Here is a 57,362-nt window from a genome sequence, read left to right on the forward strand (position 1 = left end):
GCACCGATCCGTCGGATTCGGCGCCGGGTCAGGGTGGTACGAGTCCGTCGGATGTGGCGCCGGGTGTTCCGGCTCCGGGTGATGCGGTGGTGCAGCCGGTTGTTGTTCCGGGTCTGGGTTCGATTCCGGGTCCGCCGGTCGAGGCTCCGTATCAGTCGTATGACCAGTCGTTGTCGCAGAGTTACCAGCAGCCGTATTCGCCGGCGATCACCAATCCTGTTGCGCCGCGGGTTGCTCCGCCGGTGCGTCCGATTGCGCCGCCGCCGGACAAGATCCGTGTGGGTAACTTCGTCACCGACATCCCGAAGGGCCTGTCCGACAGGGATGTGAACTCGATCAATGCGTGGTCGGCGTATGGCGAGGCGAAGATCGCTCAGGGTTTGATCTCGGTGGGTGTGCCGGAGGACGAGGCGAGTCGTCGTGCTGCTGCCACGATCATCGGTGTGATGGCCGGTGGCACGGCTGGTGCTGTCGCGCTGAGTATTCCGTCGGCGGTGGTTGGTGCTGTTGGTGGGGCCGGGGTCGGTGCCGTCGCCGGTGCGATCGTCGGGTCCTTGCCTCCCTACTACATCTTGGGTGGTCCGGGCGCGGCGATTGGGGCCGGAGCCGGTGCTGCGATCGGAGGCGTCGGTGTTGGCGTGGCCGGAGCTGCACTTGGATTCGCAATTGGTGGCACCGCAGGCGGTCTGCTTGCGTACTCACTCGGTGCAGGCGACCCCGGGGCTAATCCGGATGAACCGTGGAAGAACGACGGCCCCCGACACGCGTTGCCGGAGAACGACGGCTCGAACCAGTTCGAATTCCACCTATCGGCGGAGGACGCTCGTCGTTCAGGTCTTCCGGCAGTCGATTACGTCGTGAACAACCGTGGAGATGTGGACGTTAAGGTCGGGTCTTCGGTCCACAAATGGTCCGGTCAGCAGGCTCGCTCGCCGTATGCCGTGTTCGGTCCGCATGCTGAGAAGTCCGTTCGGGACTGGACTAGGGCGCAGTCGGACAACCTGAAGAAGACCATTCCGGGGAGTGAAGTTCTCTGGCCCGGGGAACTGTCCAGGTAACAGTTGCTCCGTTTCGCGTAAAGCTACTCGACCAGGTCGCAACCGTGTTGTCCGCACTGAATGAAATTGCAAGCGAGGAAGACACGTTCAACGCGCCCGTGAAGGGCAGTCGAAGGGAGATCGATGAAGAAGTTACTTGTGGCGCTTGCCGGGGTTATTGCGGCGGCGATGGGTCTGGTTGGTGTTGGGACGGCCTCGGCCGCACCGGTTCCACAAGTCTCGCCGACCGGGTACAACTTCGGAACGTTCGGTGACCATGCCTCGTGTCGCGGTGCGATCAATGTGACGGTGGATGCACCAGCGAAGAAGCGTGGAGTTGTGCGGGTGACGGCGCGATCGCACGGCTTTACCGGAGACGGTGCCGGATGGAAACGAAATCCCAAGTGTCGGGTACTCTTCGGGAATTTCTTTACCAGCGTGCGCGGGTACAACCTTGAAAAGTGGGTAAGCGGAACGTTTGGGCCGAGGCCAGGGGAGAAAAAGGTCTGGGAGATTGCCACGGGATCCGGTCCCGTCAGTCTTGGGTTCGGCGGTTTCTCGCCTAATAGTCAGGTTCGGGTGCCCGCCGGTTATGGGGCGACGATCTACATGCTGGTTCCCTGACTTCTTCCCGTGGTGCCGTTCACTGTTCGTGGACGCGCGCCGAATGGCCCGGCGGGCGCGCCTCAGCCGATTGGGTACGGCGCCTACCTTCTGGTTCCATAAGGACCGATGACTGCTCCAACACCTCGCGACGGCGACCCGCAGATCTGGGATGAGCGGGCCGTCGTCGTTTGTGGAACTGCCGGCGGGGTCGGCACGTCTGTCGTGTCGGCCCTTCTCGCCGAACATCGCGCCGCGTCGGGTCTCGGCCTGCTCTCGTGGTGGGTCGATGCCTCCGGCAACGACTGCGACATCGAACTCCGCCTCCGCGGGACCGGCAACGAAGAGTTGCTGCGCACCGCGTCGGGCACGGGCCTGTGGCTGCCGCCCGACGAGGCGGCCGTCACCGACGCCGTCGTCGAGGTGTGGCGGCAGGGAGCAGTGCCGGTGATCGACGCCGGGGCGCATCCGCTGACGCTGCTGCCCGAACTCGCCGAGGACGACCTCCCGAACCTCACGCCCGTCCTCGTGATCAGCCCACGCCCCGACCTGCTCAACCGGGCACGCGTGATCTTCACGGAGTGGGACCGCGCCGGCGTACTCGAGAACACCGTCGTGGTGATCGACTCCCAGCTGCCGGTACAGCAGCAGACGGGCCTCGCGGACATGCTCGTCGGTGTGGTGTCCGGGGCGGTCGGCCCGGTGATCGGCCTCGATTACGATCCGGTCCTCGGCGCCGGGACCTCACTCGACCAGGGCGCTCGACGCGGGTTCCTGCCTGCAACGGTCGAGTCCATCGCGAAACTCGCGGCAGCTACGTCGAACCGGCACTGACAGCGATTCCAGAGTGCGGCCTGAGTGCCGGAAAACGGCACCCAGGCCGCACTCTGGGAAACCGGGCCCTTTCGAAACAGGTCTCGAAGGTGCAGCATGGGGCAGTATGACCGGGTCCACGCGCACACCGCTCAACGCCAAGCAGGCCACCGAGGTCGTCGCCGACCCGTGGCGCGTCGTCGCCGACAGACTCGTGGCCGGCTACCGCACCGGTTCGATGGTGCGGGGTCTCGAGTTCGTGACCAGGATCGTCGACGCGGCAGAGGAAGCCAACCATCATCCCGACGTCGACCTGCGTTACGGGTCAGTGCATCTCGCTCTCACGACACACAGCACGCATCAGCTGACCGAAGCCGATGTGGCGCTGGCCAACCGGATCACCGGGATCGCCGCCGAGATGGCGGTCGAGAAACTCGTGGGCCCGGTGACGGCGATCGAACTCGCGATCGACGCCATGGACATCGGTGCGATCCGTCCGTTCTGGCAGGCAGTCCTGGGTTACTCCGACGGGAATGACAGGGAACTCGCCGAGCTCGCCGACCCGACCGGGCGGCTGCCGTCGGTGTGGTTCCAGCAGATGGATGAAGCTCGCCCGCAACGTAACCGGATTCACTTCGACCTTTGCCTACCGCACGACGAGGTGCACGAACGACTGCAAGCGGCGATCACCGCCGGTGGGCAACTGCTCTCGGACGAGTTCGCACCGGCGTGGTGGATTCTCGCCGACCCCGAGGGCAACGAGATCTGCTTGTGCACCTGGCAGGAACGGGACTGAAACACCTGCGGAAAAGAAACAAGCCGGTTCGATCGAGATGATCGAACCGGCTTGTGAAACACAATTTTACGAGCAGAGGCCCTCGTCCTGCGCCGCCTTGGCGACCGCCGCCGCAACGGCCGGTGCGACCCGGTCGTCGAGCGGGCTGGGCACGATGCGATCGGCCCGCAGGTCGTCGGCGGCCACCGAGAAGATCGCCTCTGCTGCAGCGATCTTCATGCCCTCGCTGATCCGGCGTGCACCCGCGTCGAGTGCGCCCTTGAACACGCCCGGGAAGGCGAGCACGTTGTTGATCTGATTCGGGAAGTCGCTGCGACCGGTCGCGACGACGGCCGCGTACTTGGCGGCGGCCTCGGGGTGGATCTCCGGATCGGGGTTCGACAGCGCGAACACGATCGAGTCGTCGCTCATCGACGCGATGATCTCCTCGGGGATCAGGCCGGCCGATACGCCGATGAAGACGTCGGCGCCGTCGAGGGCCTCCACCGCTCCGCCGGTCAGGCCGCGCGGGTTGGTGCGGCTCGCGAGCTCGGCCTTCGACTCGTTCAGGCCGTCGCGGCCGGCGGAGACGATGCCCTTCGAGTCGAGCACGATGACGTCGGTGATGCCGACCGCGAGCAGGATGTTGGCGCAGGCGACACCCGCGGCGCCGGCACCGGAGATGACGACCCGCAGGGTGGTGATGTCCCGGCCGAGGTGGGTCACGGCGCCCTTCAGGGCGGCGAGGACCACGATCGCGGTGCCGTGCTGGTCGTCGTGCATGACCGGGCAGTCGAGCGCCTCGATGACGCGGCGCTCGATCTCGAAGCATCGCGGTGCCGAGATGTCCTCGAGGTTGACCGCGCCGAAGCTCGGACGCAGACGGATCAGGGTCTCGACGATCTCGTCGGGATCCTTGGTGTCGAGAACGATCGGGATCGAGTTGAGTCCGGCGAAGCTGCGGAACAGTGCGGACTTGCCCTCCATGACCGGCAGCGACGCACGCGGGCCGATGTCACCGAGGCCGAGCACAGCCGATCCGTCGCTCACCACGGCCACCAGACGGTCGGTCCAGGTGTACTTGTTCACCAGGGTGGCGTCGGTGTCGATCGCGCGTGACACCTGGGCGACGCCCGGGGTGTAGGCGATCGACAGGTCGCGCTGGGTGTCGATGGGCGCGCGAAGTTCGACGGACAGCTTGCCGCCGGCATGCGCCAAGAAGATCTCGTCGTCGGTGATCGGCAGATCGGCAATGGTCGGTTCGGTGATCGGGGTATCGCCCATACGTGTGTCCTCCGTGCTTGTCACGGTCGGGTCCTCCTGAATGCCGCGAAACGCGGGTTGCATCGTCTCGCCGGCCACGCTGCCCGCGAGCTGTAGAGATCCGCATCGACGCGAGAGCGGATGGCTCAGCGGACGCGATCAGGGCCCGCGAGCGAGGTGACGCTCGTTACGGCCACATTAAGTGTCTCACTGCTTGGGATCGCCATGAAAGGCGGGTCGGCCCAGGTCGCGGCGTCATCGCCTATTGGTAAGGTACGACTTGTGTCTATGTTGCATACCTCTGCTGAATCCGCTGCTGAGCGGGTATATGCCGAGGTCAAAGAGCGAATTCTCACAAACGAGATCGCCGGCGGTGAGCTGATCAGCGAGGGCGAGATCGCCTCGAAGTGCTCGGTGAGCCGCACTCCCGTGCGGGAGGCTTTTCTGCGTCTCGAGACCGAAGGGTGGATGCGGCTCTACCCGAAGCGGGGAGCGCTCGTGGTGCCGATCGGCGACCGCGAGAAGCGTGACGTCGTCGACGCGCGCCGCCTCCTCGAGGGACACGCCGTCCGGTCGGTCACGTCTCGGCCCGCCGCCGTCGCCGAGCTGGCCGAGCGACTCCGCGACAACCTCGCCGCCCATCGACGCGCCGACGCGACCGACGTCGCCGAGTTCTCCCGGCTCGACGCCGCGTTCCACCAGCTCATCGCCGCAGCCGGCGACAATCCGCTCCTCGCCGACTTCTACACGACGCTGGGCGAGCGGCATCGACGCATGACGATCGCCTCGGTGCATCGTGACGCCGGGGTTGCGGCGCGCATCCTCGCCGATCACCTCGATCTCCTCGGCGCCATAGAAGCCGCCGACGCCGACCGTTTCGACCACCTCCTGGCGGGGCACCTCGCCGGTGTTCACGACCTCCCGGGGGAACCCGCATGACCGACAACCGCAACCGCTTCGGATGGCCCGCCGTCTCGCTGGCCGTCTTCGCGGCCGCGTGGGGCGGCAACGAGTTCACCCCGCTGCTGGTCATGTACCGGCAGATCACCGACCTGTCGCCGGTCGTCGTCGACGCCCTGCTGTTCGCCTACGTGCTCGGCATCGTGCCCGCCCTCCTGATCGGCGGGCCGCTGTCGGACCGGTTCGGTCGGCGGCCGCTCATGCTGCCGGCACCGGTGTTCGCGGCGCTGGGCTCGGTGTTGTTGGCCGCAGGGTCTCAGTCGGCGGCCCTGCTGACCGTGGGACGCATCTGCAGCGGCATCGCACTCGGTCTGTCGATGGCGGTCGGCGGAAGCTGGATCAAGGAGCTGTCCGACCGCGACGGTGCACGGGCCGGAGTCGGCGCCGGGCGCGCGGCGATGAGCCTCACTGCCGGCTTCGGTGTCGGCGCAGGCGTCGCCGGTGTGCTCGCCCAGTGGGGCCCCTGGCCGCATGTGCTGCCGTATCTGGTGAACATCGCGATCGCGGTCTGCGCGGGAGCCCTCCTGACGGTCGTGCCGGAGACGCGATTCCGCAGTTCGACGCCGGGCCGTCTGATCGACGACCTGCGCATCCCGGCCGCCGGTCATCGACGGTTCATGTTCGTCGTCCTGCCGGTCGCGCCCTGGGTCTTCGGCGCCGCGGCGTCGGCGTACGCGATCATCCCGGCGTTGATGTCGGCACGGACTTCCGGAGCGCCGATCGCCTTTGCCGCCCTGTGCTGTGTCCTGGGACTCGGCGCCGGGTTCGGCATTCAATCGGTGGGTCGACGCATCGACGTTCCGGGGAGCTCGCGTGGCGTGGTTGTCGCCCTCACGACCCTCGTTGCGGGCATGCTCGTCGCCGCACTGGCGGCACACGTGCTGACGGTCTGGCTGTCCCTGATCGCCGCGACCCTGCTGGGTTGCGGCTACGGCATGGCGCTGATCGCCGGGCTCCTGGAGGTGCAGCGCATCGCCGGGCCCGACGACCTCGCCGGCCTGACCGCCGTCTTCTACAGCGTGACCTACCTGGGCTTCGCCGTCCCGGCGCTCCTGGCATGGATCACCGAGAAGTGGACGTCGATCACCTACACCGAGATGTTCACGTTCGGTGCGGTCGCGGCGCTGGCCTGCCTCGCCGTCGCCGCGTCGGGGCACACCAGGCATCGCCCGGAAGTCCGGCCGGTGTCCGGCGAGCGGCCGATGCGCGACGAGAGCGTCGTCACCGGACAGTCGCACTGAGACGACGCCGGGTACCCTGCTGAGTGTTTGGTCGGGGCCCGGAAGGGAGTGGAAACCGGGTCTCACCGTGGGTGTGACAAGCGAGTGTGGAAAGGCGCGGGGTGATGGTGCTGGCTGCGTGGGTCGTGATCGTGTCCGCGCTGGTGCTGATCCTGCCGGGCGCCTTCGTGGGTCGGCGGATGAACCTGCCCTGGCCGGTGGCGTTCGCGGCCGGACCGGCCATCACGTTCGCCCTGGTCTCCATCCTCACCGTCCTGTACTCGGCGGTCGGCTTCGAATGGAACGCGGTCTCGGCGCTTGTCGGCTTGGTCCTGGCCCTTGCCGGCGCCTGGCTGTACTCACGGCTGCTCGGCACGGGGATCGGACGTCGTCTCGCGCCGGTACCCACTGACACCGGCGAACCTCGCGTCGGCCGCACCGCGATCCTGCGTGCGGCTGCAGGCCTCGGGCTCGGTGGACTCATCATCGCGATCACCTGCATCCGACCGGTGGCCAAGACCGCCTTCGCGGGACTGAACAACATCTCGCAGGTGTGGGACTCGTTGTGGCACGCCAGTTCTCTGCGATGGATCGACGAGACCGGGATCGGTTCGGCCATGCGCATGGGCGAGCTGATGAACTACGACACCCAGGGGTTCAACTACTACCCGAACACGTGGCATGCGCTGGGTGCCTTGCTGTTCCCGCTGACCGGCGCGAACCCGGTCGAGCTGTACAACACGTATTCGCCTGCGGTGCTGGCCGTCACGGTCCCGCTGGGTGTGGCGTCGTTGGCCTACTGGTTCGCCCGGCACCGCTACGACGTCGACAACTCTGCGTTGATCGCCGGCACGGCCGCCGCCGTCGCCGCGCTGTTCCCGTCGCTGCCGTACGTCGAGGTGCAGCTGACCTCGGTGCCCAATGCCGTCGGCGTGAGTCTGGCTCCGGTAGCAGCGGTCCTGGTTCTGAGCGTCGTCCGAGACCGGTCGCGAGTGGCACCTGCGGCCCTGGCCGTGGCCGGCGTGACCGCAACGCATCCGTCCGGTCTGATTCTCGTCGGCGTCATCGTCGGCCTGTGGTGGCTGTGTGAGGGTCTGTGGCGTCCGGCGACGAGTCGTTTGGCAGATCTCGCGACCCTGGCTGTCACCGCCGTCCTCACGATGATCTTGATCTCCCCCGTGGTGATCGGCACGATCCGCGTCGCCGACACCAACGAACTCCCGTTCTTCGACTTCCGGGAAGAAGGGATCGGAGTGCTGCGCGGCCTGGCGCAGGGCGCGTTCAACGGCACGATCCCGCTGGAGCTCAACCACTTCCCGATCTGGCCGCTGATCATCGTGACCGTCCTCGGCCTCGGGGTGCTCGCCTGGCTGCGATGCTGGGCGGGACTCGCCGTCTGGCTGGTCTTCGCGCTCGTGACGACCAACTCGGTGGTCTCGCTCGGTCTGCTGTCGTACCCGCTCGGCGCCATCGGCGGCTACTTCTACAACTCGCCGCACCGCCTCACCTTCGTCGTCGCCATCTTCTCGGCCGCGGCCGCCGGTGTCGCGATCGGCGTCGCGGTGATCGCGCTGATCGGCGTCATCGGGCGGCGGTTCGCGCAGTCCGACGAGACGTCCGTCAAGGGCACCGCTCGCGCGGGTTGGCTGGTCGCGTCGACGTACGTGGTGTTGCTGGCGTTGATCGCCGGTGCCGCGGTGGTCCGCTACCCGCCGAACGCCCAGATCGCGTCGAAGGAGCGCGGTGGCAAGTATGTCGGTCCCGACGACCTCGCCGCCTACGCATGGCTCGCCTCGCAGCCCGACGCCCAGGACGTGCTCGTCCTGAACAACCTGGACCAGGGCACCGGCTGGCTGTACCCGGTCACCGGCGTCACCCCGATGTTCCCGTTCTATCGGGCCAACGAGTTCTCCGAACGGCAACGCGACCTCTTCTGGGGCGTCGCGAAGATCGGCGCCGACCCCGCGACCGACCAGATCGTCCGGGACATGAACGTGCACTATGTGATCGACTCCCCGACGAGTTACTGGGAGTTCCAGCGCGGCCGACCCGATCCGGCGAACGGCCACCAGGGCGACCCGTTCCTGGAGCTGCGCGAGAACGGCGCTCCTGGACTGACAGAGGTGTTCCGCCAGGGCGAGGCCGTCGTCTACCGCGTCAACGAACTGGTTTACCCGCCTGTGCCGGCCGAAGGTGCGCCGCCGGTCGAGGCGCCGCCTGCCGGCTGACCGATTCGATTCCCGCTATCCGGATTCCTTCCCGCTGATCAAATCCAGTCAGCGCAATGGAAGCAGAACCGCGGCAGGGAAGTGCGCACGCGGGAATCGGACTGGGGTTAGCGTCGAGACATGCAGCCGTGGATGTGTGTTTTCTGCGCAAACGAGTTCGCTCCGGACGCCGACCTACCCGAGGTCTGCCCGATCTGTGACGACGATCGGCAGTGGATCCCGACGAGCGGGCAGCAGTGGACCCGGCTTGACGAGAACGCCGACAACGCGCTCGATGTTGCCGAAGAGGAGCCGGGTCTCATCCGGCTGTCGCTGCGACCGGCGGTCGGCATCGGGCAACGAGGATTCCTGGTGGCCACCCTGAACGGCAATATCCTCTGGGAGCCGCCGGGGTTCATCGGTCCGTCCCTCGTCGGCTGGCTGGAAGAGCACGGCGGTGTCGAGGCCATCGCCGCCAGCCACCCGCACCTCTACGGCGCGAGTGTCTCGCTCAGTCATCGGTTCGGCGGGGTCCCGGTCTTCTACAACGATCTCGATCGTCGATGGCTGACCCGGCCGGACCCCGTGGTCGAGTTCTGGTCCGGCGAAGCCGAGGTTCTCGGCGGAGTGCGACTCATCCAGTGCGGCGGACATTTTCCCGGCAGCGCTGTGCTGCACCTACCGGACGCCGCCGACGGTCGGGGAGCGCTGCTGACCGGCGACACCGTCAAAGGTGTCATGCAGCCGGGAATGGTGACGTTCATGCGCAGCTATCCGAACATGATCCCGTTGTCGCCCAGGCTCGTTCGTCAGATCGTCGACCGGGTCACGGCCCTGCCGTTCGACCGGCTGTACGACGCATTCGGCGTCGTCGTGGACAAGGACGCACGCGAGGTCGTCGAGACGTCGGCCCGGCGCTACATCGGGTGGGCCACCGACGAGATCATCGATCCCGACGATCCGTACGCGGCTCGGTGACGGTTCAGGCGTCGGGGTAGCCCGTCGGGTTCTCGGACTGCCATCGCCACGTGTCGACGCACATGTCGTCGATCGTCTTGGTGGCGTGCCAATTGAGATCGGCGTTCGCCCGGGTGGGATCGGCATACGACGCGGCGATGTCGCCGGGTCGGCGGGGTGCGATCTCGTACGGGATCGGCTTGCCGCTGGCCTTCTCGAAGGCGTGGACGACCTCGAGGACCGAGACACCCTGCCCGGTACCGAGGTTCCACGTCGACATGCCGGTGTCGCCGGTGCTGATCCGGTCCAGAGCGGCGACGTGTCCGGCGGCGAGGTCGTCGACGTGGATGTAGTCGCGGACGCCGGTGCCGTCAGGGGTGTCGTAGTCGTCGCCGAAGACCGACAGCTTCTCGCGCCGGCCCACCGCGACCTGCGCGACGAACGGCATCAGATTGTTCGGGATGCCCGACGGGTCTTCGCCGATCTGACCGCTCGGGTGCGCGCCCACCGGGTTGAAGTAGCGCAGCGCGGCGATCCGCCAGGCGTCGGAACTGGCGGCGACGTCGCGCAGCACTTGCTCGATCATCACCTTCGTCCAGCCGTACGGATTGGTGGCCGACGTCGGGAGGTCCTCGGTCATCGGTAGCTCGGGGTCCGCACCGTAGACGGTCGCCGACGACGAGAACACCAGCGTGTGGACGTCGTGGCGTTCCATCGCCCGCAACAGCGAGAACGTGGTGCCGAGGTTGTTCTGGTAGTAGTCCAGCGGCTTGGCCACCGATTCGCCGACCGCCTTGTACCCGGCGAAATGGATGACCGCGTCGACGTCCTCGTGAGCGAAGAAGTGTTCGGTCTTGTCCACGTCCGCGAGGTCGAAGGCGTGCACCGGGATGGAACGACCGCTCAACGCCTCGAGCCGACCGACCACGGTGGGCTTGGCGTTGCTGAAGTCGTCGACGATGACGACGTCATGACCGGCGGAGACCAGCTGGATCACGGTGTGCGAGCCGATGTAGCCCGCGCCGCCGCTGACGAGTACGCGCATGAAACCACCGTAGGCGGCGGACCTGGGAGAACGCCAAACGACCGGCAGCGGTCAGCCCGTCACCCGCTCGGTGGCGGCGTATTTCTGTTCGACGGCGTCCTTGGCGGGCTGCCACCAGTCGGTGTTGTCGCGGTACCAGTCGATGGTGGCGGCCAGGCCGGCGCGGAAGTCGTTGTAGTTGGGTTGCCAGCCGAGTTCGGTGCGTAGGCGGGTGGAGTCGATGGCGTAGCGGCGGTCGTGGCCGGGGCGGTCGGTGACGAAGTCGAACGCGTCGGTGGGTTGGTCGAGGAGTTCGAGGATGGTTTCGACGACGGTGCGGTTGTCGACCTCGCCGTCGGCGCCGATCAAGTAGGTCTCGCCGATCCGGCCCTGGTCGATGATGGTCCACACCGCGTCGTTGTGGTCGTCGACGTGGATCCAGTCGCGGACGTTGCGGCCGTCGCCGTAGAGCTTGGGGCGCTCACCGGAGAGGACGTTGGTGATCTGGCGGGGGATGAACTTCTCGATGTGCTGATACGGGCCGTAGTTGTTCGAGCAGTTGGAGATGGTCGCGGCGACGCCGAAGGACCGCACCCACGCCCGAACGAGAAGGTCGGAACCGGCTTTGGTCGAGGAATACGGGCTCGACGGGTTGTAGGCCGTGTGCTCGGTGAAGCGGGCCGGGTCGTCGAGGTCGAGGTCGCCGTAAACCTCGTCGGTGCTGATGTGGTGGTAGCGCACCTGATGGGCGCGCACAGCCTCGAGCAGCGTGTAGGTGCCCACGAGGTTGGTGTGGACGAACGCCGACGGGTCGACCAGGGAGTTGTCGTTGTGGGATTCGGCGGCGAAGTGCACCACCAAGTCACTCTCACCGACCAGTTTGTGGACGAGGGCGGCGTCGGCGATGTCGCCCTCGATTAGTTCGACGCGATCGGCGACCGGGGCCAGGGTCTCGGGGTTGGCGGCGTAGGTGAGTTTGTCCAGCACCCGGATCGAGACGTCGGGGCGGGTGGCCAGGGTGCGCAGCACGAAGTTGGCGCCGATGAAACCGGCACCACCGGTCACGAGAACACGCACGTCGTTCCTTCCGCCTGAGGTATTCGTGGACGTCACTCTACCGAGGCGCCGGGTATGCAGTCGGTGAGCCGGATCGTCGGGCACTAGGCTGAAGCGCATGCGAGGGATCATTCTGGCCGGTGGTACGGGCACGCGCCTGCACCCGATCACGCAGGGTGTGAGCAAGCAGCTCGTCCCGGTCTACGACAAGCCGATGATCTACTACCCGCTCTCGACGCTGATGCTCGCCGGCATCCGCGACATCCTCATCATCACCACCCCGCACGACGCACCCGCCTTCCAGGGGCTACTCGGCAACGGTGACCAGTTCGGGATCAACCTCACCTACAAGACCCAACCCTCACCCGACGGACTCGCCCAGGCCTTCACCCTCGGCGCCGACCACATCGGCGACGAGTCGGTCGCACTCGTGCTGGGCGACAACATCTTCTACGGTCCCGGTCTCGGCAGTCAGTTGCAGGGATTCGAGAACGTCGACGGCGGTGCGGTCTTCGCCTACTGGGTGTCGAATCCGGAGGCCTACGGTGTCGTCGACTTCGACGCGAACGGTACCGCGATCTCGCTGGAAGAGAAGCCGGCACAACCGAAGTCGAACTTCGCGGTGCCCGGCCTGTACTTCTACGACAACGACGTGATCGAGATCGCCCGTGGTCTGCAGCCCAGCGCCCGCGGTGAGTACGAGATCACCCGCATCAACGCCCACTACCTCGACCGCGGCAAACTGTCGGTGACGGTCCTGCCGCGCGGCACCGCCTGGCTCGACACCGGCACCTTCGACAGCCTTCTCGACGCCGGCAACTTCGTGCGTACCGTCGAACAACGCCAGGGTCTCAAGATCGCTGTGCCGGAAGAGATCGCGTGGCGTCGGGGCTTCCTCGACGACGACGGGCTCCGGTCCCGCGCGGAGAAGCTGCGCAAGTCCGGCTACGGTGACTACCTGCTCGAAATCCTCCAGCGAGGCAAAGGGTTTTGAGTAAACATCCGACGCGAAAGGCTCATCCATGAAGGTGCGACCGCTCACGATCGACGGCGCGTGGGAACTCACGCCGGTCCAGCACGGTGACGCACGCGGCCTGTTCGCCGAGGCATTCAAAGGAGACCTGCTCGCCGAGGTGATCGGCCATCGCTTCGACCTTGCCCAGGTCAACCTGTCGGTGTCCGCGGCGGGTGTGCTGCGCGGTGTGCACTTCGCCGATGTGCCTCCCGGACAGGCGAAGTACGTCACCTGTGCGTCGGGCGCCATCCTCGACGTCATCGTCGACATCCGCGTGGGGTCCCCGACCTTCGGCACCTACGACACCGTCCTGCTCGACGACGTCGACCGCCGTGCGGTCTACCTGTCGGAAGGGCTCGGACACGCGTTCTGTGCGCTGGCCGACAACTCGACCGTCACCTACCTCTGCTCCACCGGGTACAACCCGTCCGGTGAACACGGCATCAATCCGCTCGACCCCGAACTCGGCATCGAGTGGCCGACGCACGCCCGCGACGGGTCGCCGCTGGAGTACGAACTGTCCGAGAAGGACACCGCCGCACCGGGTCTCACCGAGGCGCGCGAGTCGGGGCTGCTTCCGGATCACGACGACGTAACCGCATTCCTGCGGGGGCTCGCCGGCGATCAGCTGTAGTGACCTGACGCTTGTCCTCAGCCGCCGTATGCCGCTCGGTCACTCACTGATCTCGACATCGAAACGCATCGTCGTGGCGTAACGGTCGGCGGGGTGAATTCCCTCGAAGACCCCGATGAGCCCGTCCTCGGTGATGAATCGCCGCGTTATCGCGAGTGCCGGGCTGCCTGCTGCCGCCCGAAGATGCTCGGCTTCGTGGTCGTCCAACAGGGTGACCGCGATGGACTGTTCCAGACTCTGCAGGGTCAAGCCGAACTCGCGGGTGATGCGAGGGAACACGGCAGTTTGCGCATCTGCAACACGGTCTCGGACCGCGACGGCGTATTTGGTGGGAATGTAGTAGGTGTTGAAACCCATGGGCAGGGGATTGTCGACGGTTCGTCTCAGCCCCGTCCACTTGAGCCAGTCGCGCGCGTCGCCGAGGAGCAGACGACGACTGTCGAACACCGCGGCCGGTCCCGGCTCATCGATCAACTCGAACCGGGTGCTCTCGGTGTACTGCCGCACAGCATTGTCCTCGTCCGATGCCCGCAGGATGTAGCGTGCCTGCGAGACGTACGACAGCACCGTGGTTCCGACGCCCCGCTGGCGGGAGATCAGACCGCTCTGTCGTAGATCTGCCATCGCGGCACGGACCGTGTGGCGCGAGACGCCGAACCGGGCGCACAGTTCCATCTCGGTCGGGAACTTGCTGCCGATGTCGTATTCGCCTGCCGCGATCTCTGCCCGAAGCGTTCGCGAGAGCTCGCGATGGAGCGGGCCGCCGCGCCTGTCGCGTGGACTGTTCGGCTCGCTGTCTGAGTTCTCGGATTCGGTCACGGAGTTCCTTGATGTAGAGCGTCGGGTCGACTGCGTACCGTCCTATCAGAAGTCGCCCCCGTTGGGGTGTGTGGCGCTTGTTTCGGACGTGCGTCTCCCGCAATGTCCGGACTTGGATGAGACCAGCGGCGCCGCGATGGACGGGTTGAGCGTTCTCGTGCACGCACGCCGAACGGCCAGTCGCGTCGGCGTCCGAGTTCGCCGCTGCGCAAACCGCCGAGCACGCCCGACGATGGTGCGAAAGCCCAGTGAGACAACATTTCCTGTCTGTCTCCCAGTAGCCTGCCGGCATCGGTGGCATTCCGGCGACCTCGCCTTTTGATGATCGTGCGCGCGGGCCGATCGCCGCCCCTGCGGTAGAAGGTGGGATGCGTCACTGGACGACCCTTGTGGAGATCTGGGTCTCTAGGCTATACATTGTCCGTACAAATGAACGGCAGCACGAATGGCCGTGCGCGCTCGCGCGTGCGGTGCCGGCGAAGCCGGACTCGCCACGCACCTGAGTCGGCCCGTTCAGAGCATCGCGTGGAGGTACGTGCGGCGAGTTCTCCATTCCGTGCAAGTGAGGTCGAAAGATGCTGTCCGGGCACCGTCTTCATCTGAACACGTCGGCTTCGACGAGAAGTCGGGCTGCTGCGTGCGTTCGACACCGTGGCTTGTGGGCCGTCGGTCTCTTCGGCGTGCGTCCGTCCCGTGATGTCCGAACAAATGTCCTGCGAAGAAGGGTTCTAGGAGTGAAACAAGTAGGTATGGCGGTAGCGGCGGCGGCGGCGGCGTTGGTGCTGCTGGCATCGGGAACCTCACCGGCTTCGGCGGCTCCGCTGCCGAACGGGTACAAGAAGGTTTCCGAGGGTGCCGTGACGGTGCAGACCTGGCGTACGGGCGAAACCGCGATGCCCGCGACGTCGATGGCCGCCAACGGCATCGGGCGTTCAGCGGTGCTGTCGGGCGAGGTCACGACGCGGGTGTCGAAGGGGGAGGGCCGGCTGAGGGTCGGGTACCTCGTCGGCTGCCAGGTCTCGGTCGGCAACCTGACCGCCGGTGTGTCCGGGACGCTGTCCGCGGCCCCGACGGTCTCTGGCAGCATCTCGTTCCCGCTGGCGCCGGGCGAGATCAAGGCCGTCCAGTTGTCCGTGCAACCCATCGTCGACGGACTGGCTCGGTATCAGTATTCCGGGCTGGAGGTCGAAGTGCAGGGTTGTGGTGGATTCGCGCAGGCCCGTTCCTTCGCGAAGGTGGAGGCGGTCGAGGGATACGCCGTCGATGCAGGCACCACGGCGAACAACATCGGCGGCGAGGGTGCCTACGTGCAGTCGACCCTCTACGGCAAGCCGTTCAGCCTCAACTGAGCCGAATTCCCCAGCGAGAGAGAAGAACACAGCGGATGAATAACAGGATTTTGGCCGTTCGCGGAGTAGTCGCCCTGGCCGTCGTAGCCGGGGCAGGTTCTGCCCTGGGGGCGGGTTCGGCCGTCGCGGGACCACTGCCGGGCGGTTCGGCATACGAAGACCTCGGCGGCGGCACGTCGATGACCGCGAAGCTGGCCGAGGAGCGGGTCTCCTACCAGCGATCGGGTGTGGCCGCGGTGCCGACCAGCCGCGAGGTCTGGGTCAGTGGCAAGGTGCGCGTGTCCCTGACGGGCAAGGCGACCGGCGGCATCATCAAGGGCGGCTACGTGGTGGGCTGCCAGGTCAATCTGGCGGGTGTCGGATTCTCGGGCAATTCGACGGCGAACCAGTCCGGCATGGCGTCGGCCGGCGCCGGTTCCACGCTGTCCCTGGGACCCGGTCAGGCGGCGTATGTGCCGATCATCAACCAGACCAATTCGCTGGTCGATGCCGACAACGAGCTGTACCGGATCAACGGGTACAAGTTCGCCGGCACGCGCGCATCCGTCGCCTACAGTCAGGAACCGTTGCGGGTCAACGGATGCGCCGGGTACGCCCAGGCGCGGGCGCGGATGTCCATCCAGGTCACGGCGGGCGGGCTCAAGAGCGAGACCGTCCTGTGGGGCAAGCCGTTCAGCTTGGGCTGATCAAGGTTCCCTCTCACGGGTGAGGCGGTTCCCACTTCGGACAGGTGCGTCGGAGTGGGGACCGCTCGCCGTGGTCGAGAGCCGTGGTCGAGAGCCGAGGCGCCGCACTATACGAGCCCTCAGTCCTGAACGCCGCCGGTCTCTCCCGGTCGGTGCGGCTTCTCGGCGTTCTGCAACGCGATCGCGCGCGCCAGGCGTGCGTACTTGACCTCGAGGTCGCGGAACCGCAGGTATGTGGACACCGTGGTGAACGCGAACGCGATGACCAGTAGGAACAGCACGAGGTCGAGGCCGCGTTGGATTCCGATCTTGTTCGCGACCCAGGTGACGTCGTCCTGGCGCAGCATCGCGTAGAGGCCGAAGCCAACGAAGGCGACGAACAGGATCTTCACACCGGCCGACGACCGGGCGGTGCCGCGGTTGACGACAAAGAAGCCGACGAGCGCGAGCAGGCCGATGATCGCGAGGATCTGGAACCAGATCATGCGTTGTTCACTTCCTCATCCGGGTGTGGAACAGGCCGTCGGCGACGATGTTGACCCCGTTGATCAGCGACTGTCCCTTCGCGCGTGAGTATTCGGTGTAGAGGATGGTGACCGGTTGCTCGGCGACCCGCCACTTGTGGTGGTCGATGAGCGCGATGAACTCCGAGGCGTGACTCATCCCGCTCATCAGGAGGTCGAGGTCGTCGGCGACCTTCTTGTTGAAGACCCGAAGTCCGTTGTGCGCATCGGACAGTCCGAGCCGCCGCGTTCGCGGGCTGAGGAACACGATGGTGCGCAACGCCATTCGGCGCAGCAGCGGGACTGATTCGCTGCGTCCCTCGGCGAAGCGGGTGCCGACGATGATGTCGACCGGTTCGGTTCGCAGTCGGGCGACCATCGCCGACACGTCGTCGACCTGGTGCTGTCCGTCGGCGTCGAAGGTGACGAAGAAGCGCGCGCCGGGCTGCTTGCGGGCGTACTCGACGCCGGTCTGGATGGCGGCGCCCTGCCCGAGGTTCACCGGGTGCCGCACGAGATGGACGCCGGCGGCCCTGATCTCCTCGGCCGAGTTGTCCGACGAGCCGTCGTCGACGCAGACGATGTTGGGAAATGTCTCGCGCGCCTTGGCGGCGACCCCCCGGATCACCTGTCCCTCATTGAAGACGGGTACCACCAGCCAGACGTCGGCATTGGTGATGGGGTCGGCCATGGTGAACAACCCTAACCCGGCCGGTCGCGGTACTGATCGCCCGGCACGGCCCGGCTAGTCTGGTCGGGTGCCGATCGACGTGATGATGCCCTTCTATGGCGACGTCGCGCAGTTCCGCGAGGCGGTGACCAGCGTCCTCGACCAGAGTGACCCGGATCTGCGGCTCGTGGTGGTCGACGACTGCTATCCCGACCCCACGCCCCGCCAATGGCTCGCCTCGCTGAACGACGCCCGCGTCCGCTACGTGCGCAACCACACCAACCTCGGCGTCAACGGCAACTTCCGGCGCTGCGTCGACCTCGTGACCGCCGACTGGTTCGTCGTCATGGGCTGCGACGACGTGATGCACGCCGACTACCTGGCGACGGTCCGCACCCTGGCCGGGCACCACCCGGACGCGTCGGTCATCGCGCCCGGAGTCGACGTCATCGACGAGAACGGCCGTGCGGTGCGTCCGCTGGGGGACCGTATGAAGAACGTGCTGGCGCCCTCCCGGGCGACCGTGCTGTCCGGTGAACGCCTCGCGACCAGCCTCTACCACGGCAACTGGACGTACTTCCCGTCGTTGCTGTGGCGGACCGCCGCGGTGGGTGAGGTGGGTTTCCGGCCGGGACTGGAGATCGTCCTCGACCTTGCGCTCCTCGTCGACCTTGCCGCCGCCGACGGCTCACTCGTCTACGACCCCGAGGTCGTGTTCTCCTACCGCCGCCACAGCGCTTCGGTGAGTTCGGTGCAGGCCGTCGACGGACGGCGCTTCGACGAGGAGAACCGCTTCTTCGCGGAGGAGGCGCAGCGGTGCGCGGAACGCGGCTGGCCCAAGGCGGCGCGGGCGGCCCGGCTGCATGCGACCTCGAGGATGAACCACCTGCAGGCGCGGGTTGGTGCGCAGGTCGGCAAGGTTTCGACGGGGCTCACCCGGCGACAGGGGCACTAGGCCGCCGCAGCACCCCGACCATGTGCACGCCGAGGCCCACGAGTGGTCCGACGACGAGGGCGACGCAGGTCCGGACCTCGACGTCGGCCGGGATCAGCAGCATCCCGACCGCGACCACGGTCGCGACCCACCACCCGGCCGCATACCAGCGGTGCGCGCCGGCGGCGATCGCGGCGGCACCGGTGACGGTCAGCAGGGCCAGGCACGTGGCACCTGCGGTGAGGAGTGCGACGACGTAGCCGTCGAGGTTGAAGTCGGCGCCGAAGACCGACCGGAGCAGCCAGGGCCCGACCAGCCACGCGGCCGCGACCCCGACCCCGCCGACGATGCCGACGATGCCGAGCGGAGCGGCCAGCGCGGCGATCCGCCGATCGCGGCCGTCCACGAATCGCGAGATCAGCACGCCCTGGAAGCTGTTGAGCGGCACCAGCAGCGGGGCACGCGTGAGTGTCACCGCCAGGATGAGTGCGCCGATGATCCGGGCCTCGTCGGCGTCGGGGGTGCCGCGCAGGTTGGCGGTCAGGTTGATCAGCACCGGGAAGCCCATGACGAGAACGGCACTCGCCGCGGCGGCGGCCATCGCGGTCAGGGTGTTGGTGGTGAGTCGACGCGGCGACACGTCCCCGCCGATCCCGACCGCCCGGCGGGCCGCCGATGAACCGAGCAGCAGCAGGCCCCACGACGCGGAACCGATGACGGTGATGACCAGGAATGCTGTGGTGCCCCAGCCGGCGGCCACCGCGACGACGGCACCGGCGAGACGGATCAGCGCGTCGACAGACAGCAACACCGCGAACGACGACCAGCTCAGCATCCCGGACAGGGCGCCGCACAGGTGTGCGTACACCGCGAAGCTCGCCACCCCGACCGACAGCAACGCCACCGACAGCCAACGCTGATCGGTGAACACCTCACCGCTCCACAGCGGCGAGGTCGCGGCCACGAGCGCGGCCAGGCCGACTCCGATCCCGACGTTCACGGGCAACGGTCGCGACCGGACGGCATCGTCGGAGGCCGCGCGCACGGCACGCGTCGTCTCCTGCAGCTGACCGTTCTGCGCACCGGTGACGAGGCCGTAGGCCGCCCAGAACACCGCGAAGACTCCGTACCCGATCGCGCCGAGATGTCGTGCGGCCAAGAGCAGCACGACATAGCCCGACGCGGCGGCGATGAGCGTCGCGATCGTGACGCGTCCCAGCGACCGCGCGTCGGTGTCGGTTCCCTCGGCCGCGCCGGAAGGGGAGTCCGGCGTCGGTGCCGGCGTGTCCGTCGTCATGAGGTGCCTCAGGACGGAGTGGGGAACGGCGGTAGCTCGGGGGTGAACAGCCAGGCGTCCCACAGGTCCTTGAGCGGCTTCGACGAGTGGTTGGCGGCGAGCGACATGAAGTCCTCGGTGGTCACCGACCCGTAGCGGTACTTCTCGGTCCAGCGGCGAAGCAGGGCAAAGAAGTCGCCGTCGCCGATCCGCAGACGTAGGGCGTGCAGCGTCAGCGCACCGCGTTTGTAGACCCAGTCGTCGAACATCTTGCGCGGGGTGGGATCGGCCAGCGGCACCTTCACCGGCGCGGCGTCGAGCTTCTCGTAGTAGTGGCGGGCCCACTCGTCGGCGCTTCGGCCACCGGATCGCTGGCTCCACAACCACTCGGCGTAGCAGGCGAACCCCTCGTGCAGCCAGATGTCCCGCCAGCGCGCGGCGGTCACCGAGTTGCCGAACCACTGATGTGCGAGCTCATGGGCGATGAGGCGGTCGGCGTCGCGGCTGCCGTCGCAGTGATTGGCACCGAAGGTCGAGAAACTCTGTGCCTCGATGGGGATCTCGAGTTCGTCGTCGGTGACGACGACGGTGTACTGCGGGAACGGATAGGGCCCGAACATCTCGATGAACGCCGAGATCATGTCCATCTGTGGTCCGAAATCGATCCCGAAGTTCTCCTCGAGACGGGACGGGATGAGCCCGGTAACCGGAAAAGGCTTGTCGGCCAACGGGATCTGCTTGTACTGGCCGATCTGGATGGAGGCCAGGTAGGTGGGCATCGGCTCCACCTGCTGGTAAACCCAGGTGGTCTGTGCGGCGCGGACCCGCTTGGACTCCAGCACGCCGTTGGCGAGCGCGTGGTACGGACTGTCGGTGGTGATCGAGATCCGGTACGGCGCTTTGGCACTCGGGTGATCGTCACACGGGAACCACGATGCGGCGCCGTTGGGCTGGTTGGCGCACAGCGAGCCGTCGGTCAGTTCCTCCCAGCCCACCTCGCCCCACGGGCCTCGAATCGGACGGGGGCTGCCGTGGTAGCGGACGGTGATCGTCATCGCGCCGCCGGGCGGCACCGGGGTGTCGGGGGTGATGGTGAGTTTGTTGCGGCGATGGCTGTAGCGGGCGCGCTTGGTGTTGACCGAGACCCGCTGCACGGACATCGTGCCCGCGAGATCGAGGGTGAAGCGCTTGAGCTCGCGCAACGACGTCGCGGTCAGGACCGCGGTGCCGTCGAGGCGATTGCTCGCGACCTTGTACTCGAGTTCGAGGTCGTAGCGCGAGATCCGGAAACCGAGATTCCCGTTGTCCGGCACGTACGGATCGAGGACATCGGACGGTGCGCCCAGGACGGGCTGCCCGGTATTTGCTCGCGACCCCAGGCCAGACTTTCCCGGCACTCTCGACTCCTACTCCGTTCTGCCGTATGGCATGTTCGCCGGCGGTCGGATGGCCGTGGCCCCCGGGCGCCGGTACGGTGCCTTTGGTCACGACGCGGTTGCGTTTGATGACTCGATTTCGGCGTAACACCCGCGACGAGGTGATGTCGTCGCGGACACTGTGAGAGTACCTGGCGGCGGGGATCCGGGCCCGCCCGACGATGCGAGGAGCAGGGTTATGAGCGGATTCGGCAGTGTCGCGCAGTTTCTCGCGCGATTGATACTCGGCATCATCTTCATCGCCCACGGCTGGCAGAAGCTGGTGACGCAGGGGATGGACGCCACGAAGGTGGCCTTCGGTCCGGCCGGCATGGACGTGCCGTACCCCGATCTCGCCGCGTACTACGCGACCTGGGTGGAACTGGTCGGCGGCATCCTGCTGATCCTCGGCCTGCTGCTTCCCATCGTCGCCACGCTGCTGATCGCGGACATGATCGGCGCGATCGTGTTCGTGCACTGGGATGCGGGATTCTGGAACGCCGACAGCGGCTACGAATGGCCGCTGGCACTGATCGCCGGTCTCCTGGCCGTCGGCTTCACCTCGGCGGGACGAGCGGCCGCGGACAGCTACATCATGCGACGGCGGCGTCGAACCGACGTGGTCTGACCTCGACTCTCGTCGGGTCAGGCGAACGCGAGGCCGTCGATGGTGGCCGAACTCCGCGAGGCGGTGTCGTTGTCGGCGAGCTGAGCCACCAGGCGAGCGATCACCGTGCGTTCCTCGTCGGCGTGGTGCAGGCCCACTCCGTCGATCTCGCCCGGGGTGAGGATCTCCAGGGGATCGGTGTCATGCCGGTGGATCACGGCGGCACCGAGAAGGCGCTGTGCCTGACCGGGGTCGATGTCCCAGAGAGCGTCGGCGGTCATGAGGTAGAGGCGGATGGCCGTCGGGTAGTCGTGGAGGTTGACGAGCGCCCAGGCCCAGTGTTTGGCGACGTCGACGGTGTCGGCTTCCCCGCGGCCGTGGGTGCGCACGTACTTGCCGTGCAGCTCGCTGCAGAGGTAGTTGGCGTCGGTCCACAGCTGCAGGTGCGACATGCATCGGACGCAGTCGTGCAGGTTGGACAGATACTTCGTCGAGTACGGTCCCTCGCGTCGTGCCCTGACCTCGCGGAGGACCGAGAATGCGGCGAGCGCATGCTCGTATTCGCCCGCGGAGAGGAGAGCTTCGGCCTCGACCTGCAATTCCTCGATCATCTTCGTCATTCTGGTCGATTCCGCTGACGGTTACCGGCGTATTGACCGAACTGGGACAACCCGCGCCGATCTCTGGCACAGGCCACGACGGGCTGGCATCGTGACAAGGATGAAGGACGACATCGGCAGCACCCCCGAAGGCTCCGACGGCGAGTACAGCCTTGACGAGGACGATCAACTCCAGCCGGAGGACACCCTGGTCGACCGCGGCGTCGACGACGTCCTCGACGAGGGATTCTCACCACCCGACTACCGGCCCAAAGGTGCTGTCCACGGGCTGACGGCCCAGGAGCAACGCGAGGGCGAGAGCCTCGACGAGCGGCTGGCCGAGGAGGAGCCCGACGTCGGGGCGGTCGATCCGCTCGACGAGATCACCGCCGACGAGCGCGCCAAAAAGGATTGGCGCGCACATGATTCCGACCGGAGCGAGGAGTTCGACGAAGACCACGAGGTCGGTGACCGACGAGCCGGTCGGCTGATCGCGCCGGACGAGGGTTCGGGTATCGACACCGAACCCGAGGCCATCGCCGCCGACGCGGGTATCGACGGCGCGGGCGCCTCGGCCGAAGAAGCCGCGGTGCACTACATCTCTGACCAGGAGTAGCTACTCGGCCGGCTCAGGAGTAGCTACTCGGCCGGCGGGGTGAACTGCGCGAGCGTCACGATGATCGTGTCGCGGATCGCGGTCTTGTCGAGCCCGAGGTCTGTGAGCGCGGCGGCCACCGAGTCGTCGGCGAACAGCCCGAGCAGCAGGTGTTCGGTGCCGACGTAGTTGTGCCCGAGGTCGACGGCGACGCCGACGGTCGCCTCCAGGACGGCCTTGGCCGCGTCGTCATAGGGCACGACGGTCGACGCCTCGGAATCCGGGATGTCCCGCGGCGCCGGGACGAGGGGCGCCATGGCCTCCGTGAACGCCTCGACGTCGACGCCGAACTCCCGCAGCACCACGAAGACCAGGGCCCGCGGATCGACGCTCATCGACGCGGCCACGTGGGCGGGGGTCACGAATTCGGCCCGATCCGCGGCCGCCGCACCGTTGGCCGCCATCAGGACATTCGCCGCGCGGGGCGTGAACCTCGAGAACGGGTCCGACGCGTCGGCCGGTCCCGCCCCGGCATCGCCGGTCGTCGACACCCGGTCGACGAATCGCTTCTGAGCTGCCTGTTTGCTGACGCCCATGCTGGTTCCGATCGCGGTCCACGAGGCCCCGGAGCGGCGAGCCTGGTCGACGAAATGGCCGATCAGGCTGTCGGCGACCTCGTCGAGGTGGGCCGCGGCGAGGACCGCATCGGACAGTTGGTCGAGCGGGTCGTCGTGCACCTTGCGGATCGCGGCGATCAGGTCGTCGAGGCGAACGGGAATGCGGTTCTTTGCCATGCGTCAACCGTAGATTGACGAGACTCGGCCGTCAACCCTCGGTTGACGATTGGTGTGTTAGGGGGCCGGACGCAAGACCGACCATCGTTGACAGAGATGGAAACCGTCGTGACGATGGATGCGGAGATTCGCCCAAGACGCCGCCGCACACTCCTTCGTTTGCCACGGGAGGCTTTCCAGTGAGCATCACCGAACCCACCGTCCGCCCCGATCCGCGATCGGGAGCGGGGTCCCCGGATGTCGAACCCCCTGGAGTGGACGCGGGCGGTTCCGACACCGTCCGCCGCTTCCTCGACGTGCGATCGCGGACCGATGCTCTCGCCGAACGGCTCTCGCCGGAAGACCAGACGCCGCAGTCGATGACCGAGGCGAGTCCCGCGAAATGGCATCGGGCGCATGTCACCTGGTTCTTCGAGGAGTTCATCCTCCGCCGGGACCCGGGCTACACGGTCTACGACGAGACGTTCCGGTACCTGTTCAACAGCTACTACGAGACGGTGGGAGAACGGCATCCTCGTTCCGATCGCGGCCTGGTGACCCGACCGGGCGTGCGCGACGTGACGCGGTATCGCGAACACGTGGACGCGGCGATGGTCGCGGCCCTCGAGTCCGGCCGACTCGACGACGCCGCACTCGACCTCGTCGAACTGGGCTGCAATCACGAACAACAGCACCAGGAACTGCTGCTCATGGACATCAAGCACCTGTTCTCGACGCACGCGTTCGGGCCGGTGTACGTCGACCGTGAACCCGATGTGCCCGGGGAGGTCGCGCCGATGGGCTGGCGTGAGTTCGCCGGCGGTGTGCACGAGGTCGGTGCTGTCGGAAGCGGATTCGCCTACGACAACGAGGGGCCCCGGCACCGTGTGTATCTCGAGGACTTCGCGGTGTCCGACCGGCTCGTGACCAACGCCGACTGGCTGGAGTTCATGGCCGACGACGGATACCGACGCCACGAGTTCTGGCTCTCCGACGGGTGGGGCACGGTCAACCAAACAGGCTGGCATGCACCGGGTTACTGGCGCGAAGAGGACGGTGGCTGGACCACTTTCACCTTGTCCGGGCGCCGCCCGGTCGTGCCCGACGAGCCGGTGACCCATGTGTCCTTCTACGAGGCCGACGCCTACGCCCGCTGGGCCGGCGCGCGCCTCCCCACCGAATTCGAATGGGAGGTCGCCGCGGGAACACTCGGCGACGCGCGTGGCCGGCTCCTCGACCCTGGCCGATGTCATCCCGGTCGGGCCGGTTCGGCGATGGTCGGTGACGTCTGGGAGTGGACGGCCAGCGCGTACCTGCCCTACCCGGGATTCGTCCCGGCGAACGGGGCGGTGGGCGAGTACAACGGCAAGTTCATGTCCGACCAGCACGTCCTGCGCGGCGCGAGCGCGGTGACCCCGGCCGGCCACGAGCGGATCACCTACCGGAACTTCTTCCCCGCTGCGTCGCGGTGGGTGTTCTCGGGACTGCGGCTCGCCCGATGACTCTTGCCGCGGATGCACTTTCGGGGTTGTGGCAGGACCCGCCGACGCTGCCCACCAAATGGCTCTACGACGAGCGCGGGAGCAAGCTCTTCGACGAGATCACCCGGCTGCCCGAGTACTACCCGACGCGTCGTGAGACCGCGATCCTGCGCGCGCGTGCGGCCGAGATCGCCGATGCCACACAGGCGCAGGTGATGGTCGAACTGGGTTCGGGCACCTCCACCAAGACCCGGCTGTTGCTCGATGCCTTCAGCGCCGCCACCCCTGACGCCGAGCGATTCACCTACGTACCGGTCGATGTCAGCACCGAGATGCTCACGACCACGGCCGACGTGCTGTCCGCGGACTACCCGGGTATCGACGTCGTCCCGGTGGTCGCGGACTTCACCGAACCCGATCTGCGTCTGCCCGACGCCGACGGCCCCCGCCTCGCCGTGTTCCTCGGCGGCACCATCGGGAACTTCGACCCCGACGCGCGGCGCGCGTTCTATCAAGGCCTGGCGAAGGCGCTCTCGCCCGGCGACTTCTTCCTGCTCGGCACCGACCTCGTCAAAGACACCGGCCGGCTCGTCGCCGCCTACGACGACAGGGCCGGTGTCACAGCCGATTTCAACCGCAACCTCATCGAGGTCCTGCGGACCGGGCTCGACGCCCGCGGCCTGTACGCCGACGACTTCGAACACATCGCGCGATGGAACCCGCGCGAACACCGCATCGAGATGTGGCTGCGCGCCCGCCGGGACATCGACGCCTACTTCGAGGTCCTGGGCCGGGCGTGGCGGCTGCCGGCCGGCACCGAGATCCACACCGAGATCAGCACGAAGTTCGAGCCCGACGCACTGCGCGACGAACTGGAATCCGCCGGACTCCAGGTGGTCACCGTGTGGACCGACCCGGCCGGGGATTTCGCGCTCACGCTCAGTCGGCGCTGAGACCGCTCACCCCTCGGCGAGCAGCTCGCGCACCCGCGGGATGACCTTCGTGCCGTACAGCTCGACGCTGCGCATCAGCTGTGTATGGCCCAGGGTGCCGTGGGAGTACTTCATGTCGAAACGACTCAGCCCGAGAGCCTTCGATGTCGAGGCGATCTTGCGGGCGACGGTCTCCGGCGATCCGACGAACAGTGCACCGTCGGGCCCGGTGGACCGCTCGAACTCGAAACGGCTGGGCGGTGGCCACCCTCGTTCGCGCCCGATCCGCGCCACGTATCCCCGATAGTGCGGCCACAACTCCTCGCGTGCCTGCTCGTCGGTGTCGGCGACGTGTCCCGGGCAGTGCACGCCGACCGGGAGGGCGTCCTTCTCCAAGTCGGCGAGAGCGCGGTGGTAGAGGTCGACATAGGGGCGGAAGCGGAGCGGGTCGCCGCCGATGATTGCCAGCATCAGCGGAAGCCCGTACGACGCTGCGCGCACCACGGATTCGGGGCTGCCGCCCACTGCGATCCACGTGGGCAGCGGGGGATTCTCGAGCTGGGGGAACACGGGCTGAGCGCGTAGCGGGCCGCGCGTCGAGCCGGACCAGGTGACGGGGTTGCCGGTGCGCAGTTCGGCGAAGAGGGAGAGTTTGTCGGCGAACAGCTCTTCGTAATCGGAGAGGTCGTAGCCGAAAAGAGGGAACGACTCGGTGAACGAGCCGCGGCCGAGGATCACCTCGGCGCGGCCCGAGGAGAGGGCATCGACGGTCGAGAACCGCTGGAACACACGGATCGGGTCGTCGGAGCTCAGGACGGTCACGGCCGATCCCAGGCGCATCCGGCTGGTGCGCGCGGCGATGGCGCCGAGGACCACCTCGGGTGCGGACACGGAGTAGTCCGCGCGGTGATGTTCGCCGACGCCGAGGAAGTCGACGCCGACCTCGTCGGCCAGGACCGCCTGGTCGAGCACGTCGCGCAGGGTCTGCGCGTCGGAAAGCGGGCTGCCATCGGGTGCCGCGGTGATGTCACCGAAGGTGTCCAAGCCCAACTCGAGTTCATGCCTGGCCGTGTGTGATTCCATCGCGTCTCTCTTTTGTCGGTTCCTGGCACAACTTCTCTTACGCGGCAAAAGGTGCACGACCGCTCACGTGTTACTACTTCTCACGGCAACTTTCGCCCGACACGCATTACCGAGGGTATTGCTGTGACATGCTTCTATCCGTCAGGGGACCATTCGGTATGGTCCCTTTCTTCTAGAGACCGGAGACCTTCATGTGGGACTCATTCTGGGACTTCATCTGGTACACCGTCGTCATCTTCGCGTTCGTCGCGTACCTGATCGTCCTGTGGCACATCATCACCGACCTGTTCCGTGACAAGAAGGCGTCGGGGTGGCAGAAGGCGGTCTGGGTGGTCTTCCTGATCATCTTCCCGTACATCACCGCCATCGTGTACCTGCTGGCGAAGGGCAAGGGTATGGCCGAACGTCAGCGCGAGGCCTTCACCGAGGCCAAGCAGGCGTCGGACGAGTACATCAAGTCGGTGGCGGGAACCTCTTCGACCCAGCAGATCACCGAGGCGAAGGCTCTCCTCGACTCCGGTGCCATCACCCCCGAAGAGTTCGAGCACCTCAAGGCGAAGGCTCTCGGCGGAGCGGCTTGAGTCACGCTACGGTCGGGTGACACCGACCTGACGACGACCTGGAGCCGCGGTGATCGGATACCTGTGTAAACGCATCGCGGCCTGGGCTGTCCTCGTCTTCCTCGCAACCAATCTGACCTATTTCCTGGCCACCTGGTTCCTCGACCCCCGATCCAATTACGCCGTCCGGCGACCCCCGTTGCCGGAGAGCGTCGTCGACGCCACGCTGTCCTCCCACAACCTCAACGACAAGACCCCGCTGGTCGAACGTTGGTGGAACTGGCTGACCGGCGTGGTGTTGCACTGGGATTGGGGGTCGACGCCGGTCGGTGAGAGCGTCAACAGCGAGATCGGTTTCCGGCTGGTCTCCTCGGTGCAGCTGCTCGCCGCCGCCACCGTCATCTCCACCCTGCTGGGTATCGCCCTGGGCGTCTACACGGCCCTCCGCCAGTACAAGCTCGCCGACCGTGCGTGGCAGTTCATCTCGATAGCGATGATCAACCTGCCGGTTCCCGTCGTCGGCCTGGGCATCGTGCTCGCCGCCATCTCGCTCAATCAGTCCCTCGGCCACAGCGTCGTCTACGTCTCCGGGGCCGCCAGCGTGGGGGTCGAGGGATTTTTCCCGGTGCTGCTGGACCGCATCCAGCACCTCATCCTCCCGACCATCACCCTGGTCGTGATCCAGTACGCCGGACTGCATCTGCTCCAGCGTTCGATGGTGCTCGACACCATCAACGCCGACTATGTCCGCACGGCACGTGCGAAGGGACTCACCCGTGGGGTGGCGGTTCGACGACATGCGTTGCGCACGGCCATCATCCCGGTTGCGGTCGGCATCGCCTTCGCGATCCCCGCGGTGTTCACCGGCGCGGTCCTCACCGAGACCATCTTCGGCTGGGAGGGGATGGGCCGGTACTTCGTCACCTCGATCAACACCAACGACATCCACGGCGTCGTCGCCGTCGCCGCATTCGGTGCCCTGGCCACCGCGGTCGGTGCGATCCTCGCCGACCTCGCCGTGGTCTACCTCGATCCGAGAGTCCGGGTGAGCTGAGATGGCGATGATGCCGCCGGAACCGCGCGGGCCGCAGTCCGGTCACCTCGACGCGACCGCCCCGATCATGGGTGAGACAGGCGGTGTCCTCGACGAATCGGACACCGCGTCGGCGCCACTGGCCCGGCGGCGCAGCGGCCGGGTCAAGATCTTCGCCAGACGGTACGCGCGCAACCGGTCCGCGCTGCTGGGCCTGGCCATCTTCGTCCTGCTCGTGCTGTTCGGCGTCTTCGGCGGACTGTTCACCGCGTACTCCTACACCGACACCGATTTCCTGGCGATCGGCTTCCCGCCGTCGACGCACGGGTCGGATGGCGCCCACTGGTTCGGTACCAACGACGCCGGCAACGATCTGTACGCGCAGGTGGTGCACGGACTCCAACGTTCGCTGACGATCGCCCTGGCCGTGTCGATCGGGACGACCGCGATCGCCGCGTTCCTCGGCGGGCTCGCCGCCTACTTCGGCGGTTGGGTGCAGCGCGTCGTGCTGGGCGTTGTCTACCTGCTCCTCGTGGTGCCGACGTTCCTCATCCTCGCCCTGGTCTCCAACAGCACCGGTGGTGACTGGCGGTGGTTGATCGTCGTGCTCATCGCGTTCGGCTGGATGATGCTGGCGCGCGTGATCCATTCCCTGGCGCTGACCGTCCGCGAGCGCGACTATGTCGCCGCCGCAAAGTATCTGGGCGTGTCCCCGGTGACCATCATCCTCCGGCACATCCTGCCCAACATCGCGTCGTTGCTGGTCATCAACTTCGCCCTCGGCGTGGTGGCCGCGGTGCTCGCCGAGACCGGGCTGTCGTTCCTCGGGTTCGGTGTGAAGATCCCCGACGTCACCCTCGGCTCACTGCTGCAGGCGGGTGCCGGGACGCTGGCCGCGTCGCCGTGGCTGTTCTGGTTCCCCGCGGCCGCGCTGGCGCTCCTCACGGTCTCGATGGCGCTCATCGCCGATGGCCTGCGCGACGCCTTCGACCCTTCGTCGAGTGGAGGTGCCCGTCGATGACGAATCCCGATGCGGTGCTGACGGTCCGGGACCTGACAGTGGATTTCGGCAGCGAGGCAGGCGTCGTCGCCGCCGTCCGCGGTCTCGACTTCGACCTGCGGGCCGGCCGGACCACCGCCATCGTCGGCGAATCCGGATCAGGGAAATCGGTGTCGGCACTGGCGGTTTCGGGACTGCTACCGGACAGTGCGCACATCAGCGGATCGGTCGCACTGCGGGGTCGAGAACTGATCGGGTTGTCGGACAAGAAGATGTCCGCGGTCCGGGGTTCGGAGATCGCGATGGTCTTCCAGGACCCGCTGTCGTCGCTGACCCCGGTGTTCACCGTGGGAGCGCAGATCTCCGAGGCGCTGCGGGCCCATCAGTCCATCACCGCCAAACAGGCCTGGTCGCGCTCGGTCGAACTGCTCGACCTGGTCGGGATCGGCGATCCGCAGCGACGCGCCAGGGCTTTTCCGCACGAGTTGTCCGGCGGGATGCGGCAGCGTGTGATGATCGCGATGGCGATCGCCAACGACCCGTCGGTGATCATCGCCGACGAACCGACCACCGCGCTCGACGTGACCATCCAGGCACAGATCCTCGATGTGCTGGCCACGGCGCGACGGGAGAGCGGCGCCGCGATGCTGTTGATCACGCACGATCTCGGCGTCGTCGCGGGTCATGCCGACGATGTAGTGGTGATGTACGCCGGGCGGGCGGTGGAGACCGCCGACGTCGACACGCTCTTCGGCGGACCGCGGATGCCGTACACGATCGGATTGCTGGGAGCGGTGCCGCGGGTGGACCATCGGACCGATGCACTCATCCCCATCCCTGGGACGCCGCCGCTTCTCATCGACGTGGCAGACCGATGTCAGTTCGCGCCACGGTGTCCCGTCGCGATCGACGACTGCCGCGGGAGCGAACCGGCGCTGGCGGAGGTGGCCGGCGGCCACCGAGCGGCGTGTATCCGTGTAGGGGAGATCGACGGCGACGGCCGGATCGGTGGTGAGCCGGTGTTCCCGCCGCCCGGTGTGCCGGCGGCGTCGACGGCAGTGATCGACCGGCAGGAACGCGCGACCGTCCTCGATGTGGTGGACATGACCAAGGTCTTCCCGCTGACGAGCGGTTTCCTCAAGCGTCGGGTGGGTTCGGTGCGGGCCGTCAACGGGATCAGCTTCGACATCCGGAGCGGTGAGTCGATGGCCCTCGTCGGAGAGTCGGGCAGCGGCAAGTCGACGACACTGCTGGAGATCATGGACTTCGCGCAGCCCGAGGGCGTCGTCCGGATCGGCGGGGTGGACCCGGCGGCGGTCCGTTCACGTGAGGCCCGCGCGTTGCGCCAGAAGACGTCGATCGTCTTCCAGGACCCGTCGGATGCGCTCGACCCTCGGTTCACCGCCTTCGACATCATCGCCGAACCGCTTCGCGCGCTGGAGGTCCCGAGAGCGGAGACGGAGGAAAAGGTCACGGGTCTCATGCGGCGAGTCGGGCTGGATCCCGTTCACGCCGACCGTTTCCCCGCCGCCTTCTCCGGAGGCCAGCGACAACGTCTCGCCATCGCGCGGGCACTCGCCACCGACCCCGATCTGATCGTCCTCGACGAGCCGCTGTCGGCCCTCGACGTCTCGGTGCAGGCGGACGTCGTCAACCTGATCCGCCACCTCCAAGCCGACGGCGACGTGGCGTATCTGGTTGTCGCCCACGATCTCTCCGTGGTCCGACATCTCGCCGACCGCGTCGCGGTGATGTATCTGGGTTCGATCGTGGAGTCCGGGCCCACCGAGGCGGTCTTCGCCGAACCCGCGCATCCCTACACCCGGGCACTCTTGTCGGCAGTGCCCATTCCGGACCCGCGCGTCGAACGCGAGCGGCAGCGCATCGTCCTGACCGGCGAACAGCCCAGTGCGACAGACGAGATCGTCGGATGCAGTTTCACCACCAGGTGCCCGTTGCACGCCCGGCTCGGCGAGGAGCGTCGCGAGCGGTGTCGGACGGTCGTACCCCTACTGCGGCCGACGGATCAGCACGGTGCTCCTGCTGTCGACCACAGAGCGGCATGCCATTTCCTGGAGGTGGACCGGTGAAGCGCTGGTCGGTGATCATCGCCGCGATGGCCGTGACCATCGCCTGCATCACCGGTTGCGGTGCCGCGATCGACACCGGGGCGGTGAAGACCGAAGGAGCCTCGCTCAACCTGCAACCCCGGGAGAATCTCGAGGACGGCGGCAGTCTCACGACCGTGCTCGCGGAGGTGTCGGCCCAGTGGAACACCTTCCACGCCGACGGCAACGCCTACACCCTGGCCTTGTGGCGCTGGTACAACCCGGTGCTCGCCTACTTCTCGCCGGACGGGCAGTACGCGCCGAATCCCGACTACCTCACCGACGTCCGTACCGAGGTCGTCGGCCGGGACACCGTGGTCACCTACACCATCAACCCGAAGGCCTTCTTCAACGACGGCACACCGATCGACTTCCGCGCCTTCGTCGAGACCTGGCGCACGAGCCGGGGCATCGACGATCGCTACATCGTCAGCTCTACCGACGGGTACAGCCAGATCGCCTCGGTCACCCGCGGCGCCGACGACCGTGAGGTCGTCGTGCGCTTCGACGGCGTCTACGCCTGGCCCGACGGCCTGTTCAACGTCGTGCTCCACCCGAAGGCCGCCGATCCCGACGTCTACAACGAGGGCTATGTCCGGAAGCCGCATCCCGAATGGGGCGCCGGGCCGTTCACGATCGCCTCCTACGACGCCGACAACGGGACCGTCGTCTTCGAACGAAATCCCAAGTGGTGGGGGAAACCCGGCAAACTCGACCGACGGATCTTCCGGCAGATGGAGTCCCAGGCGGCGCTCAACGCCTTCCAGAACGGCGAGATCGACGCGACCGGGGTGGCCGCCAAAGACGCGCGCGCGCGGGCACTCACGATGAACGGCATCGACATTCGCACCGCGGCCGCACCGCAGCAGTCGTTGCTGGTGCTCAACCTCGACACCCCGATCCTGTCCGATCGGCGCGTCCGTGAGGCCGTGCTCTCCGCCGTCGACCGGGAGACGCTGTCGCGCATCAGGTTCACCGGCCTCAACTACACGGAGGAACTCCCCGGTTCGTTGTCGCTGTACCCGTTCCAGCCGGGATACGAGGACAACCTGTCGGACGTGTTGTCCTACGACCCGGCGAAAGCCGAGGAACTGCTCGACCGGTCGGGGTGGACCGAGGGTGGGGACGGCATCCGCAGCAAGGACGGGAGACGGCTGTCGCTGGAGTTGCCCAACATCGGCGACGACACCACGACCCAGAACCTGTCACGCGCGCTCCAGGCGATCCTGAAGAAGGTGGGCGTCGACCTCGCTGTCCGCCAACGCCCGTCGGCCGACTTCTCGCAGGTGGTGGTCAACAAGGAGTTCGACGTGCTCCTGCTCGGCTTCTCGTCGAGCGACCCCTTCGGCATGGCCTACTTCTGTCAGGTGTGGTGCATGGGGTCCCAGCTGAACCCCGCCGGTGCCGGGTCCCCGGAACTCGACGCACAGATCCGTGCGATGTCGAGGATCGGCGACCCGATGGCCCAGATCAAAGCCGGGAACGAACTCGAGCGCGAGGCCTTCGCGCAGTTCTCCAACCTCCCCCTCTTCAACGGTCCGTCCATGGTCGCGGTGAAGGAAGGGCTCGCCAATTACGGAGCGGGACAGTTCTATGTCGGTCCCATCGAGGACATCGGCTGGGAGAAGTAGGTCTGCGCCAACTCTCCCGCGGTGCCGTTTCCTTCCCGCGGGCGCTAGCCGGCACGCGGGAAGGAAACAGAATCGCGGGACCGAAGTGCGTATCGGCGAGATCGTTCGCTCGGCGGTGCGTCAGTAGGGGCCGCTCACCCGCCACAGCGGGTTCACCGGGCCGTGGCCGGCGCCGAGCGGATAGGCGGCGGCCAGGCCGCGGGTGACCCACTTCTTCGCGAAGCAGACTGCGTCGGGCACCGAATAGCCGTGTGCCAGGGCGCAGGTGATCGCCGCGGCGAGGGTGTCACCCGCGCCGTGGTCGTGGGCGGTGTCGATGCGCTCGTGGTTGAGCTCGATGAACTCCGCGCCGTCGTAGAGCAGGTCGGGGGAGTGGTCGCTCGACCGCAGGTGGCCTCCCTTGACGAGCGCCCACGCGGGTCCGAGATCGAACAGCGCCTTCGCTGCGTCGCGCTGAGAGTCGGTGTCGACGACGTCGATGCCGGTGATGAGGCGCACCTCGTCGAGGTTGGGCGTCACCACCGTTGCCAGCGGGAAGAGGTTGTCGCGCAGGGTGTCCAGGGCGGAGTCGGCGAGTAGTTGATTCCCGTGCATCGAGGCGCACACCGGGTCGACGACCAGCGGCGAGGAACCGTCGCGACCGATACCGCTCGCCGAGCACTGCGCGACGACGGCGTCGATGATCGGTGCAGACGCCAGCATGCCGGTCTTGGCGGCGCCGACGCCGATGTCGTCGGCGACCGTGGCGATCTGGGCGGCGACGGTCTCCGGTGCGATCTCCTGGAAACCGGTGACGCCCAGCGAGTTCTGCACGGTGACCGCGGTGACCGCGACACAGCCGTGAAGGCCGAGCAGCGCGAAGGTGCGCAGGTCGGCCTGGATGCCGGCACCACCGCCGGAATCCGATCCGGCGATGGTCATCACGCGGACCGGGGTCTCTCCCGGTGCTGCGACGGGCAGCAACTCGACGTCGGTCACGCAGAACCTCCGGGACCGGTTTCGAGCGGCAGGTACACGCGGTTGCCCGCCTCGGCGAACTCGGCCGACTTCGCCGCCATCCCTTCGGCGATCTTGCGGTCGATGTCTTCGGCGGTCACCAGGTTGTTCTCCTCCGCGTAGGCGCGCACGTCGGCGGAGATCCGCATCGAGCAGAACTTGGGACCGCACATCGAGCAGAAGTGCGCGGTCTTCGCGGGCTCGGCCGGCAGGGTCTCATCGTGATACTCGCGGGCGGTGTCCGGGTCGAGGGCGAGGTTGAACTGGTCGACCCAACGGAACTCGAAGCGCGCCTTGCTCAATGCGTCATCACGTTCCTGCGCCCGCGGATGGCCCTTCGCGAGATCCGCCGAGTGGGCCGCGATCTTGTAGGTGATGACGCCGACCTTCACGTCGTCCCGGTCGGGCAGCCCGAGGTGCTCCTTGGGTGTGACGTAGCAGAGCATGGCCGTGCCCGCCTGGGCGATCATCGCCGCGCCGATGGCGGAGGTGATGTGGTCGTAGGCGGGTGCGATGTCGGTGGCGAGGGGGCCGAGCGTATAGAACGGCGCCTCCTCGCAGAGTTCTTCTTCGAGACGCACGTTCTCGACGATCTTGTGCATCGGGATGTGTCCCGGGCCCTCGATCATCACCTGCACGCCATGGGATTTCGCGATGGAGGTCAGTTCGCCGAGGGTGCGCAGTTCGGCGAACTGGGCCTCGTCGTTGGCGTCGGCGATCGACCCCGGACGCAGTCCGTCGCCGAGGGAGAAGGTGATGTCGTAGCGGCGGAAGATCTCGCACAGTTCGTCGAAGTGCGTGTACAGGAACGATTCTTCGTGGTGCGCCAGGCACCAGGCGGCCATGATCGATCCGCCCCGCGAGACGATGCCGGTGACCCGCCGGGCGGTCAGCGGCACGTAGCGGAGAAGCACCCCGGCATGCACCGTCATGTAGTCGACACCCTGCTCGGCCTGCTCGATCACGGTGTCGCGGTAGATCTCCCACGTGAGAGCGACGGGATCGCCGTTCACCTTCTCGAGGGCCTGATAGATCGGCACGGTCCCGACGGGGACGGGGGAGTTGCGCAGAATCCACTCCCGGGTGGTGTGGATGTCGGCGCCGGTGGACAGGTCCATGATGGTGTCGGCGCCCCATCGGGTGGCCCACACCATCTTCTCGACCTCGTCCGCGATCGAACTGCGCACCGCAGAATTGCCGATGTTCGCATTGATCTTCACCGCGAACCGCTTGCCGATGATCATCGGCTCCGACTCCGGATGACGATGGTTGGCCGGGATGACGGCGCGGCCGATGGCCACCTCGGAGCGGACCAGGTCGGGGTCGACGCCCTCCCGTGCCGCGATAAACCGCATCTCATCGGTGACGATCCCCGCTCGCGCCCAGGCGAGTTGGGTGCTCGCGCCGTCGACGGGTTCCGGGCGGTGCCACGCGTCCCGGGTCGGTGGCAGGCCGCGCTCCACGTCGATCACGGCATCGGGGTCGGTGTACGGCCCGGAGGTGTCGTAGACGTCGAGGTGTTCCCCGTTCGTCAGGTGGATTCGACGCTGCGGTACACGGAGGTGATCGACGGAGAGGTAGTGCTTGGAACTTCCCTCGATCGGCCCGGTGGTCAGACCGCCGTCTGTGAATGTCGCAGTGGTGGGTGCGGTGGATACACGTGTGCCCATGATGGTTCTCCCTACGCCGGCATTACCCGGACAGGTTCGAGCGGTCGGCGACCGCCCGTCGCCATCTCAGCCCTCGGTCATCGTGAGAGCCCCCGCGTGTGTAATTGTGTTGCGTTCGCCACCCTACAACGTCGGTCAACACCTGACGATGCGCCCAGATGCTCACTGCACCGGATCACCGGGAGGTCTCGGCAGTTACGGAACCGTAAGGTAGGGTGTGACCCTAGTCACAGGGGTCCTTGCGTCGAGCCGCGACGTCCTGCCGGTGACCCGCCACAGTGATCACGTAAGGAGATGTAGGTGTTACGCAAGAACCGGCATCGGCCGCCGCAGTCGGCGCGATCCATTCTGCAGCAGATCGCTCAGGTGGTGCACAACCCCGACCGCGAGAGGTTCGAACTCTGGGTCGCGGGGGATCTCGTCGGGGTGCTCGGCTACTCGATCGAGACCGTCGACGGTCAGACCACCATCACCGTTCTGCACACGGTTCTCTACGACGAATACAGCGGTCACGGGCTCGCCACGCGTCTCACCCGGACGGTCATCCACTTCGCCCGGGAACGCAACGCGCGGCTTCGGCCGGTGTGCTCGTTCACCAAGAACTATCTCGACCATCACCCGGGGATCGTCGAGCTCGCGCCGGTGTGAGCAGGCGGCTTCCGCGCGCCCGGGGTGCTGCTTGCCGGCGTTGGCGTTCTTATACGCCAGGGTGACCCGCGGCCGAGGTTTTGTACCCTCGGGCGACGACCTTGCGTGCCGATGCGGACGTATTGTTCGGCGGTGATCCCGCCCGGTTGTCGGGCCGACTGCTGCCACGGAAGCGAGAACGATGACCGAGACGGTCGAGTCCCTGTACAACCTCATCGACGGACAATGGGTCGACGGCGAGGACGCGCCCTTTGCCAGCGACAGCCCCGGTGACCCGAACGTCGTCGTGGCCGTGGGGCGTCGGGCGAGCATCCGCCAACTGGACGCCGCGGTCACCGCGGCCGGACGCAGCCTGGCCGAGTGGTCACGCCTGTCCACGCACGAACGCGGTGGGGTACTCGTGCAGGCTGCCGGCGTCCTGGAGCGCAATGCCGAGGAATGGGGCGCGGAACTCGCCCGCGAGGAGGGCAAGACGCTCGCCGAGGGTATCGGCGAGGTGCGGCGCGCCGCGCAGATCCTCCGCTACTACGGCGCCGACGGTGACCGCGAGGCCGGCGAGGTGTACTCGTCACCGCGCAAGGGTGAGCGAATCCTGGTGACGCGCAAACCGATCGGCACCATCGGTGTCATCACCCCGTTCAACTTCCCGATCGCGATCCCGGCGTGGAAGATCGCGCCGGCCCTCGTCTACGGCAACACCGTGGTATGGAAGCCGGCCGGCACCGTCCCGCTGCTCGCGTTCCGTTTGGCGCAGGCCCTGACCGAAGCCGGGCTCCCCGCCGGCGTAGTGAATCTGACGTTCGGCGACCGTGAGATCGGCGACGCCATCGTCCATCACACCGGCATCGACGCCATCACCTTCACCGGGTCGACCGGGGTCGGACGCGGTATCGCGGCCGCCGGCGCCGCGCGCGGCGTGCCGGTGCAGGCCGAGATGGGTGGCAAGAACGCCGCGATCGTCCTCGGTGACGCCGACCTCGACCTGGCGGTCCAGCAGATCCTGTTGGGAGCGTTCCGCTCCTCGGGCCAGAAGTGTACGGCCACATCGCGACTCGTCATCACCGAGGCGGTGGCCGACGAACTCCTCGCCGCACTGAGCAAGGCTGCCGCCGACCTGGTCGTCGGTGATCCCTTGGACCCCTCCACCGAGATGGGTCCGGTGATCACGGCCCCTGCCCGCGACGCCATCAGGGCCGGCATCCTTCGCGCAGTCGAGCAGGGTGCGACCGTGCTCACCGGGGGTGACCAGCCGCCCGTGGATACCCCCGAAGACGGATACTTCGTGTCCCCGACGATCCTGGAACTACCGTCCACGGACCTCGACGTGTGGCGCGACGAGCTCTTCGGTCCGGTCCTGGCGGTGGTCCGTGTGCCCTCGGTCTCCGAGGCGTTCCGGGTGGCCGGCGACGGCGAGTACGGGTTGTCCGCTGCACTTTTCACGCAGGATCTCACCCGTGCACTGGAGGCGGTCGACGACCTCGACGTCGGTATCCTGCACGTCAATTCGGAGTCGGCGGGCGCCGATCCCCATGTACCGTTCGGCGGAGCAAGAAAAGCGGGTACGGGCCCAAAGAGCAGGGACGTTCGGCGCGCGAGTTCTTCACCCACACCACCACGGTCTACCTCCGTGGTGGCGCGCCGCGCATCTGACGGCCGTCGACACCGATACGACCGCGCGTCAATCGGTCTCGAGGACGTCGAGGAGTTCGCGCGCTTTGACCGCTATCCACAGCTCGACCCGGACCTCGGCCGAGTCGAGGTCGCGGCCGAGGAGTTGGCCGACCTTGGCCAGCCGACTCCGCATGGTGTGTCGGTGTACGCCCAATTCGCTTGCGGCGCTCTCGATGTGTGCGTCGTGCCGGAGCCAGGTCCGTAGCGCGGTGACGAGATCCACCGACGAACCGTGTGCGGCGTCGTAATCCTCGAGTGGTCCCAGGACGATTCGCGACATCGCGGACAGTTCGCCGGGTGACCGTCCACTGAACAACATCGAGAAGGTACCCGTGTCCGAGAAGTCGACGACCGTCTCCTGCGTCGGGCCGAGGTGCAGGGCGGCCCTGGCCTGGCGGAGGCTCACGGCGGTTTCGGCGATCACGGCGGTCCCGCCTCGCCCGGCCCGCAGCGTCCGTTCCAGCCGGGCGCCGAGCCGCGCGACGAATTCGACAACCCAGTCCCGTCCGCGGTCGTCGGACACGACGAGCAGCAGACCCTCCCGTATCGGCGACAAGAGGTACGGAACTGATTGCCGTGTGATCAGATCGGCCGTTTCCCGAAGAGCCGGCAACGCCGGCCCGACGTTCGTCACCGTGATCGCGACGACGCGGGTGTCCTCGTCGAAGCCGAAGTACCGCAGCAGGCCCGCGTCGAGTTCGGGACCGAGGTTCACGAGTGCTTGCGTCACGACCGTCCGGAGCCGCTGTTCGGCGTCGATCACCTTCGCCGGCTTGCCCAGTTCGATCGACAGCAAAGCCACCGCGTGGGCCACGAGGAGTCGTTCCTCCGGCCGCAACGCCGCCGGCGACGCCACCGCCAGATACCCATGCGGCTCCCGGGCGACGGACACGCTCTGCACGAGGTACGTGGTGTGTTCGTCGGCGAAGGCAGAGCCGGCCTGTCGGCGGCGTCCCGAACCGCGTGCCACTGAACGCGCATGTTCGAGTGCCCGCGCCGCGTCAGGACCGTGGACCGAGAGTGCCCCGCCCTCGGCGTCGACGAGGACGACCGAGCACGAGAGGGCACGCCCGAGCGCGGTGACCAGATGCGGTATGCCGCCGCGGAGAAGATCGCGGGCGAACTTGTCCTGCTGGTCGACGACCTGCTGCACCGCGCGCACCCGATCGGCGGTCAGATCGTCGATCACGGCGCGGGTGACCGCGATGAACGGAGTGTGCGGTGGCACTGCGAGGACGGGCAGACCCAGTGCGTCGCCGGCGGCCCGGATGCCGTCAGGGACCGCGTCGAAGGTCATGCCGGTGTCGACGGCGAGTGCCGCCGCCCGCGCCTGCACCAGGCGGGCCACGTAGTCGAACTGTTCGGAGTCGGAAGGTCCGATCGCCAGGCCCGTGGTCATCACCAGTTCACCGCCGGTGATCCAGGGAGCGGGATCGGCGAGTTCGATGGCGTGTGCCCACTCGATGACCCGGTCGGCGCCGGCGTGACCTGCCACCAGCGTCAGGCCCAGGTCGGCGTTCTGGGACAGGCGCTGCACGGTCAGCGCCACGGCGACTCACTCCTCACAGGTCAGCGGACGTTCGAGACCCGTCCGCAGGTGCGTCAAAGCATAGCGAGGGCGCCGGGTGTCGAGGTCATCCCGCTGTGGACACCAGCTGCTCTCGTAAGACCTTCTTGTCGATCTTGCCGACGGCGGTGACGGGGAGGGTCCGGACGACGCGGACCACGTCGGGCAGTTTGAACGATGCGAGGCCGCGGTCCGCGAGGAACATGCGCAGCGTGGCCAGTTCGAGCGGTTGGGCCGGCGGATGGTCATGGGAGAGCACGACCGCGGCGCAGATCTTCTCGCCCAGTGCGTCGTCGGGAAGCCCGACCACCGCGACCTGGCGTACCGATGGGTGCGCGAGCAGGTTCTCCTCGACGTCGTCGGCGGCCACGTTCTCGCCCGCCCGGACGATGGTGTCCTTGATGCGACCGGTCACGGAGAGATGCCCCGACGGCAGCCGGGTCACCTTGTCGCCCGACCGGTAGAAGCCGTCGGGGGTGAAGGACTTCTCGTTGTGCGCGTCGGCCCGGTAGTACCCGCGGATCGTGTACGGGCCGCGCACCAGCAGTTCGCCTTCTTCGCCGTCGGGAACGTCCACGCCCTCCTCGTCGACGACGCGTACCTCGTCGAACTCCGACATCGGCGAGCCCTGGACCTCGTGGACGAGGTTCCGCGGCTCGTCGGGCCGGGTGTAGCAGATGAGGCCCTCGGCCATGCCGAACACCTGCTGGACCACGTCGCCGAGCGCTTCGTCGAGGGCGACGGCGTCCGGGTGGGCGAGCTTGGCGCCGCCGACCTGCAGGAGTCGCAGCGAGCTGATGTCGGCGGGCTCCCACTCGGTCGCCGCGCACCACAGCTGTGCGAGGGCGGGGACCAGGGCGGTCACCGTCACGCGGTGACGTTCGATGAGGTCGAAGGTGTTGTCGGGGCTCGGGTTGTCGGTGAAGACGACGTGGCCGCCTACCCCGAAGACGCCGAGGATGCCCGGGCAGCACAGCGGGAAGTTGTGGGCCGCCGGCAATGCGACGAGATAGGTGTCGTCGGCGGTCAGCTTCGCGACCTCGGCCGACAGTCGTGCGTTCAGGTCGTAGTCGTCGTGCGTGCGCGCGATCAGTTTGGGCAGGCCGGTGGTGCCGCCCGAGACCAGGAAAAGGGCCGGGAGGTCGGAGTTCGGCGAGGCCGGGAGGTCGACCGATGCGGGATCCGCGTCGGGTGCGGTCGCGAACGGACCGGGATCGCCGGAGACGAACACTTGCGTGACGGCCGGGACGCGGGACTGCAGCTCGGTGGCGAGGTCCCGGAAGTCGAAGCCGCGTCGACCGTCCTCACCGATGTAGGCGACGGCCCCGGCACCGGCGGCGAGATGTGCGATCTCGGTGATCCGGTGTGCGGGCAGGGTCATGACGGGGGCGACGCGCGCGCGGAGCAGGCCGAGCAGATTCACGACGAACTCGAGCGAGTTGTTCTGCTGGAGGACGACGCGATCTCCGGGGCGGAGTCCGGCCGCGACGAATCCGGCCGCTCGACGCAGCGAGGCCTCGCGCAGTTCGGAGTACGTGAGCGTCCGCGGCCCGTCGATCGAGGCATCGGTGACGGCCGGGGCATCGGGGGTGCTCTCGGCACTGGCGTCGAAGCCGGCGAACAGTGGGAGTCCGCGGAACAGTTCGGCGTCGCGGTAGCGGGCTGCCTGGGCGTCGGCGTACGGGGTGAAACCGTCGAGCAGGTCGGTCGCGTGGTCCAGAGGCGTCGGCATGGGACCCATTCAAACACAGGCAGGGTAGGGTAACCTTACCGGTCGGTCTGGTGGTGTGATCCACGCCATCGACTCGCCAACATTTGCTTAGGCTGTCCTAAAATCCCTAGGATCACTGGTGCTGCCGCCCACGACCGGAGGACAACGACATGTCGCTGACGACCGACTCGCCGACATCGAGGCTCGATGCCGCGGACCTCGGCCTCGAGGGCGCCGCCGGCCTGAACGCTCCGACGACGCGGTTCGCCGACGCGGACGCCGCCCGGATCTCGGCGGCCTGGGCGGGTTCCGGCGAGTTCGGCGACCACGTCGTCTACGAGCGCAACGGTCGCTGGACCTTCGCTGCCGGCGTTCACGTGCGAGTGGTGGTCACACGTGGTGAGGTCATCGTCGACGACCATGGGCGCCGGTCGACCACCGCATGGCACGGTGACCCGGCCGACGCACTGGCCGCGGCGACGGAGTCGCTGTCGATCCCCGACTGGCGTCTCTACGGGTGGGTCGGTTTCGACTTCTGCGCGCCGTACCACGGCATCCTCGACCGCGTTCCCGACGACACGGTGCTCGCGCATCTGATCGTTCCCGAGTTCGAGGCCTTCGTCGACGCGGACGGGGTGGACACCGGCACCGCCGATTCCGACCGAGCTCGTCGTCTCCTCGAGATCGCCGCCACGGCAGGTGATCCCGGGGCGTCGCGCCCCGTCGACGTGCGGGTCGACACCGAGGACTACCGCGGCCGCGTTGCGGCCGCCGTCTCCGAGATCGCGGCCGGTCGCTACCAGAAGGTCATCCTCTCCCGCGCCGTGGACATCCCCTTCGCGGTCGACATCCCCGCCACCTATGCCCGCGGCCGTGCGGACAACACGCCGGCTCGCTCCTATCTGCTGTCGCTCGGCGATCTCGCGGCCGCCGGGTTCAGTCCCGAACTCGTGGTCGCGGTGCACTCCGATCGCACCGTGGTCACCGAACCCCTCGCCGGGACAAGGGCTTTCGGGGTGTCCGCCGACGACGACGCGGCCGCTCGGGCCGAACTTCTCGGCGACGCCAAAGAGGTTGCCGAACATGCGATGTCGGTGCGCGCCTGCTATGACGAGATCGCCTCGATCTCGGCCGCCGAGACGACCGCGGTCAGCACGTTCATGGAGGTGCGTGAGCGCGGCAGCGTCCAGCACCTGGCGTCGACCGTGAAGGGAACCCTCGCGGAGGGGGAATCTCCCTGGCGTGCACTCGAAGTCGTCTTCCCGTCGATCACCGCTTCGGGAGTGCCCAAGACCGCGGCCGTCGACGCCATCGACCGGCTCGAGTCCCGGCGTCGCGGGCCGTACTCCGGTGCGGTCCTCGTCGCGTCGTCGTCGGGGGAACTCGAGGCAACCCTCGCGTTGCGCACCGTCTTCTCGTCCGGGGGCGCGGCATGGTTGCGGGCGGGCGCCGGCATCGTCGCGCAGTCGACGCCGGAGCGTGAGTTCGAGGAGACCTGCGAGAAGCTGGGCAGCGTCGCCCCGTACGTCATCCCTCGCTGACCGGCCGTTACGTTCGAACCATCACCGATCCCATCAGGAGCCATCACATGTCCGACAACATCACCGAAGCGTTGCACGGCATCCTCACCGAGGACCTCGACCTCGCGCTCGGCGACGTCACCCGCGACTCGCGGCTCATCGACGACCTGGGCCTGGACTCGGTGGCGTTCGCCATCGGCGTCGTCGCGATCGAGGAGCGTCTGGGTGTGAAGCTCTCCGAACGCGAGCTCTTCGAGTCGAAGACGGTCGGCGATCTCGAGGACCTGGTCCGCGCGAAGGCCGGGACACCGGCCTGAACCGGGTGGGACGCGAGTCGGGGCGGGGGATGAGTGTGGACACCGGAGTGCAGTCGTACGCCGAACTGCTCGACGAGGCGTTCGACGAGAAGGTCGCCGCGTGGACGGCGCAGGCCGAGAGCGATCATCGATTCCCGCGGCCACTGCTCGAACACCTCGGTGAAGCAGGGGTTTTCACCCGCAAGTGGGAGGATCGCAAGTTCGCCGACCTCCACGACCACTTCGCTCTCGGCCGCCGTCTCGGCTCGCTGGGCTCGGCCGCGATCGGAGTCGGTGTCAGCCTGCACGATTCGGCCATCGCCATCCTCCGCCGTTTCGGGCGGAACGACTTCCTGGAGGATCTGGCGCAGCGGGCGATGACCACCGACGCCGTCCTGTGCATCGGCGCCTCCGAGGAACAGGGCGGCTCGGATCTGCAGAACTCGGAGACGAGGATCTTCGCCGAGGACTGCGGCTACCGGGTAGTCGGCGCCAAGAAGTTCGTCTCGCTCTCGCCGATCGCCGACCACATGTTCGTCGTGTGCCGCGACGTCGAGGACGGCCCCGATGCGGGGGGCAACGTCGCGCTGGCCGCCGTGCCGATCGACAAGGTCGGCGTCGGTGCGCCCTACGAGAAGCTGGGCGCCGGACCACTCGACACCGCGCCGGTCACCATCGACACGTGGATTCCCGAGGAGGCACTGATCGCCCGGCCGGGAACAGGTCTGGCGGTCATCAGCTGGGGCCTTGCGCACGAACGCTATTCGGTCGCCGCGCAGATCGCGGCCGCATGCGACGTGATGCTCGGTGTGACGCTCGCCCGCATGATGGACCGCACCCAGTTCGGCAAGAAGCTCTACGACCATCAGGCACTCCGCCTGCGGATCGCCGGTCTGCAGTCCCGCGTCGACGTGCTGAGCTACTCGCTCGACGGCGTCGCCGCCGGGGGAAAGATCAACCTGCGCACCGCGGCTGCGCTCAAGGCCACCGCGGCCAACCTGGGCGAAGAGGTCGCCTCGGAATGCCTGCACATCTTCGGCGGGATCGGCTATCTCGAGGCCGAGACGCCGATCGGACGCTGGTGGCGCGACATGAAACTCGCGCGCGTCGGCGGCGGCACCGACGAGGTGTTGTGGGAACTGGTCGCGGCGGCCATGAAACCCGACACCGAGCGTTACCAGCAGTTCGTCCCTCGTTCTCTCAATCAGACGCGCTGAGCGTCCCTCATCCAGGCGGTCACCATGAACAGCCCAGTCACCACCACTCCGGCCGATGCGCGCGTCACCGAACTGGCACCACCGGATCACACCTACCTGCACATGGACACCGACAGCCGACCCATGCACTGGGCGATGGTCCTCCAACTCGACACCGGTGGAACGCTTCTCGGCCTCGACGAAGTACGGGCCCGGGTGCGGGACCGGGGTCGGCTGTTCGAGATCTTTCGGCTCGGCGTGAAGAACGGCCGATGGCGCAAGCCCGAGGTGGTGCTCGCCGACGAGAACTGGGATGCCGGCGAACACGTCTCGGAGCTCGGCTTCACCGACCGTGATCACCTGCAGCGCCGCGTCTCCAAGCTCCTGGAGACGCCGCTGCCCCGGCCGCGCCCGTTCTGGGACATCACGCTGTTCACGCCCTCCACCGGCGCCGAGGGCGTCGGTCAGTGGGTGCTGCTCCGTGTGCACCACAGCATCTCCGACGGCATCGCCGGCGCGGCCTTCGCGGCACTGCTCGCCGACGGTGAGCCCGAGGACCTCGCCGAGTTCGAGCGCTTCGCCACCAGCCCGCGATTCCACATCAGCGGCATCGACCCGGAGAAGCTGGGTGAGGCCAAGGCGGCGTTCAACGAGCAGCATGCGGCCGGCGGGGGCAAGAAGCGCGCCTGGCCGAGCCTGACGAAGTCGGGGCGTCGTGAACATGCGCTGTTCAGCACGTCCACCCGCGCCCTGCGCAAGGCGGCCAAGGCCAACGACTCCACCGTGCACGAGTTCGTCCTCGGGGCCATCGGCCGCGCGCTGAGTATCGACCCGCCCGCGTCGCCGCAGGCCGAGGTCCTCCGCGTGACCCTGCCGGTGACCCTCGACCAGGAGTTCCGGCACACCGGCAATGCGGTCTCGGTGGCACTGCTCAACCTGCCCGGCAACGAAACCGACCTGTCGCAGCAGATCGGCCGGGCACGCAGTGAGCTGGCGACGATCGCCGAGCGTCGGCCCGAGCTCTACCTCGCCGCGGCCGATGACCTGCCGCGGGCGCCGCTCTGGGGCTTGCAGCGGGCGATCGTGAACGCCTCGATGGGTCACATGCATCCGGACATCCACATCGGGATCAATCCCGGCTTCTCCCGGGTTCGGTCGGTCCTGGGCAGGTCCATCGTGAGCTTGACGCCGCTGTCGCCGCTGGCCGGTTACTCCTTCTCGGTGACCGTGCTGATCCTCGGCAACACGACGTCCTTCGGCATCGTCACCGACGCCCAGGCACTCCCCGGCTACGCGCAGAAGTTCGTGGAGACGTTCGACAAGGTCCTCACCGAGGCCCTACCGTCGGCGTGAAGAAGAGGCGAGCTTAGGCTTGCCTAGGAAGTCGATCCCCGACGGGGACGATCCAGACCGTGAAGGCGCGCAACCAGGCGTTGCACGGCACAAGTGAACGACACACAGCAGAAAACACGGAGAACACCATGCAGAACGATGTCGGCTACCAGGACCCGGCTTACGTGGATGAGACCCACGAACCGGTGGCGGGTCCGCAGAAGCGCTCGGGTGGGATCAACATCCCGACCGTGCTGGCATCGGCAGGTGTTGCGGCGGTGATCTCGGCGATCATCGTCACCATCGGCGTGGTCGGTCTGATGGTCGGCGACCGCAACGACTCGGCGAACGCGGCCCAGCCGACCGTCGTGAACCTCGGTTCCGCGCAGACACCGCAACAGCAGCAGGGCCTGGTGGGTCCGGCCGCCAACCAGCCGCCGGCTGCTGCGCCCGGTGAGCCCGCCCCGGCCGTGGCGCCCGCACCCGCGGTGACCGAGAACGTGCCCGAGAGCGGCGGCACGGTCGGCGCCGGCCCCGACGCCGCGCCCGCACCGGCTCCCGCGCCGGGTACCTCGGCTGCGCCGTCCCAGCAGCAGGCTGTCGCAGCCCCGACCGCGCTGACGCCCGGTCAGCTCAACACGAAGGTCAAGACGGTCATGAACTCGCGCGGCAATCGCGCCGCCCGGGCCGCCGAACTCCAGGGCGGCGAGCGCGCCCTGCGTCAGCTCGACGCCGTCGCCCAGGCGATCACCACCTACGGCAACGTCGGACTCAGCTACCAGATGGTCGGTCCGGTGCAGGTCAGCGGCACCAAGATGACCGCCCCGCTGCAGATCAGCGTCGTCGGCCGGGGCAGCCAGAATCGTGCGATGACCTGGGTGTGGAGCGGCGACAAGTGGAAGCTGTCGAACAGCAGCGTCTGCCTCATCGCCAGCTTCGTCCTGCTGCCCTGCTCGCTCTGACCCCCGACCGTTCTGGAGAACTGACGTGAAAACACGACTTCGTCTGGGTGCGCTTCTCGCGGGTGCGCTCATGTCCGCCGGCCTCCTCGCCGGATGCTCGAGTTCGGATGACTCGACCGGTGGTTCGGTGCAGCTGAACCTGCCCGACGGCCGCTCGGTGACGATCCCGGAGACACCGAAGCGCATCGTGACCCTGGGTGACCAGTGGACCGACGTGGCGCTCTCGTTCGGCGTGACCCCGGTCGGCTACTACGACTACTCCAAGTCGGCCACCGGCGAACTGCAACCCTGGTACGGCCAGAAGCTCACCGACTCGACGTTCATCGACCCCACCAAGGGCGACGACGCCACGACGATCGCCAAGCTCGACCCCGACCTGATCTTCGCTCCCGGATTCGCCTCCGGCAGACCGGAATTCGAGCAGATCGCCAAGCTCGCACCGACGGTCAACGCGATCAGCGGCCAGGAGATCGATCCCTGGCAGGACATGGTCACCGTCATGGGCACCGTGCTGCACCAGCCGGACAAGGCGACCGAGATCATCGACCAGACCGACGCGAAGGTCGCCGCCGTCGGCAAGGAGTTCCCGGATCTCGCCGGCAAGACCTACGCGCTGGCCTTCATGTACGGCAACGACCAGCTGTCGGTCCTCGGCGACCCGAACGACGGCGCGGCAAAGCTGTTCAGCGAGTTGAAGATGCAGATGGCGCCCAAGCTGGTCGCCGAGTACCAGCGCACCCGCAACCCCCGCTTCGGACTGAGCACCGAGAACATCCCGATGCTCGACGCCGACGTACTGGTCGTCGCCACGGCGACACCGGAACAGGCCGAAACCCTCAAGAAGCTCCCGGGTTACAAGAACCTGAAGGCCGTCAAGAACGGTGCCGTCACGTTCATGACGCAGTCGCAGATCACCGGCCTCAACGCACCGACGCCGAACTCGGTGCCGTACGTGCTGGACCTGCTCAAGCCGAGCTTCGAGGCTGCGACGAGCTGATCCCTCCGCTGGCCGAGTGGGCGAGAGCCTGCGACGAGTCCCATCGAAACCGGTCTCAACACACACGACGGCCCGTCCCCTCCATGCGGGGACGGGCCGTGTCGTCTCGCCGACCGGCCTCGGGGCGGACGACGTCACCGTGAGACTGTCGCCTCCACGTTGGAGGTGGCCTGAACGAGGCCCGGATGCCCTCACGCGTTCACGTGCCGGCGAGAAGGGTGGCTCACCCGTCCGCGGTATCTCGTGTGCAAACCCGGTTCCGTAAACACCTGCGCGATCGATGAGACGCACGATACTCTTCTCGTACCATGAGTATCACGACCCCACCACATGCCCGACTCGTGATCGAGGGCCTGACCAGCGCACCCTCCACAAGCGACGCAGTGGACAGCGCCATCCTGGAGTCGACCCTTCGGTGCATCGCGCTCTACGGAACCGCGCGACTGACGATGGCCGACGTCGCCCGAAGTGCGGGGGTGGGACGAGCGACGGTATTCCGTCGATTCGAGTCCAAGGACGAACTGATCAGACGGGCGTTCTCGTTCGAGTTGGCTCGCATCGTCGAGGGATTCGCGGAGACTGTCGCTGCTGTCTCTCATCCGGGTGAGCATTTGGTGGAGATCATCGTCGCTGCCGTTCGTACTGCGCGGACCCATCCGATCGGGACCCGGCTCGTGGAGGACGGGACGGCTGTCGCAATCCATCGCGATCCCGACCTCGCCCAACTGCAGCTACTCATGCTGACCGATCGGATTTCCGACTGCGCCGAACAACTCGCTGTCGACGTCGACACGACGGGCACGGCCGAGGTCTTGCTGCGCTTCATCGGCAGCGTCTGGTTGACGCCCGACATCGGCCTACCGACCACGGACGACGATGCGATCCGACGGATGGTCCGTGTGATTCTGCACCCGCTCATCCCCTGAACGCCCACCTGACAACCAGGCACCGCTCCCGAGGAGAATGAAGATGGCACAATCAATTTCCACAGCGTCTCCCACCGATATCACCGTCGACGGACCGCCGCTCGAGGGACACGCACAGAAACGGTATGAACAGTTTCGGTGGTTCTGCGGGTCACGGCTGGTGGGACTGTTCGCGGCTGCATACGTCGACCAGGGCATGCAGCACGATGTATCGGACGCGACGTGGGCCACCGGCCGGTACGAGAACCGGCCACTCGAGCGCAACATGCGCACCTTGGCGGCCGGGCAGCTCGTAATGTGGGGCGACGCGGAGGTCAACGCCCGGCACCTCGATCGCCTCAAGACACTTCATCGCGAGGTCAAGGGAAAGGGCCGCGATGGCAGGCCGTACAGCGCCTACTCGCCTCGAGCCTGGAACCTGGTGTACCTCAGCATGTTTCTGCTGTATCGGAACTCGTACACTCCTATCACCGGTGATCCCCTCACCGATGAGGACAACGAGATCTTCTACCGAGTGGTCTGGGACAAGATGGGGTCGTTGTCGTTCTCTGGCAGGTCATCCGGGCTGCCGCGCTCATACGCCGAGGCGATGGAGTACTACCAGGACCTGCTGGACAACGAGTTGACGGACACCTACATGCTCGAAGTCGGGCGGAAGCTGTTCGCGACGCCGCCGGCCCCCGAGGACCTGCCGACCGCACTGCGACCCGTCTGGCCGCTGATCTCACGCGTGGCAGGAGAGGTGGCCATCACGTGCGGGATGGCCATCAGTCGACCCAAGGTGCGCGACGTCTTCGGCTTTCCGTTCAACAAGGTCCGCCGGATCGAGTACGCGATCATCTGTCGCGTACTTCCCGTCCTCTATCACCGCCTCCCGAAGCGGATCAGCATGGCTCCCTTGGCATACAACCGCTGGCAGTACGAGCAGCTCGTCAGCGATCTCGAGGGAACACAGCTCACTTCGTTCCGTCCCGATCCTGAACTTGCACCACAACATCCGGCGCCCGCAGGTGCATAACCTCGGGCGGCAGTCCCCGCGCCGCCTCGGGCGATGAGGTCCCTGTCACCCCCGTCGCCGCGAGATCACGGTCGCAGCTCGCGCTGGGAGATCCTGGTACGAACCTTGGTGTGTGTGATCTGTGCCGCTGATCGCGATGCCTCCCGGAGGCCGCACGATAAGAGTTGAGTCGGCACCTGCGGCCCGTCCGCGTTCGGAGCGACCCGGGCACCCGATCAACCCTCAACGGGAGAACGGCCCGACCCGCACTGCGGGCCGGGCGTCGTTGCTCGCGGAACTCCTCAGCCGACGACGCCGTCGGAGTCGTCGATCCCGAAGCTGGTGAAAGCGGTGTCCTTCGGCAGTCGATACACCTCGCGGCCCATGACGGCGTTGAGAATTCGGGCGTTGCGGACCGCGCCGATGTCGAGGTTGGGGGCCGAGACGCCGACGGCGTGCTCCTCGGCGTTCGCCACGAACAACCGATTGGTCAGCGCGGGCTCGGTTTCCACCTGATGCGCGGCGCCCACGACGAGGCGGCCGCGCGAATCACGGTGCAGCTGCGGCTCGATGGGGGCCAGGAACGGGGTCTGGCGGGGCTGGTAGCCGGTGCACGCGATGACCATGTCGGTGGTGTGTGCGAGTTGGGTACCGGTGTCGAGGTGACGCCCACGGACCCTGAGCTTGCCGTCGGCAAGGGTGTCGATGCCGTCGACCTCGGTGGAGATGCGCAACTGGACCGGGTTGAGCTTCTCCCGCAGCTGCCGCTGGTACATCAGCTCGTGCACCCGTTCGAGGGTGTCGCTGGAGACGCCCTTGTGGAACTGCCAGTGTTGCGGGCGGATCCGATCGCGGGCCGCCTCCGGCAGACTCTGGAAGTAGTCCATGTACGCCGGGGTGGTCATCTCGAGCGACATCTTGGTGAAGTCGAGCGGGGCGAACCACGGCGTACGGGTCCACCAGCGGACGGACGGGCCGCCGCGGAGATTGGCCTCGAGCAGGTCGATGACGATCTCGGCGCCCGACTGTCCCGAACCGATGACGGTCACCGAGTCCGCGGCATGGGCCTTGTCCTGGTGGTACAGGTAGTCGGAACTGTGGACGACCGCCGGGGAGCCCGACGACAACGCCTGCGGCACAAACGGTTCGGTGCCGACGCCGACGACGACGTGGCGCGCGATCACGGTCGTGGTGGTGCCGCCGGAGACGATCGTGACGGCGAAGGCGTCGGCCTCGTCGTCCCATGTGACCTCGGTGACGGTGGTGCCCCAGCGCAGGGTGTCGAGTCGACCGATACACCAGTGCAGGTACGCCTCGTACTCGATGCGGGTGGGATAGAAGTTCTCCCGCACCAGGAACCGGTACATTCGGTCGGTGTCGGCCATGTAGTTCAGGAACGACATCGGATGCGTCGGGTCGACCAGGGTCACCAGGTCCGACAAGAATCCCACCTGGAGTCGGGCCTCGTCGAACATGAGGCCCGGATGCCAGCGGAACTCGTCACGGGAGTCCACGACGAGCACGTCGAGGTCATCGACGGTCGATGCCAGCGCGGCGAGCCCCAGGTTGAACGGACCGCAGCCGATCGCCAGGACATCCACGTTCTCTACACGGGTCATTCCGATACCCTCACCATTTCTTCACTGCGGGCCTGGTCGCCGGCGACCGAGGTGCTCTCGGACTCCACTTCGATTGCGAGACGCAGGAGTTCGTCGAACAGCTCGTCGATGTCACTCTCGGAGGTCTCCGGATTCAGAAGGGTCAGCTTCAGGCAGGTCTGGGGTTCGTCCTGGCCGGGCACCCGCACCTGGGTGCGCCCTATCAGGGCCTTGCCGTCGGTGATGAGACGGCGTCGCAATTCGCCGTTGACGGCGTCGAGGTCGGCGCAGCGGTAGCGGAAGACGATGGTGGTCAACGTGACCGGGGCGATCAGTTCGAGTTGCAGTTCGGTGGCGACGCGCTGTTCGGCGTACACCGCGAGGTCGTTGCACCGCTCGAGCATCCCGCCGAGTTCGCGGCGTCCGTACGCCAAGAGCGTGGCCGCGACCTTGAGCACGTCGGGACGACGAGTCGTCTGCAGGGTCTGGCCGAGCAGACCGCTGTAGCCTGCCTCGACGTCGTCGTCCGGGTTGAGGTAGGCGACCGAACGGTTCAGTGACACGAAGCGGTCGGCATCGGACAGCAGCATGAGGCTGGCGGCGGCCGGCTGCCAGCCGACCTTGTGCAGGTCGAGGGTCACCGAGTCCGCGCGGTCGACGCCTCTCAGGAGTCCGGACAGGCGATCGGAGAACAGGGTGCCGAAGCCGTAGGCGGCGTCGACGTGCAGCCAGATCTCGTGTCGTTCGGCGATGTCGGCGATCTCGGGCAGCGGGTCGACGGTACCGAAGTCGGTGGTTCCGGCCGTGGCGACGATGGCGAGCGGGGTGACCTCGCCGGCCTGTCGGATCGCCCTTTCCAAGGCCTCGGGGATCATCCGGTGGTGCGCGTCGACCTCAACAGGGATGACCGCGGACTCGCCGAGACCCAGTGCGGCACACGCTCGGTGCACCGAGAAGTGGGCGACGCGCGAACAGAAGACCACTGGCCGGCGCAGCGCGCCCACACCGTCCTGGCGGACGTCGACGCCACGACGGGCCGCGGTGTGATCGCGGGCGATCATGAGCGCAAGCATGTTCGAGATGGAACCGCCGGGACTGAAGACGCCGCCGGCCTGTTCGCCGAAACCGGCCATGCGGGCGAGCGACTGCACGGTCCAGGTCTCCAGGGCGAGGGTCGCCGGCCCCGAATCGTATGTGTCCAGCGAGGCGTTGGTGGCGCTCGCGAGCGCGTCCGCGGCGACCGCGACCGACAGGGGTGCCGGCTGCAGATGAGCTGTGGTCAGCGGATGGGTGAGGTCGAGACCGAACTCGGCGACGAGCCGCGCCAGCCGCGACAGGGCCGCGGACTCACCGATCCCGGATTCGGGGATTCCGGGTGCACCCAGCGAGCCGTTGACCGCGGCGAGTACCGACACCGGATCCCCGGCGGGCAGTGGCGCTCCGTGGTGGTGGTCGGTGACCGATTCCGCTGCTTCGGTCAGACCGCGACCGATGTTCGCCCAGCCCTGTCCCGGTCGGGCGAAACGGGAAGCCCCCCACGTAGACTCGCGGTCTTCGGTCACTGAGTTCCCCCCTGGATCTTCGGTGGTTGTCCGGTTCTGTGCTGAGTTGCTGTGCGAGTGTCGTTCCGTCACGCCGGGACTCGTCTCTCGAGGTTCGCGAGGAGTTCGGCGACGGTGCCGTCCAGCGCGGCGGGGATGAGATCGACGAGTGCGGTCAACACCCCGGTGGAGCGTACGGCGATGTGGTCCGGAACTATTCCGGGCTGGTGGTCGACCTCCACATGGGTGGAGTGGTCGTCGGCTTCGAAGGCGATCGACAACGGATAGTTCGCGATGCCGTTAAACACCGATCGACAGGTGACCGGCGCGTGGTCGGGTTGCGGGATGCCGCGCAGCGGAGCGGGCCGCACCGAGGCCATGATCTCCATGATCGGGAACCGTCCGCCCTGCTGACGGAGTGCGGTCAGGATCGGCCCGAAGTCGGTGCCGGAGTGCTCCATCGCCCGGTAGATCACCGCGGCCGCGGTGCGCAGGGTCTGCTCGACGGTCGCGGTCGGATCGACGCGGAAACGCATCGGGATGATGTTGCCGCAGTAGCCGATGTGATGCGGCGACTGCGAGCGTCGTCGATTGTCGGCCGGGACGACGAGCACATGGTCGGATGCGCCGGTCAGCGCGTAGGCGGCCAGCGAGCACACGCCGATGAGCAGCGCATTCGGCGTCGCGCCGACCGTCTGCGCGACCCGGTCGAAGGCGGTCAGCGATTCGTCGGCGACCGGGGCGGCGACTTTGAGGCCCGCACGATCGTCCATGGGGGAGAGCCAGCTCTCCGCGGCGCTCTCGGCGGGCAGTTCGCCGGAGAGCGGGTGACGCACGTCCTCGGCGGCCCAGGTCGACAGCGCATGCCGCACAGCGGACTCGGCAGCCTCGGTCGCGGCGGCGGCATCCGGGGTTGCCGGGCGGGAATCGGCGTCGGCGTCCCCCGCCCATTCGCCCGACACGAGCGTGCCCAGCAGCAGTGGCCAGGAGGTGTCGTCGACCGCGAGGTGATGGACGACCAGGATCATCGTCACCTCTCCGTCCCGTCCCGACACACGCAGGCGCAACGGCACCTCGGAGAACAGGTCGAATGGTGTACGCGTCATCCGCGTTGCCACGGTGTCGATTTCTGCTGGGTCGATTTCTGCCGGGTCGGTGTCGGCCGACTCGTCCGCGACATCCTCGAAGCCCCAGGACCATACCGAATGCTCGGTGTCCCACTGGCCTTCTCGCTGCACCTGAACACGATGGGGCACATCCGCGTCGTCGACCTCGACGACCGACCGCAGCACCTCGAAACGCTCGACGAGCAGTTCCGCCGCGGCGACCACGGATTCGACGGTGCGACTGCCACCGAACTCCAGGACGAGACCGATGTTGTGGGACACCGATTCCGGGTCGAGCTCGTAGATCTTCCACATCCGGCGCTCGGCGATCCCGAACTGTCCGAACAAGGCCGGGGTCTCGGTGCGCGTGTCGGGCCGGGTTTCATCGGCCGGACCCGACAGCGCCCCGCCGGACTCCGCGATCCGTCGGCGCAGCAGTGTGAGTCGCGCTTCGGTCAACGTGGGCACGATTCCCCCTTCGTCGGAGTGGCAGTGGGAGTGGCGGTCGAAGTGGTCTGGTGGGTGGCTTCGGCGTCCTGTGCGCGCAGGGCCGCCCAGTCGCGGGCGACAGGGATCAGCCGGCCGTCGGCCCACAACCGGGCCTGGTCCTGGAAGTGTTCGGAGTCCGGGTCGCCGGAAGCGCCGAGCGGCACCACCCAACGGCTCGCGTGCGGATCGGCGAGATCCCAGACATAGCGGGCAGCGGAGCCGGTGATGCACACGTGGGTGCCGACCGCAGATGCGTTGGCGAACACGCACTCCGAATCCCCGGCAAGGGGCAGGGGGGTGGGTCGCAGCGTCGCGAACAGCTCCGGATGGCGAGGCGACGCGCCGACGAGATCGAACCCGTGGATCGGGGCGAGCACATGCACGGTGCCCCAGTCGGGGACGTGTCCGATCGTCTCGGTGCGGGCGACGACGGCGTCGAGCGCGGCGGCTGCGACCTCGTCGATGTCGATCCCGATCAGTGTGCAGTTGGCGATCATCGTCGTGATCGCGGTCGCGAGGCGGGGTTCCGGGACGAACCACGGCTGGAACACGGCGGGGAAGCCGTGCGGACCGCGCAGTGGCGCAAGGGCATCGGTGCGCGCGACGCCGAGTACGAGCTGGCTGCGGAACTCGGCGAACAGGAAGGCGTCGGTGCTGTCGGCAGCCATGGTGCGGTCCCAGGCCAGGATGCGCTGCCGGATGCCCTCGGCGGCCGGGGAATTGCCCACGACCCGGGCGAGGAGTTGCTGGACCACCGCGGCCTGGTCGAGGACGACGTCGCGGTGGATGTCGGCGCAATCCTCGGGATCGACAGTGTCGAGAGCATCGAGGCGGGTGGTGATCCGATCGGCGCGGAACGCCTCCACACACTCCGTCGTGATCGGTTGCAGCGCAGGAACCGCGGAAATCCGTTGGTTCGCGGTCACACTCACACCGCCGTCGGCGACTTTCGGATCGAAGCCCGGGTCGCCGAGCGAACCGGCTTCGTAGCCCTTCCACTGGTAGCGCTCGTCCCAGCCGGGAACAGGGAGCCAGTAGTTCTCCGGGGCGCGGACGGGAACGCGGCCGGCCACGTGGGTGACCGTGGTCCCGTCGCGGTGCGCGATGACGGCGCGGTTCACCGGTTCGACCCACGACGACAGTGCGGCTTCGACGTCGGAGACCGAGCGGGCGAACAGGAGGTCGAGTGGGGCGTCGAAGGTGACGTCCTCGGAGAGCAGCGGCGACCGCAGGCTCATCGCGAACGGCTCGTCCGGACCGCCGAAGACGACGGCACCGTTGTGGGTGGTGATCACCTCGACGGCAACAAATGCGGAGTCGCGGACGGCGATCTGCTCGGTGTGGACGGTCGCCGGGACGCGGTGTCCGCCGGGCACCTCGACGAGAAGTGTCCCGTCCTCGTCGCGGGTCAACCGCTCGACGTAGAGGTCCTGGTAGTCGGCCATCGCATTCGTGATGCCCCAGGCGATCTCGGGGCCCTGCGCGAAGTGTGGAACGCCGGGGACACCGGCGAAGGCGAAGCCCACCACGTCGAAGGACTGTGCCGGATCGGTCGAGGCGAGATGGAACTGCTCGTAGATGCCGGGCAGCTCGAGGAACCTGTGGGGATCGCCGGCCACGATCGGGGACCCGGTCGTGCTGCGGGCGGCGGACACCCCCCATGCGTTGCTGCCCGACATCGGATCACCCAGGTTGACGGTCTCACCGACGGGGGAACCCGCGGCAGGCGTGGGCCGCGTGAGGTCGAGGATCTCGCGCAAGAACTGTTGGTCCGGCATCGGCGGCACGGTCGGATCGTGCTCGCTGCCCTCGAATGCCCAGAACCGCAGCGCATCCGACCCGGTCGCGCGGCAGGCGTGCAGCCGGAACAGTTTCGTCGTGAACCGGCCGAACAGAACGTGGTGCATGATGAAGACCGAGATCGGGGTCCACGGCCGCCACGGTTCCGGCTCGTGGTCGAGTGCGGCGAGTTCCGGTGCGGGCGGCGCGGTCTCGGCAAGGGTGCTGTTCACGCCGTCGGCATAGGCGCGTAGCAGGCGTCGGGTGCGGTCGGACGACGCGTGGTACATCTGCTCGGCAACCGCGTCGAGCCGGGCGCGCCGCGCGAAGGTGTCCCATTCGACGCAGGATTCGCCGAACACCTCGGCGGTACGCCCCTCGGCGCGCAGACGCATGAACTCGATCTGCCAGCGGCGGTCCTGCCCGCAGGCGCGGCCCTGTCCGTACAGCGCGTCGGCCGGTGTGACGGCCAGAACATGCGGGATGCCGTGCGCGTCGCGCAGGATCTCCGCGGGGGACGTGTCGGGTGCCGGGGTCGTGACGGTCACTGGCGTCCCCGTTCGGCGACGGGATTGACGAGCCGGTGTCCGGCGTCGACGAGGGATGCGTAGGAGTCCTCGATGTCGACCATGCGCTTGTTGTTCCGCAGCTGCAGGCCGTTCATGTGTACCGCGCCGAACTCCGGTGCGAAGAGATCCCATTTCGCGAACTGGTCGGCAAGATCGGGATGCGTGTCGACGAA

At 67.3% G+C, this 57,362-nt stretch carries 51 protein-coding genes, 1 pseudogene and 1 riboswitch (1 of these 53 cut by a window edge); of the genes and pseudogenes, 32 read left to right on the forward strand and 20 right to left on the reverse strand.

The window, feature by feature from the left end:
* The 4 genes from BJF87_RS16965 to BJF87_RS16980 form a co-directional block, all read left to right on the forward strand.
* Window positions 1-1,058, forward strand: a 1,058-nt coding sequence (locus BJF87_RS16965) for a hypothetical protein (protein WP_075863600.1), incomplete at its 5' end; no start/stop codon positions are given.
* A gap of 123 nt (window positions 1,059-1,181) precedes the next feature.
* Window positions 1,182-1,661, forward strand: a complete 480-nt coding sequence (locus BJF87_RS16970) for a hypothetical protein (protein WP_005198347.1) — start codon at window positions 1,182-1,184, stop codon at window positions 1,659-1,661.
* Between the two features lie 108 nt (window positions 1,662-1,769).
* Window positions 1,770-2,474, forward strand: coding sequence for a hypothetical protein (locus BJF87_RS16975; protein ID WP_006356932.1), 705 nt, complete (start codon window positions 1,770-1,772; stop codon window positions 2,472-2,474).
* A gap of 106 nt (window positions 2,475-2,580) precedes the next feature.
* Window positions 2,581-3,249, forward strand: a complete 669-nt coding sequence (locus tag BJF87_RS16980) for a VOC family protein (protein WP_075863601.1) — start codon at window positions 2,581-2,583, stop codon at window positions 3,247-3,249.
* A 66-nt stretch (window positions 3,250-3,315) separates the two neighbouring features.
* On the opposite strand, the gene BJF87_RS16985 is transcribed toward BJF87_RS16980, so the two are convergent.
* Window positions 3,316-4,512 carry an NADP-dependent malic enzyme gene (locus BJF87_RS16985; RefSeq protein ID WP_006356930.1) on the reverse strand — a complete coding sequence of 399 codons (1,197 nt, stop codon included), beginning with the start codon at window positions 4,510-4,512 and terminating at the stop codon, window positions 3,316-3,318.
* Window positions 4,513-4,779: 267 nt separating this feature from the next.
* Here BJF87_RS16985 and BJF87_RS16990 point away from each other — a divergent pair, with 267 nt between their 5' ends.
* The 4 genes from BJF87_RS16990 (at window position 4,780) to BJF87_RS17005 (ending at window position 9,856) form a co-directional block, all read left to right on the forward strand.
* Window positions 4,780-5,430, forward strand: coding sequence for a GntR family transcriptional regulator (locus tag BJF87_RS16990; protein ID WP_035755285.1), 651 nt, complete (start codon window positions 4,780-4,782; stop codon window positions 5,428-5,430).
* Entirely contained in the window at window positions 5,427-6,692 is a 1,266-nt protein-coding gene (locus BJF87_RS16995) for an MFS transporter (RefSeq protein WP_035755283.1), read from the forward strand. Before BJF87_RS16990 ends, BJF87_RS16995 begins: the two co-directional genes overlap by 4 nt.
* Window positions 6,693-6,796: 104 nt before the next feature.
* Entirely contained in the window at window positions 6,797-8,899 is a 2,103-nt protein-coding gene (locus BJF87_RS17000; RefSeq protein ID WP_075863602.1) for a DUF6541 family protein, read from the forward strand.
* Window positions 8,900-9,019: 120 nt separating this feature from the next.
* On the forward strand, window positions 9,020-9,856 hold the full coding sequence (locus BJF87_RS17005) for a hydrolase (RefSeq protein ID WP_075863603.1): 837 nt from the start codon (window positions 9,020-9,022) through the stop codon (window positions 9,854-9,856).
* Between the two features lie 4 nt (window positions 9,857-9,860).
* Here the strand turns inward: BJF87_RS17005 and galE are convergent, their stop codons facing one another.
* Both galE and rfbB read right to left on the reverse strand, forming a co-directional pair.
* Window positions 9,861-10,880: a UDP-glucose 4-epimerase GalE gene (galE, locus tag BJF87_RS17010; protein ID WP_035755276.1), complete on the reverse strand. Its 1,020-nt coding sequence runs from the start codon at window positions 10,878-10,880 to the stop codon at window positions 9,861-9,863.
* Window positions 10,881-10,931: 51 nt separating this feature from the next.
* The gene (gene rfbB / locus BJF87_RS17015; protein ID WP_075863604.1) at window positions 10,932-11,936 is read right to left on the reverse strand and encodes a dTDP-glucose 4,6-dehydratase; all 1,005 of its coding nucleotides are present in this window, start codon (window positions 11,934-11,936) and stop codon (window positions 10,932-10,934) included.
* 97 nt (window positions 11,937-12,033) lie between these two features.
* Between rfbB and rfbA the strand changes: the two genes are divergently transcribed.
* Both rfbA and BJF87_RS17025 read left to right on the forward strand, forming a co-directional pair.
* A complete protein-coding gene (gene rfbA, locus BJF87_RS17020; RefSeq protein WP_075863605.1) occupies window positions 12,034-12,909 on the forward strand; it encodes a glucose-1-phosphate thymidylyltransferase RfbA in 876 nt (291 codons plus the stop codon).
* Window positions 12,910-12,937: 28 nt separating this feature from the next.
* Window positions 12,938-13,564, forward strand: coding sequence for a dTDP-4-dehydrorhamnose 3,5-epimerase family protein (locus tag BJF87_RS17025; RefSeq protein ID WP_075863606.1), 627 nt, complete (start codon window positions 12,938-12,940; stop codon window positions 13,562-13,564).
* A 39-nt stretch (window positions 13,565-13,603) separates the two neighbouring features.
* Here BJF87_RS17025 and BJF87_RS17030 read toward each other — a convergent pair whose 3' ends face one another.
* Window positions 13,604-14,383, reverse strand: a complete 780-nt coding sequence (locus BJF87_RS17030; protein ID WP_075863607.1) for a GntR family transcriptional regulator — start codon at window positions 14,381-14,383, stop codon at window positions 13,604-13,606.
* 734 nt (window positions 14,384-15,117) lie between these two features.
* Between BJF87_RS17030 and BJF87_RS17035 the strand changes: the two genes are divergently transcribed.
* Window positions 15,118-15,732 (forward strand): MspA family porin, encoded by a 615-nt coding sequence (locus BJF87_RS17035; protein ID WP_316042973.1) that lies wholly within the window; start codon window positions 15,118-15,120, stop codon window positions 15,730-15,732.
* Between the two features lie 35 nt (window positions 15,733-15,767).
* Complete coding sequence (locus BJF87_RS17040; RefSeq protein ID WP_075863609.1) at window positions 15,768-16,418, forward strand: MspA family porin; 651 nt, start codon at window positions 15,768-15,770, stop codon at window positions 16,416-16,418.
* Window positions 16,419-16,537: 119 nt separating this feature from the next.
* Here the strand turns inward: BJF87_RS17040 and BJF87_RS17045 are convergent, their stop codons facing one another.
* The gene (locus BJF87_RS17045) at window positions 16,538-16,903 is read right to left on the reverse strand and encodes a DUF2304 domain-containing protein (RefSeq protein WP_075863610.1); all 366 of its coding nucleotides are present in this window, start codon (window positions 16,901-16,903) and stop codon (window positions 16,538-16,540) included.
* Window positions 16,904-16,910: 7 nt separating this feature from the next.
* The gene (locus BJF87_RS17050) at window positions 16,911-17,612 is read right to left on the reverse strand and encodes a glycosyltransferase family 2 protein (protein WP_075863611.1); all 702 of its coding nucleotides are present in this window, start codon (window positions 17,610-17,612) and stop codon (window positions 16,911-16,913) included.
* A 67-nt stretch (window positions 17,613-17,679) separates the two neighbouring features.
* Between BJF87_RS17050 and BJF87_RS17055 the strand changes: the two genes are divergently transcribed.
* On the forward strand, window positions 17,680-18,546 hold the full coding sequence (locus BJF87_RS17055) for a glycosyltransferase family 2 protein (RefSeq protein ID WP_075863612.1): 867 nt from the start codon (window positions 17,680-17,682) through the stop codon (window positions 18,544-18,546).
* Here the strand turns inward: BJF87_RS17055 and BJF87_RS17060 are convergent.
* A complete protein-coding gene (locus tag BJF87_RS17060) occupies window positions 18,524-19,822 on the reverse strand; it encodes a polysaccharide biosynthesis protein (protein ID WP_075863613.1) in 1,299 nt (432 codons plus the stop codon). The two genes, BJF87_RS17055 and BJF87_RS17060, sit on opposite strands and share 23 nt — an antisense overlap.
* A gap of 8 nt (window positions 19,823-19,830) precedes the next feature.
* A complete protein-coding gene (locus BJF87_RS17065) occupies window positions 19,831-21,198 on the reverse strand; it encodes a M1 family metallopeptidase (RefSeq protein WP_006356905.1) in 1,368 nt (455 codons plus the stop codon).
* A gap of 217 nt (window positions 21,199-21,415) precedes the next feature.
* On the opposite strand from BJF87_RS17065, the gene BJF87_RS17070 reads away from it, so the two are divergent.
* Window positions 21,416-21,844: a DoxX family protein gene (locus BJF87_RS17070; RefSeq protein WP_006356906.1), complete on the forward strand. Its 429-nt coding sequence runs from the start codon at window positions 21,416-21,418 to the stop codon at window positions 21,842-21,844.
* Between the two features lie 17 nt (window positions 21,845-21,861).
* Here the strand turns inward: BJF87_RS17070 and BJF87_RS17075 are convergent, their stop codons facing one another.
* Entirely contained in the window at window positions 21,862-22,434 is a 573-nt protein-coding gene (locus tag BJF87_RS17075; protein ID WP_035755297.1) for a hypothetical protein, read from the reverse strand.
* A 109-nt stretch (window positions 22,435-22,543) separates the two neighbouring features.
* Here BJF87_RS17075 and BJF87_RS17080 point away from each other — a divergent pair, with 109 nt between their 5' ends.
* The gene (locus BJF87_RS17080; protein WP_006356908.1) at window positions 22,544-23,038 is read left to right on the forward strand and encodes a DUF5709 domain-containing protein; all 495 of its coding nucleotides are present in this window, start codon (window positions 22,544-22,546) and stop codon (window positions 23,036-23,038) included.
* A 23-nt stretch (window positions 23,039-23,061) separates the two neighbouring features.
* On the opposite strand, the gene BJF87_RS17085 is transcribed toward BJF87_RS17080, so the two are convergent.
* The gene (locus BJF87_RS17085) at window positions 23,062-23,811 is read right to left on the reverse strand and encodes a Clp protease N-terminal domain-containing protein (RefSeq protein ID WP_075863614.1); all 750 of its coding nucleotides are present in this window, start codon (window positions 23,809-23,811) and stop codon (window positions 23,062-23,064) included.
* 179 nt (window positions 23,812-23,990) lie between these two features.
* On the opposite strand from BJF87_RS17085, the gene egtB reads away from it, so the two are divergent.
* Window positions 23,991-25,292: an ergothioneine biosynthesis protein EgtB gene (egtB, locus tag BJF87_RS17090; protein ID WP_035755258.1), complete on the forward strand. Its 1,302-nt coding sequence runs from the start codon at window positions 23,991-23,993 to the stop codon at window positions 25,290-25,292.
* Entirely contained in the window at window positions 25,289-26,224 is a 936-nt protein-coding gene (gene egtD / locus BJF87_RS17095) for an L-histidine N(alpha)-methyltransferase (protein ID WP_006356911.1), read from the forward strand. The genes egtB and egtD overlap by 4 nt, the downstream gene beginning before the upstream one ends.
* A 6-nt stretch (window positions 26,225-26,230) precedes the next feature.
* Here egtD and BJF87_RS17100 read toward each other — a convergent pair whose 3' ends face one another.
* Window positions 26,231-27,286 (reverse strand): LLM class flavin-dependent oxidoreductase, encoded by a 1,056-nt coding sequence (locus tag BJF87_RS17100; protein WP_075863615.1) that lies wholly within the window; start codon window positions 27,284-27,286, stop codon window positions 26,231-26,233.
* Between the two features lie 191 nt (window positions 27,287-27,477).
* On the opposite strand from BJF87_RS17100, the gene BJF87_RS17105 reads away from it, so the two are divergent.
* From BJF87_RS17105 to BJF87_RS17125, 5 genes are read left to right on the forward strand one after another with little or no spacing between them, the layout of a single operon-like run.
* The gene (locus BJF87_RS17105) at window positions 27,478-27,867 is read left to right on the forward strand and encodes an SHOCT domain-containing protein (RefSeq protein ID WP_075863616.1); all 390 of its coding nucleotides are present in this window, start codon (window positions 27,478-27,480) and stop codon (window positions 27,865-27,867) included.
* Between the two features lie 49 nt (window positions 27,868-27,916).
* Window positions 27,917-28,900, forward strand: a complete 984-nt coding sequence (locus BJF87_RS17110; RefSeq protein WP_075863617.1) for an ABC transporter permease — start codon at window positions 27,917-27,919, stop codon at window positions 28,898-28,900.
* A gap of 1 nt (window position 28,901) precedes the next feature.
* A complete protein-coding gene (locus BJF87_RS17115; protein WP_006356935.1) occupies window positions 28,902-29,900 on the forward strand; it encodes an ABC transporter permease in 999 nt (332 codons plus the stop codon).
* Entirely contained in the window at window positions 29,897-31,969 is a 2,073-nt protein-coding gene (locus BJF87_RS17120; protein ID WP_075863618.1) for an ABC transporter ATP-binding protein, read from the forward strand. The genes BJF87_RS17115 and BJF87_RS17120 overlap by 4 nt, the downstream gene beginning before the upstream one ends.
* Entirely contained in the window at window positions 31,966-33,618 is a 1,653-nt protein-coding gene (locus tag BJF87_RS17125) for an ABC transporter family substrate-binding protein (RefSeq protein WP_075863619.1), read from the forward strand. The genes BJF87_RS17120 and BJF87_RS17125 overlap by 4 nt, the downstream gene beginning before the upstream one ends.
* 120 nt (window positions 33,619-33,738) lie before the next feature.
* Here BJF87_RS17125 and thiD read toward each other — a convergent pair whose 3' ends face one another.
* Entirely contained in the window at window positions 33,739-34,596 is an 858-nt protein-coding gene (gene thiD, locus BJF87_RS17130) for a bifunctional hydroxymethylpyrimidine kinase/phosphomethylpyrimidine kinase (RefSeq protein ID WP_075863620.1), read from the reverse strand.
* Complete coding sequence (gene thiC / locus BJF87_RS17135) at window positions 34,593-36,284, reverse strand: phosphomethylpyrimidine synthase ThiC (protein WP_006356939.1); 1,692 nt, start codon at window positions 36,282-36,284, stop codon at window positions 34,593-34,595. Before thiC ends, thiD begins: the two co-directional genes overlap by 4 nt.
* Window positions 36,276-36,390, reverse strand: a riboswitch (TPP riboswitch). Its footprint overlaps the gene before it by 9 nt.
* Window positions 36,391-36,584: 194 nt before the next feature.
* On the opposite strand from thiC, the gene BJF87_RS17140 reads away from it, so the two are divergent.
* Both BJF87_RS17140 and BJF87_RS17145 read left to right on the forward strand, forming a co-directional pair.
* Window positions 36,585-36,932 carry a GNAT family N-acetyltransferase gene (locus BJF87_RS17140; protein ID WP_006356940.1) on the forward strand — a complete coding sequence of 116 codons (348 nt, stop codon included), beginning with the start codon at window positions 36,585-36,587 and terminating at the stop codon, window positions 36,930-36,932.
* Window positions 36,933-37,113: 181 nt separating this feature from the next.
* Window positions 37,114-38,582 (forward strand): annotated as a pseudogene (locus BJF87_RS17145) (aldehyde dehydrogenase family protein).
* A 28-nt stretch (window positions 38,583-38,610) separates the two neighbouring features.
* On the opposite strand, the gene BJF87_RS17150 reads toward BJF87_RS17145, so the two are convergent.
* Complete coding sequence (locus tag BJF87_RS17150) at window positions 38,611-40,152, reverse strand: PucR family transcriptional regulator (RefSeq protein WP_075863621.1); 1,542 nt, start codon at window positions 40,150-40,152, stop codon at window positions 38,611-38,613.
* Window positions 40,153-40,237: 85 nt separating this feature from the next.
* Window positions 40,238-41,902 (reverse strand): (2,3-dihydroxybenzoyl)adenylate synthase, encoded by a 1,665-nt coding sequence (locus BJF87_RS17155; protein WP_075863649.1) that lies wholly within the window; start codon window positions 41,900-41,902, stop codon window positions 40,238-40,240.
* A gap of 149 nt (window positions 41,903-42,051) precedes the next feature.
* On the opposite strand from BJF87_RS17155, the gene BJF87_RS17160 reads away from it, so the two are divergent.
* The 8 genes from BJF87_RS17160 (at window position 42,052) to BJF87_RS17195 (ending at window position 50,128) form a co-directional block, all read left to right on the forward strand.
* Window positions 42,052-43,422: a salicylate synthase gene (locus BJF87_RS17160; RefSeq protein WP_075863622.1), complete on the forward strand. Its 1,371-nt coding sequence runs from the start codon at window positions 42,052-42,054 to the stop codon at window positions 43,420-43,422.
* 47 nt (window positions 43,423-43,469) lie between these two features.
* Window positions 43,470-43,718 carry an acyl carrier protein gene (locus BJF87_RS17165; RefSeq protein ID WP_075863623.1) on the forward strand — a complete coding sequence of 83 codons (249 nt, stop codon included), beginning with the start codon at window positions 43,470-43,472 and terminating at the stop codon, window positions 43,716-43,718.
* 29 nt (window positions 43,719-43,747) lie between these two features.
* Window positions 43,748-44,914, forward strand: coding sequence for an acyl-CoA dehydrogenase family protein (locus BJF87_RS17170; protein WP_075863624.1), 1,167 nt, complete (start codon window positions 43,748-43,750; stop codon window positions 44,912-44,914).
* A gap of 24 nt (window positions 44,915-44,938) precedes the next feature.
* Window positions 44,939-46,246, forward strand: a complete 1,308-nt coding sequence (locus BJF87_RS17175; protein ID WP_075863625.1) for a wax ester/triacylglycerol synthase domain-containing protein — start codon at window positions 44,939-44,941, stop codon at window positions 46,244-46,246.
* 128 nt (window positions 46,247-46,374) lie between these two features.
* On the forward strand, window positions 46,375-47,187 hold the full coding sequence (locus BJF87_RS17180; RefSeq protein ID WP_075863650.1) for a hypothetical protein: 813 nt from the start codon (window positions 46,375-46,377) through the stop codon (window positions 47,185-47,187).
* Between the two features lie 25 nt (window positions 47,188-47,212).
* Window positions 47,213-48,184, forward strand: a complete 972-nt coding sequence (locus tag BJF87_RS17185) for an ABC transporter substrate-binding protein (RefSeq protein WP_075863626.1) — start codon at window positions 47,213-47,215, stop codon at window positions 48,182-48,184.
* Between the two features lie 308 nt (window positions 48,185-48,492).
* Window positions 48,493-49,110, forward strand: a complete 618-nt coding sequence (locus BJF87_RS17190; protein WP_035755234.1) for a TetR/AcrR family transcriptional regulator — start codon at window positions 48,493-48,495, stop codon at window positions 49,108-49,110.
* A 43-nt stretch (window positions 49,111-49,153) separates the two neighbouring features.
* Window positions 49,154-50,128 (forward strand): oxygenase MpaB family protein, encoded by a 975-nt coding sequence (locus BJF87_RS17195; RefSeq protein WP_157139139.1) that lies wholly within the window; start codon window positions 49,154-49,156, stop codon window positions 50,126-50,128.
* 281 nt (window positions 50,129-50,409) lie between these two features.
* Here BJF87_RS17195 and BJF87_RS17200 read toward each other — a convergent pair whose 3' ends face one another.
* The 5 genes from BJF87_RS17200 to BJF87_RS17220 form a co-directional block, all read right to left on the reverse strand.
* Complete coding sequence (locus tag BJF87_RS17200) at window positions 50,410-51,726, reverse strand: lysine N(6)-hydroxylase/L-ornithine N(5)-oxygenase family protein (RefSeq protein ID WP_006358121.1); 1,317 nt, start codon at window positions 51,724-51,726, stop codon at window positions 50,410-50,412.
* Window positions 51,723-53,267, reverse strand: coding sequence for a pyridoxal-dependent decarboxylase (locus BJF87_RS17205; protein WP_006358120.1), 1,545 nt, complete (start codon window positions 53,265-53,267; stop codon window positions 51,723-51,725). The genes BJF87_RS17200 and BJF87_RS17205 overlap by 4 nt, the downstream gene beginning before the upstream one ends.
* A gap of 68 nt (window positions 53,268-53,335) precedes the next feature.
* Window positions 53,336-54,820, reverse strand: coding sequence for a condensation domain-containing protein (locus BJF87_RS17210; protein WP_006358119.1), 1,485 nt, complete (start codon window positions 54,818-54,820; stop codon window positions 53,336-53,338).
* Window positions 54,808-57,168: a penicillin acylase family protein gene (locus BJF87_RS17215; RefSeq protein ID WP_042377714.1), complete on the reverse strand. Its 2,361-nt coding sequence runs from the start codon at window positions 57,166-57,168 to the stop codon at window positions 54,808-54,810. The genes BJF87_RS17210 and BJF87_RS17215 overlap by 13 nt, the downstream gene beginning before the upstream one ends.
* Window positions 57,165-57,362 carry the 3' end of an IucA/IucC family siderophore biosynthesis protein gene (locus tag BJF87_RS17220; RefSeq protein WP_006358117.1) on the reverse strand. Its footprint extends 1,602 nt past the window's final position, so only the last 198 of its 1,800 coding nucleotides appear in the window; the start codon falls outside the window, past its right edge — the gene reads right to left on this strand; the stop codon is at window positions 57,165-57,167. Before BJF87_RS17220 ends, BJF87_RS17215 begins: the two co-directional genes overlap by 4 nt.

It is taken from the genome of Gordonia sp. CNJ-863 (genome assembly GCF_001942325.1).
GTDB lineage: Bacteria > Actinomycetota > Actinomycetes > Mycobacteriales > Mycobacteriaceae > Gordonia > Gordonia alkanivorans.

What these genes read in the sequence shown, in the direction of transcription:
- BJF87_RS16995 (WP_035755283.1), top strand. Translation starts at nt 5,427, where the DNA reads ATGACCGACAACCGCAACCGCTTCGGATGGCCCGCCGTCTCGCTGGCC.
- BJF87_RS17180 (WP_075863650.1), top strand. Translation starts at nt 46,375, where the DNA reads ATGCAGAACGATGTCGGCTACCAGGACCCGGCTTACGTGGATGAGACC.
- BJF87_RS17160 (WP_075863622.1), top strand. Translation starts at nt 42,052, where the DNA reads ATGTCGCTGACGACCGACTCGCCGACATCGAGGCTCGATGCCGCGGAC.
- BJF87_RS17070 (WP_006356906.1), top strand. Translation starts at nt 21,416, where the DNA reads ATGAGCGGATTCGGCAGTGTCGCGCAGTTTCTCGCGCGATTGATACTC.
- BJF87_RS17085 (WP_075863614.1), bottom strand. Translation starts at nt 23,811, where the DNA reads ATGGCAAAGAACCGCATTCCCGTTCGCCTCGACGACCTGATCGCCGCG.
- egtD (WP_006356911.1), top strand. Translation starts at nt 25,289, where the DNA reads ATGACTCTTGCCGCGGATGCACTTTCGGGGTTGTGGCAGGACCCGCCG.
- BJF87_RS17165 (WP_075863623.1), top strand. Translation starts at nt 43,470, where the DNA reads ATGTCCGACAACATCACCGAAGCGTTGCACGGCATCCTCACCGAGGAC.
- BJF87_RS17000 (WP_075863602.1), top strand. Translation starts at nt 6,797, where the DNA reads ATGGTGCTGGCTGCGTGGGTCGTGATCGTGTCCGCGCTGGTGCTGATC.
- BJF87_RS16970 (WP_005198347.1), top strand. Translation starts at nt 1,182, where the DNA reads ATGAAGAAGTTACTTGTGGCGCTTGCCGGGGTTATTGCGGCGGCGATG.
- BJF87_RS17175 (WP_075863625.1), top strand. Translation starts at nt 44,939, where the DNA reads ATGAACAGCCCAGTCACCACCACTCCGGCCGATGCGCGCGTCACCGAA.
- BJF87_RS17005 (WP_075863603.1), top strand. Translation starts at nt 9,020, where the DNA reads ATGCAGCCGTGGATGTGTGTTTTCTGCGCAAACGAGTTCGCTCCGGAC.
- galE (WP_035755276.1), bottom strand. Translation starts at nt 10,880, where the DNA reads ATGCGCGTACTCGTCAGCGGCGGCGCGGGCTACATCGGCTCGCACACC.
- BJF87_RS17075 (WP_035755297.1), bottom strand. Translation starts at nt 22,434, where the DNA reads ATGATCGAGGAATTGCAGGTCGAGGCCGAAGCTCTCCTCTCCGCGGGC.
- BJF87_RS17050 (WP_075863611.1), bottom strand. Translation starts at nt 17,612, where the DNA reads ATGGCCGACCCCATCACCAATGCCGACGTCTGGCTGGTGGTACCCGTC.
- BJF87_RS16990 (WP_035755285.1), top strand. Translation starts at nt 4,780, where the DNA reads ATGTTGCATACCTCTGCTGAATCCGCTGCTGAGCGGGTATATGCCGAG.
- BJF87_RS17025 (WP_075863606.1), top strand. Translation starts at nt 12,938, where the DNA reads ATGAAGGTGCGACCGCTCACGATCGACGGCGCGTGGGAACTCACGCCG.
- BJF87_RS17155 (WP_075863649.1), bottom strand. Translation starts at nt 41,902, where the DNA reads ATGCCGACGCCTCTGGACCACGCGACCGACCTGCTCGACGGTTTCACC.
- BJF87_RS17105 (WP_075863616.1), top strand. Translation starts at nt 27,478, where the DNA reads ATGTGGGACTCATTCTGGGACTTCATCTGGTACACCGTCGTCATCTTC.
- BJF87_RS17115 (WP_006356935.1), top strand. Translation starts at nt 28,902, where the DNA reads ATGGCGATGATGCCGCCGGAACCGCGCGGGCCGCAGTCCGGTCACCTC.
- BJF87_RS17170 (WP_075863624.1), top strand. Translation starts at nt 43,748, where the DNA reads ATGAGTGTGGACACCGGAGTGCAGTCGTACGCCGAACTGCTCGACGAG.
- thiC (WP_006356939.1), bottom strand. Translation starts at nt 36,284, where the DNA reads ATGGGCACACGTGTATCCACCGCACCCACCACTGCGACATTCACAGAC.
- BJF87_RS17190 (WP_035755234.1), top strand. Translation starts at nt 48,493, where the DNA reads ATGAGTATCACGACCCCACCACATGCCCGACTCGTGATCGAGGGCCTG.
- BJF87_RS17060 (WP_075863613.1), bottom strand. Translation starts at nt 19,822, where the DNA reads ATGACGACGGACACGCCGGCACCGACGCCGGACTCCCCTTCCGGCGCG.
- BJF87_RS17200 (WP_006358121.1), bottom strand. Translation starts at nt 51,726, where the DNA reads ATGACCCGTGTAGAGAACGTGGATGTCCTGGCGATCGGCTGCGGTCCG.
- BJF87_RS16975 (WP_006356932.1), top strand. Translation starts at nt 1,770, where the DNA reads ATGACTGCTCCAACACCTCGCGACGGCGACCCGCAGATCTGGGATGAG.
- BJF87_RS17100 (WP_075863615.1), bottom strand. Translation starts at nt 27,286, where the DNA reads ATGGAATCACACACGGCCAGGCATGAACTCGAGTTGGGCTTGGACACC.
- BJF87_RS17080 (WP_006356908.1), top strand. Translation starts at nt 22,544, where the DNA reads ATGAAGGACGACATCGGCAGCACCCCCGAAGGCTCCGACGGCGAGTAC.
- BJF87_RS16985 (WP_006356930.1), bottom strand. Translation starts at nt 4,512, where the DNA reads ATGGGCGATACCCCGATCACCGAACCGACCATTGCCGATCTGCCGATC.
- rfbA (WP_075863605.1), top strand. Translation starts at nt 12,034, where the DNA reads ATGCGAGGGATCATTCTGGCCGGTGGTACGGGCACGCGCCTGCACCCG.
- BJF87_RS17040 (WP_075863609.1), top strand. Translation starts at nt 15,768, where the DNA reads ATGAATAACAGGATTTTGGCCGTTCGCGGAGTAGTCGCCCTGGCCGTC.
- BJF87_RS17045 (WP_075863610.1), bottom strand. Translation starts at nt 16,903, where the DNA reads ATGATCTGGTTCCAGATCCTCGCGATCATCGGCCTGCTCGCGCTCGTC.
- BJF87_RS17120 (WP_075863618.1), top strand. Translation starts at nt 29,897, where the DNA reads ATGACGAATCCCGATGCGGTGCTGACGGTCCGGGACCTGACAGTGGAT.
- BJF87_RS16980 (WP_075863601.1), top strand. Translation starts at nt 2,581, where the DNA reads ATGACCGGGTCCACGCGCACACCGCTCAACGCCAAGCAGGCCACCGAG.
- BJF87_RS17195 (WP_157139139.1), top strand. Translation starts at nt 49,154, where the DNA reads ATGGCACAATCAATTTCCACAGCGTCTCCCACCGATATCACCGTCGAC.